Annotated in this window: 45 protein-coding genes; 18 read left to right on the top strand and 27 right to left on the bottom strand. The window is 40.6% G+C overall.

What is annotated here, in order from left to right:
- On the top strand, positions 1–395 hold a 395-nt coding region (locus BJI48_RS08050), incomplete at its 5' end, for a LicD family protein (RefSeq protein WP_143428790.1).
- A 1,574-nt stretch (positions 396–1,969) separates the two neighbouring features.
- Here the strand turns inward: BJI48_RS08050 and BJI48_RS08040 are convergent.
- On the bottom strand, positions 1,970–2,686 hold the full coding sequence (locus tag BJI48_RS08040) for a hypothetical protein (RefSeq protein WP_180763094.1): 717 nt from the start codon (positions 2,684–2,686) through the stop codon (positions 1,970–1,972).
- A gap of 244 nt (positions 2,687–2,930) precedes the next feature.
- Here BJI48_RS08040 and glyS point away from each other — a divergent pair, with 244 nt between their 5' ends.
- The 7 genes from glyS (at position 2,931) to gpmI (ending at position 14,505) form a co-directional block, all read left to right on the top strand.
- A complete protein-coding gene (gene glyS / locus BJI48_RS08035; protein WP_180763093.1) occupies positions 2,931–5,000 on the top strand; it encodes a glycine--tRNA ligase subunit beta in 2,070 nt (689 codons plus the stop codon).
- 14 nt (positions 5,001–5,014) lie between these two features.
- Positions 5,015–6,310 (top strand): Opr family porin, encoded by a 1,296-nt coding sequence (locus BJI48_RS08030; protein WP_095333807.1) that lies wholly within the window; start codon positions 5,015–5,017, stop codon positions 6,308–6,310.
- A gap of 72 nt (positions 6,311–6,382) precedes the next feature.
- Positions 6,383–7,675 carry a TolC family protein gene (locus BJI48_RS08025; RefSeq protein ID WP_095333805.1) on the top strand — a complete coding sequence of 431 codons (1,293 nt, stop codon included), beginning with the start codon at positions 6,383–6,385 and terminating at the stop codon, positions 7,673–7,675.
- Positions 7,675–8,748 (top strand): sodium:proton antiporter, encoded by a 1,074-nt coding sequence (locus tag BJI48_RS08020; RefSeq protein WP_257874442.1) that lies wholly within the window; start codon positions 7,675–7,677, stop codon positions 8,746–8,748. Before BJI48_RS08025 ends, BJI48_RS08020 begins: the two co-directional genes overlap by 1 nt.
- Entirely contained in the window at positions 8,748–11,804 is a 3,057-nt protein-coding gene (locus BJI48_RS08015; protein WP_143428791.1) for an efflux RND transporter permease subunit, read from the top strand. The genes BJI48_RS08020 and BJI48_RS08015 overlap by 1 nt, the downstream gene beginning before the upstream one ends.
- 12 nt (positions 11,805–11,816) lie before the next feature.
- On the top strand, positions 11,817–12,104 hold the full coding sequence (locus BJI48_RS09340; RefSeq protein ID WP_143428789.1) for a DUF3240 family protein: 288 nt from the start codon (positions 11,817–11,819) through the stop codon (positions 12,102–12,104).
- A 922-nt stretch (positions 12,105–13,026) separates the two neighbouring features.
- Positions 13,027–14,505 (top strand): 2,3-bisphosphoglycerate-independent phosphoglycerate mutase, encoded by a 1,479-nt coding sequence (gene gpmI / locus BJI48_RS08010; protein ID WP_095333803.1) that lies wholly within the window; start codon positions 13,027–13,029, stop codon positions 14,503–14,505.
- A gap of 415 nt (positions 14,506–14,920) precedes the next feature.
- Here the strand turns inward: gpmI and BJI48_RS08005 are convergent, their stop codons facing one another.
- Genes BJI48_RS08005 through BJI48_RS07940 form a run of 14 tightly spaced genes read right to left on the bottom strand, consistent with a single transcriptional unit; the run spans position 14,921 to position 27,603 of the window.
- The gene (locus BJI48_RS08005) at positions 14,921–15,673 is read right to left on the bottom strand and encodes a 7-carboxy-7-deazaguanine synthase QueE (protein ID WP_095333801.1); all 753 of its coding nucleotides are present in this window, start codon (positions 15,671–15,673) and stop codon (positions 14,921–14,923) included.
- Positions 15,667–16,329, bottom strand: coding sequence for a 6-carboxytetrahydropterin synthase (locus BJI48_RS08000; protein WP_095333799.1), 663 nt, complete (start codon positions 16,327–16,329; stop codon positions 15,667–15,669). The genes BJI48_RS08005 and BJI48_RS08000 overlap by 7 nt, the downstream gene beginning before the upstream one ends.
- Positions 16,330–16,352: 23 nt before the next feature.
- Positions 16,353–16,994, bottom strand: coding sequence for a hypothetical protein (locus BJI48_RS07995; RefSeq protein ID WP_095333797.1), 642 nt, complete (start codon positions 16,992–16,994; stop codon positions 16,353–16,355).
- A 46-nt stretch (positions 16,995–17,040) separates the two neighbouring features.
- The gene (gene surE / locus BJI48_RS07990) at positions 17,041–17,832 is read right to left on the bottom strand and encodes a 5'/3'-nucleotidase SurE (protein ID WP_095333795.1); all 792 of its coding nucleotides are present in this window, start codon (positions 17,830–17,832) and stop codon (positions 17,041–17,043) included.
- Positions 17,829–18,692 (bottom strand): polyprenyl synthetase family protein, encoded by an 864-nt coding sequence (locus tag BJI48_RS07985; RefSeq protein ID WP_095333793.1) that lies wholly within the window; start codon positions 18,690–18,692, stop codon positions 17,829–17,831. Before BJI48_RS07985 ends, surE begins: the two co-directional genes overlap by 4 nt.
- A gap of 8 nt (positions 18,693–18,700) precedes the next feature.
- Complete coding sequence (locus BJI48_RS07980) at positions 18,701–19,771, bottom strand: PDZ domain-containing protein (protein WP_095333791.1); 1,071 nt, start codon at positions 19,769–19,771, stop codon at positions 18,701–18,703.
- Positions 19,768–20,073, bottom strand: coding sequence for a YbaB/EbfC family nucleoid-associated protein (locus tag BJI48_RS07975; protein WP_095333789.1), 306 nt, complete (start codon positions 20,071–20,073; stop codon positions 19,768–19,770). Before BJI48_RS07975 ends, BJI48_RS07980 begins: the two co-directional genes overlap by 4 nt.
- Before the next feature lies 1 nt (position 20,074).
- Positions 20,075–20,440, bottom strand: coding sequence for an aspartate 1-decarboxylase (gene panD / locus BJI48_RS07970; RefSeq protein ID WP_095333787.1), 366 nt, complete (start codon positions 20,438–20,440; stop codon positions 20,075–20,077).
- Between the two features lie 16 nt (positions 20,441–20,456).
- On the bottom strand, positions 20,457–21,716 hold the full coding sequence (locus tag BJI48_RS07965; RefSeq protein WP_095333785.1) for an EAL domain-containing protein: 1,260 nt from the start codon (positions 21,714–21,716) through the stop codon (positions 20,457–20,459).
- Positions 21,717–21,723: 7 nt separating this feature from the next.
- Positions 21,724–23,439 (bottom strand): hypothetical protein, encoded by a 1,716-nt coding sequence (locus BJI48_RS07960; protein WP_095333783.1) that lies wholly within the window; start codon positions 23,437–23,439, stop codon positions 21,724–21,726.
- Positions 23,440–23,976, bottom strand: coding sequence for a HyaD/HybD family hydrogenase maturation endopeptidase (locus tag BJI48_RS07955; RefSeq protein ID WP_095333781.1), 537 nt, complete (start codon positions 23,974–23,976; stop codon positions 23,440–23,442). It abuts the gene before it with no gap.
- Positions 23,977–23,979: 3 nt separating this feature from the next.
- Positions 23,980–24,678: a Ni/Fe-hydrogenase, b-type cytochrome subunit gene (cybH, locus tag BJI48_RS07950; RefSeq protein ID WP_095333779.1), complete on the bottom strand. Its 699-nt coding sequence runs from the start codon at positions 24,676–24,678 to the stop codon at positions 23,980–23,982.
- Between the two features lie 9 nt (positions 24,679–24,687).
- Positions 24,688–26,424, bottom strand: coding sequence for a nickel-dependent hydrogenase large subunit (locus tag BJI48_RS07945; protein ID WP_095333777.1), 1,737 nt, complete (start codon positions 26,422–26,424; stop codon positions 24,688–24,690).
- A 12-nt stretch (positions 26,425–26,436) separates the two neighbouring features.
- Positions 26,437–27,603: a hydrogenase small subunit gene (locus tag BJI48_RS07940; protein ID WP_095333775.1), complete on the bottom strand. Its 1,167-nt coding sequence runs from the start codon at positions 27,601–27,603 to the stop codon at positions 26,437–26,439.
- A gap of 265 nt (positions 27,604–27,868) precedes the next feature.
- On the opposite strand from BJI48_RS07940, the gene BJI48_RS07935 reads away from it, so the two are divergent.
- Genes BJI48_RS07935 through BJI48_RS07910 form a run of 6 tightly spaced genes read left to right on the top strand, consistent with a single transcriptional unit; the run spans position 27,869 to position 32,781 of the window.
- Complete coding sequence (locus tag BJI48_RS07935; RefSeq protein WP_095333773.1) at positions 27,869–28,936, top strand: D-alanine--D-alanine ligase; 1,068 nt, start codon at positions 27,869–27,871, stop codon at positions 28,934–28,936.
- A gap of 10 nt (positions 28,937–28,946) precedes the next feature.
- Positions 28,947–29,660 carry an alpha/beta hydrolase gene (locus tag BJI48_RS07930; RefSeq protein WP_095333771.1) on the top strand — a complete coding sequence of 238 codons (714 nt, stop codon included), beginning with the start codon at positions 28,947–28,949 and terminating at the stop codon, positions 29,658–29,660.
- Positions 29,660–29,932, top strand: coding sequence for an acylphosphatase (locus BJI48_RS07925; RefSeq protein WP_095333769.1), 273 nt, complete (start codon positions 29,660–29,662; stop codon positions 29,930–29,932). Before BJI48_RS07930 ends, BJI48_RS07925 begins: the two co-directional genes overlap by 1 nt.
- A 13-nt stretch (positions 29,933–29,945) precedes the next feature.
- Positions 29,946–31,439, top strand: a complete 1,494-nt coding sequence (murF, locus tag BJI48_RS07920) for a UDP-N-acetylmuramoyl-tripeptide--D-alanyl-D-alanine ligase (protein WP_095333767.1) — start codon at positions 29,946–29,948, stop codon at positions 31,437–31,439.
- An 8-nt stretch (positions 31,440–31,447) separates the two neighbouring features.
- Positions 31,448–31,936 carry an HIT domain-containing protein gene (locus BJI48_RS07915; RefSeq protein ID WP_095333765.1) on the top strand — a complete coding sequence of 163 codons (489 nt, stop codon included), beginning with the start codon at positions 31,448–31,450 and terminating at the stop codon, positions 31,934–31,936.
- A gap of 2 nt (positions 31,937–31,938) precedes the next feature.
- Positions 31,939–32,781, top strand: a complete 843-nt coding sequence (locus BJI48_RS07910) for an ankyrin repeat domain-containing protein (RefSeq protein WP_095333763.1) — start codon at positions 31,939–31,941, stop codon at positions 32,779–32,781.
- A 215-nt stretch (positions 32,782–32,996) separates the two neighbouring features.
- On the opposite strand, the gene BJI48_RS07905 is transcribed toward BJI48_RS07910, so the two are convergent.
- The 12 genes from BJI48_RS07905 to BJI48_RS07850 form a co-directional block, all read right to left on the bottom strand.
- A complete protein-coding gene (locus tag BJI48_RS07905; protein WP_095333761.1) occupies positions 32,997–34,283 on the bottom strand; it encodes a restriction endonuclease subunit S in 1,287 nt (428 codons plus the stop codon).
- Positions 34,276–36,606, bottom strand: coding sequence for an N-6 DNA methylase (locus tag BJI48_RS07900; RefSeq protein ID WP_095333759.1), 2,331 nt, complete (start codon positions 36,604–36,606; stop codon positions 34,276–34,278). The genes BJI48_RS07905 and BJI48_RS07900 overlap by 8 nt, the downstream gene beginning before the upstream one ends.
- A gap of 215 nt (positions 36,607–36,821) precedes the next feature.
- Positions 36,822–38,096: an exodeoxyribonuclease VII large subunit gene (gene xseA, locus BJI48_RS07895; protein ID WP_257874441.1), complete on the bottom strand. Its 1,275-nt coding sequence runs from the start codon at positions 38,094–38,096 to the stop codon at positions 36,822–36,824.
- Positions 38,097–38,108: 12 nt separating this feature from the next.
- Positions 38,109–39,164: an RIP metalloprotease RseP gene (gene rseP / locus BJI48_RS07890; RefSeq protein WP_343286670.1), complete on the bottom strand. Its 1,056-nt coding sequence runs from the start codon at positions 39,162–39,164 to the stop codon at positions 38,109–38,111.
- Positions 39,161–39,703 carry a CDP-diacylglycerol--glycerol-3-phosphate 3-phosphatidyltransferase gene (pgsA, locus tag BJI48_RS07885; protein WP_095333757.1) on the bottom strand — a complete coding sequence of 181 codons (543 nt, stop codon included), beginning with the start codon at positions 39,701–39,703 and terminating at the stop codon, positions 39,161–39,163. Before pgsA ends, rseP begins: the two co-directional genes overlap by 4 nt.
- 50 nt (positions 39,704–39,753) lie before the next feature.
- Complete coding sequence (locus BJI48_RS07880; protein ID WP_095333755.1) at positions 39,754–40,434, bottom strand: hypothetical protein; 681 nt, start codon at positions 40,432–40,434, stop codon at positions 39,754–39,756.
- Positions 40,435–40,621: 187 nt separating this feature from the next.
- Positions 40,622–41,392, bottom strand: coding sequence for an enoyl-ACP reductase (locus BJI48_RS07875; RefSeq protein WP_180763095.1), 771 nt, complete (start codon positions 41,390–41,392; stop codon positions 40,622–40,624).
- Positions 41,393–41,418: 26 nt separating this feature from the next.
- The gene (gene dapA, locus BJI48_RS07870; protein ID WP_095333751.1) at positions 41,419–42,300 is read right to left on the bottom strand and encodes a 4-hydroxy-tetrahydrodipicolinate synthase; all 882 of its coding nucleotides are present in this window, start codon (positions 42,298–42,300) and stop codon (positions 41,419–41,421) included.
- A gap of 9 nt (positions 42,301–42,309) precedes the next feature.
- Positions 42,310–43,584, bottom strand: a complete 1,275-nt coding sequence (locus BJI48_RS07865) for a pitrilysin family protein (protein WP_095333817.1) — start codon at positions 43,582–43,584, stop codon at positions 42,310–42,312.
- A 35-nt stretch (positions 43,585–43,619) separates the two neighbouring features.
- The gene (locus BJI48_RS07860) at positions 43,620–44,678 is read right to left on the bottom strand and encodes a quinone-dependent dihydroorotate dehydrogenase (protein ID WP_095333749.1); all 1,059 of its coding nucleotides are present in this window, start codon (positions 44,676–44,678) and stop codon (positions 43,620–43,622) included.
- A 99-nt stretch (positions 44,679–44,777) separates the two neighbouring features.
- Positions 44,778–45,302, bottom strand: a complete 525-nt coding sequence (locus BJI48_RS07855; protein ID WP_095333747.1) for a gamma carbonic anhydrase family protein — start codon at positions 45,300–45,302, stop codon at positions 44,778–44,780.
- Position 45,303: 1 nt separating this feature from the next.
- The gene (locus BJI48_RS07850) at positions 45,304–47,397 is read right to left on the bottom strand and encodes an RNA degradosome polyphosphate kinase (RefSeq protein WP_095333745.1); all 2,094 of its coding nucleotides are present in this window, start codon (positions 47,395–47,397) and stop codon (positions 45,304–45,306) included.
- 216 nt (positions 47,398–47,613) lie between these two features.
- Between BJI48_RS07850 and BJI48_RS07845 the strand changes: the two genes are divergently transcribed.
- The 4 genes from BJI48_RS07845 (at position 47,614) to BJI48_RS07830 (ending at position 52,059) form a co-directional block, all read left to right on the top strand.
- Entirely contained in the window at positions 47,614–48,111 is a 498-nt protein-coding gene (locus tag BJI48_RS07845; RefSeq protein WP_095333743.1) for a hypothetical protein, read from the top strand.
- A gap of 75 nt (positions 48,112–48,186) precedes the next feature.
- On the top strand, positions 48,187–50,025 hold the full coding sequence (locus tag BJI48_RS07840) for a menaquinone biosynthesis decarboxylase (protein ID WP_095333741.1): 1,839 nt from the start codon (positions 48,187–48,189) through the stop codon (positions 50,023–50,025).
- Positions 50,026–50,035: 10 nt separating this feature from the next.
- Complete coding sequence (locus BJI48_RS07835; RefSeq protein WP_095333739.1) at positions 50,036–50,710, top strand: YggS family pyridoxal phosphate-dependent enzyme; 675 nt, start codon at positions 50,036–50,038, stop codon at positions 50,708–50,710.
- 347 nt (positions 50,711–51,057) lie between these two features.
- Complete coding sequence (locus tag BJI48_RS07830; protein ID WP_095333737.1) at positions 51,058–52,059, top strand: hypothetical protein; 1,002 nt, start codon at positions 51,058–51,060, stop codon at positions 52,057–52,059.
- Positions 52,060–52,190 lie beyond the last annotated feature (131 nt).

The raw sequence follows: 52,190 nt of genomic DNA, 5'->3' as shown, positions 1-52,190 counted from the left end.
AAAGTCTGCCAAAAAGATTCATTACCAAAACGCTCATTATGCTCGCAAAAAGCGATCTTTGGATTGGTTTTTTAAGATGGTTTTATAATCGTAAAGTTCGAAATTCCCCATTCAGTGTCGAAACATCAGATTATCTCGGGGATATTTATGGAATGATGACAGGCATTCATTCTAATATCCTTAAAAAATCCATAATTTACCCGCTTAGTGAAGTTACATTTGAGGGGCATATATTCAAAGCACCAAACAATACCGATATGCATTTGCGTGAAATGTATGGGGACTATATGCAGCTCCCACCCGAAGAAGAACGTATCGGCAAACATTTGCCTGCTTATATGAATTTGGATTTGCCTTATGAAGATTTTGATTATTCGATGATTGAGAAAGGGTGATATAAAGAAAGCAGTTCAAAATTGAAAACCTTAGAAACTGGGTTGATGACCAGCGGTAGCTGGGAATAACCCTGAACTTTAGCAACGTTCGGGGGCTTCGCTCCCGTGAGTGGTCTTCAGATTCGATTTATCAAATCTAATAAAACATAATAAGTAAAAACCTATAAAACTTATCTCAAATACACAAAGCAACGCTTTGGGTATGAGAAGGAGAAGCGTAAAAAAAGATAACTGCTTATCTTTTTTAGCTTCGCACGGCGATGCGTTTATGCGACCTTAAGGAGCATAGCAGACGGCCCATACTTTAGGGACGAAAACGGGCTTTGCCCGTTGGAGTGGTCTTCAGATTCGATTTATCGAATCGAGTAAAAAATAATGTTTTGAGGCTTACGCCTTTTAAGGGGAAGGGGGGCTTAAATTGCGAAGTCCGCCCCCCATTCCCCTTAACAACCCTTTCCCCCTGACCCGCCCCCTTAGTGGGCGAGATGACAGGGCGTAGATTACTTGGTTTGGAAGTGGTTCAAAATTAGAAACCTTAGAAACTGGGTTGATATTCCTGCGTTAGCAGGGGATATAACTCGGGTGGGTGGGTAAAATAACTTTAGGAGCGAACACCGATTAAATCGGTGGGAGCGGTCTTCAGGTTTGTTTGCAAAACAAACCGAGTAAAAACCTATAAAACTTATCTCCAATATTCAAGCTTGCTTGAATATGAGATGATTACTTTAGGAGCGTTTGGGGGCTTCGCTCCCAAAAAGCGATCTTCAGATTCGATTTATCGAATCAAGTAAAAAATAGATAAACGGATTTAAAAAATTCAAAATCTCTTTTTTGGGATTCTTCGTTTTGTTTGTTATTGAGCCAATCAAGAAATTTATCCCACCACGTTGCCATTACTTTATCCGTTATGTTTTATTCTTTAACGTAAATTTTGCTACAAATTTGATGGCTAAAAAAGGGCGGGTTGGGGGTTTCTTGGTAAGGAGAGGATTAGACTTTCGGCTTGTCTTTTAGTGCAAAAGCGATAAGAAAGTAGCTAGGAATCCCCAAAGCACAGATAAAACCTATCAAACTAGCCCATAGAGCAATATCACTAAGCATTTTGTTTCTCCATTTCCATTTTTTTAAATGCTACCAAATACCGCATAAAAATCCAAGCAAGAATTATCGACAACACACTGGCTATCACCATTCCAACAATAAGAAATATAATTTTAATTGTTGGAAGCTTTTCAGAATTTATAAACAAATACGAGAGCATACCAATGAGCGAAACCACCGAACTTGCAATCATTTTTTCAAGACTACTAAGAATTATTTTTATGCTTTCCATAGGCAAATTCTGCAGCAATACGATTAATAGCATAGGGTATGAGAAATTTGAACTGCTACCCCCGTCAACTGGGAGCAATCCTGAAATTATTTGCAAATCTTCTCAAATAAAAACGGGTTGATAAATAGCGATAGCTAGTCATAACCCTATTCTTTAGGAATGTAGCAGGGATTTATTCCCTGCATAGCAGTCTTCAGATTCAGTTTTTAAAAATTGAATCGAGTAGAAAATAAATATTTTTTTAAGGTTCGGGCATAATAAATGGTCTTTCTTGTCTATTTTTCTCGTGATTAGTTTTTCCTTGTTGGGGATTTTGAGATTTGGCATTTGAGTTTTGAAGCTCTTTGATGGTGTTTTTGATACTTTGATTTTTATTTTCAAGTTCGATTTTTAGGGCGTTGTTATGTGTTTTGCTGTATTTGGGGATAAAATTGCGGAGTTTTATCACATTGATACGGACATCTTGATAATAATCCTCAGCGATTTTGTCAATACGTTTGTTTTTTTCCCAGCTGAAGCCTTTATTGTAGGATTTGATCATATCTTTATAGTTCCCATTGCGCCTTTTTTGCCAAAACAGCAGTGTGTCCAATGCCACTTTTGAGGCAAATTCATTATCCCGTATCAAGAGTTCGCCAACGAGATTGCGCACAAAGCTTGTGTCCTTGTATTTGCTGTATTTTTTGATGACACCGGGGATATGGGCGTGATAGATACCCGCACTCGGATCGGAGAAATTCAGCAGATATTCTCCTGCACACGATTCTTTCCACGCAATCGCTGCCATCGTGTAGCCAAGCCCTTTTGAAGCGCCGTAGTTATAAGCGTATAAAATCACTTGTTTTTGCTTGGGGCTAAAGTCTTTGGGGTCGGTGCATTTGCCCTCGATTTTGTAAAGCGGGATTTCAGCATAAAGGGGTGCCAAAAATATTAGAAATATTGTAAATTTTTTAATCAAAAAAGCCTCATTTTTGGGGTTTGTGATAAATATTATTGGATTTTAAGATAAAACCTTTTTAAGTTCTAAAGATATATAATACAAAAAAATAATCAATATAGCCTGAAATGCAGAGTTCAAGCCCGTGTTGGGGTGATGATTTTTTGGTTTGGTTTTGGCAATCTATTTAAAAAATTCCCATCAAAAAATGCCAGAATACTTAAAAATTTGAGCGCTAAAAATGCCAGAGACTAAAGGAGCGATTTTGAATACAAAGGATTTGTTGGTAGAGATTTTGGTTGAGGAATTGCCTGCGCTACCTTTTTTAAAAGAATTTCCCCATATTGGGTGCAAATGGCAAGAAGCCCTAGAAAAATACCATCTTTCTGCCACGCCCGAAGTTTTTTATACCCCCAGACGTATCGTGATATTTTGTCCGAAATTCCCGCTGATGACCTCTGATCGAAATGAAGAGTTTTTTGGTCCCCCGCTTGGTGTGGGCTATGTCGATGGAGATGTCAAAAAAGGCTTGAGCAAGGCAGGGGAAGGCTTTTGCAAAAAAGCTCAAGCGAGCAAGGAAGATCTCTGTGTCATCACAAAAGATGGCAAAGAAATTTTATATTTTTCAAGGAAAATCGCCGGTGTGGGCGTTGGGAGTGTATTGCCTGCTATTATCAGTGATTTTTTGGATAGTCTCAACTTTGGAAAGTCGATGCGATGGGGCTCTTTGCAAAAAAGCTTCATCCGCCCTATCAGAAATATTTGCATTCTTTTTGGCGATGAAACGATTGCGATGAATGCGTTTGGCTTTGAAGCCAAAAAAGCCACAAAAATCCATCCTGACAAGGGGTTTTTGTGGCAGGAAGTCCGCAGTATCAAAGAATATTTTGATGTGCTTAAAAACGGCTGTGTTATCCTCTCGCAAGCTGAACGCAAGGCAAAAATCCTCCAAGAACTCCACGCATTTTCTCAAGAAAAAAATATAAGCGTGCAAATTGATAACGCACTTTTAGAAGAAATCGTTGCGATCACGGAGTATCCTCGGGCGCTGTTTGGGGAATTTGACGCAAAGTTTTTGACCCTCCCGCCAGAGGTTATCATCACATCGATGAAAGAAAACCAGCGTTATTTTGCCATCAAAAAGGATGAAAAGCTCTACAATGGCTTTATCGTGGTGAGCAATTCGACCGCTTTGGATGTGGGAAAAATCATCGCAGGGAATCAAAAGGTGCTTAAAGCTCGTTTGAGCGATGCGATGTTTTTTTATCAAAATGACCTACAAAGAGGGCTAAAACCCGATGGGCTTGGTGATGTCGCTTTTGGTTTTGATCTTGGTAGCCTCAAAGACAAGGTTGCACGGGAGAAAAACATTGCTTTATTTTTGGTGCAAAAATATCAAGCGTTTTTGGATATGCCTAGCGAGCGTGCCAAAAATCTCATCGCACGGGCTTTAGAAATTTCTAAAGCGGATTTGCTTAGCGAAATGGTTTATGAATTTCCCGAATTGCAGGGGTTGATGGGGTATTATTATGCCAAAGCCCAAGGCGAAGATGAGCTGGTTTGCCAAGCTATCAAAGAGCAGTATCTCCCCACAGGTGAGGATTCGGCACTGCCCTCGGGGATATTTTCTTCTATCGTGGCATTATCTAATAAGCTTGATAGTATTTTTTCACTTTTTAGCATTGGCAAAATCCCTACGGGTTCAAAAGACCCTTTTGCCTTGCGGCGGGCGTGTGCGGGCGTGCTAAAAATTGTTTTGGAATACCAAATCCCCTTTGATTTACATAGTGATATTGCCGAGCTTTTTGCCACCTGTAGCTACAAGCCTTTGGATATAGCTTTGATTGAAGACTTTTTTATCGAACGCCTTGAGGGGATTGTAGGCTTAAACGCTTCGATTTATCGGAGTGTGCTAGGAAGCAAAGAACGCGATGTAAGCAAGATTGTCTTGAAAGCTAATGCGTTGCATACATTTTTTGAAAATTCTGACAAAGAAGCGTTTATTAGCACATTCAAGCGTGTTGCTAATATCACCAAAGAAATCAAAAATCACAAAGAAAATACAAATACATCCAAAATCAATGAAAATCTATTCAAACAGCCCGAAGAAATCGCACTTTATAAAGCGTATAAAGGGATTGAAGCTAAAGAATTTCGAAGCATTGATGCAGAGATTGCGGCGTTATTTTCGCTCAAAACCCCGCTGGATGTGTTTTTTCAAAATGTGCTTGTGAATGATAACGATAGCGCTATTAGAGAAAATCGCAAAAATCTTATCTTTAGCATTTATCAGAAATTCCTCCAAATCGGTGATGTCAAAGAAATTGCATTTTAAGCAGGGCTGGCTCTATGCTTAAAATGGGTTATGCGTGCTTGCAGGTGTTTATGATGCGTGTTTGTAAAATCGTAGCGATTTTTTCAAGTTGCTTATTATTTGCTAACGCTAGTCCCCAAAGTGATTTCAAGGTTTTTGATGCCCAGATAGGATTTTTTAGTTCGGGTGGTTTTGGGAGATTGGGGCAAAATCATATTCGGGGCGGTTATACCAATCTTTTTGGCACATTTGATATAAAAAGCAAAGAGATTTTTGGGTTTGAATTTGGCGTGGGGTTGAGTGCGGTCGGGCTTTTACATCGGGTAAAAAATCAAGATATTTATTCTGATATCACCGATGATATTGTAGGGGTTGGCTTTCGTATCAATAATGATGAGGCAAAAGACTTCCGATACACCAGCACCGGATTTGTCCTGCATACGCTATATGCGGGCTACAAAAACGCTTGGGGGAATTTGCGTGTGGGGAGATTCCCGCTAAATCTCCAATGGATAGGCGATTATATCCAAGGCGTTGCTGTAGTCATCGATAGGTTTGAAGATTTTACCATCCAGGCAGGTTGGTTTGATACGCAAGCCTATGCTAACGCAGAAGAAAATGTTGATTTTGGTTATATGCGTCATTGGTATGATCGCTTTGAGGGCTATGCTATCAAGAATAATTATTTTTTGGATGTCAAATACCATCGCCCGTGGCTTGATATGAATGTGTATTATGATTATTTTGATACGCTTTTATGGGTAGGGGGTCTCAAGACGGATTGGTATTGGAATTTGTCTGATTGGGAGTTTAAGACGCGGTTGCATTATGCGTTTGTCCGAGCGAGCGAGCAAAGCAGTGTGGTCTGCAAAAATCCCTCGTTGAGTCAAATAGCAGGATTGGCGTGTTATGTTCCTGGAAGTATGGGGAGTGTTGCGGGGTATTTCTGGCAGATTGAACAGGGTTTTAGGCACAAGGGTTGGGATTTTGGGGTGGGGTATTTGCAAAATGACAAACGCAATGCTACCAATAATCTTCCCATTTATGCTGATGATAATCCTTTAGAATACAACACCGTCGTTTATGGCGAGGGGGGCAAAACGGCTTATGTGCGGTTTGAATACGCCTATGAGGGCAAATATTTTTTGGCACTCAAATACGGCATAAGCGCTTATGGGAGCGCTCAAGATAAATCGTTGCAAGGGCAATTTAATGCTGTGCTTGGAATGGCGCTTAAGCAGATGAATATTTCTTTGGGGTATGTGAATATCGATGATAAAAACGGGTATCAAAATAATATCGCTAAAGTCTGGCTTGGCGTTAAATTTTAATCATACACTCTTGACAAAAACATAATGAAGATGTTGTTTAATGCCTCTCTCAAATTTTATTTTGGAGCACTGATGAATGGATTGAAAATAAGTTTGTTGCTAAGCATATTTTGGGTGGGTGCCTTGGGTCGTGATATGAGTTTGGAGGAGTTTAGCAAGCTTGTGGAGAGAAATTCTATCGAACTCATCGGCAAAAAAGCGGAGTTTGAAAGCTTGCTTGAAAATCAACGATCGCTCATTGCTTGGGATTATCCCTATGTTGAGACCGATGTTTCGATGGTAAAAAACAATCAAGGCAGGCTAGAGCCCCAGACCACAGCGCTTTTGATGTTGGTCCCTAAATTGCCTTGGGTCAGCACAATGCTCTATCAAAGCCTCCATATCAAAACAGCCGAATACAAAAAAAGCTATGAACTCAGCAAAAACCTTGTTTTCATCGCTGCGAAGCGTCTTTATCTAAATTATGTCATCACCAAAGAAAAATATGATATTTACACGCAGAGAGAAAACAACTACCTTTCCCAGCTCAAAATCGCCAAGGAAAAAGTCGATGCTGGCAGTATGTCAAAAAAAGACTATATCAATTTCAAAAATTCTTATTTAGAATCCAGACTTGCTAAAACCAATGTCGAATCCACGCTCATCAGCCTAGAAAAAACCCTCGATACCCTCTTAGCTATCGAGGAGATGAATCCTGATAATGCCAATTTTGGCGTGTTTCTCGATGATGCTCATCGTATCAATGTGATCGGGCTTGGGTTTGAATATGTCCATATGGGTGATTTGGAATTGAAAAAAATCCTTGATCATTCTTTGTATGCTGGCATTATTGATTTGCAAGCCAAAGATTATCAGACCAATGCCAAGCTTGCCAATCGTGATCGCTTTAGCGCCCTAGAAGTGGGTGCGGGCGTGGAAAATGCTAATTCTTCGACCAATGTTTCTTTGCGGGTCTCCATCCCCCTGCCTGTTACGCCCAAAAATACCCATCTCAAAAGAAAATATATGGCGCTTCAAAGTGGTGCGCTCGCACAAAGTGAGGTCATCAAGCGTAATATCCGAATACAGACAAATTCTTATATGAGCCAGCTTACAAACAAAGAAAAATATATTCGGATTCAAAAAGAAAATATCAAGAACAAAAAGCATTTAATGCAAATGGGAAAAGTCGCCTACGAAGCCCAAAAAATCGGTTTGTTTGAGTATTTGATCTATCAAAATTCGTATATGGATGCCCTCATTGCGCTTGCTGATGCCAAGCTTGATTATGTCAATACGACGGCTTTATTGGAAGAGACTTTAGGGCAAAGTTTGCCAAATCAGACTTCAGAAAACCAAGCTTTTAGCAACACAGGAGAAAAATAATGAGACCAATCGCACCGATAAGACACGGGTTGCTTTTTGTTGCGCTCGCCGTATTTTTATGGGGGTATGATGCCATCAAAATATCAAAAGAACAGCTCGATGATTTGGGTATCAAGATCATCACGATTGATGGGAATATCTCTAGCGGGGGATTACCATTTAATGCGTATATTGATTTTGACAACAAGAGTTCGGTTACGCAGAGTTCAAGCTTTGATGCGATTGTTACAGCGCTTTATAAACGTGAGGGAGAGAATGTCAAAGAAGGTGAGGTGATTTGTGAAATCAGCTCGATTGATTTGAGTAATTTGGATTTTGAACTTCAAAACACCCAAAATAGGCTCAAAGTTGCCAAAGATGTAACGAAAAAAGACAAAGAGCTTTATGGGGCAGGTGTGATTTCAAAGCGTGAATATCAAGTCAGTTATCTTGCAAGCCAAGAAATGGAGCTTAAAGTCAAACAGATCGAATCGACATTTAAGATTTTTGGCATTGATCCTTTGCACCCCAAGGGAAAATACGGCTTTCGTGTGGTGGCTAGAGATAGTGGCGTGTTGTCTGTCGCTCCCAAAAATACCGGCGATAAAATCCCTGCTTTTACTACCTATATCCGCATATCCAAAAGCAATGATTTGCTCGCACGTATCAAACTCCCTGTGAGCGTCTCGCATTACATCAAAAAAGGCTCGAATGTATTTGATGAAGCGGGCAAAAAAATCGGGGTGATTGAATCCATATCTGTGGTGCTTGATAAAGCTTCTAATACCATCTTGGCTACGGCATTACTCAATCAAGGAGACTACCGAGTAGGCGAGATGATCGATGTTTATATCCAAGGAGTCCGACCAAAAGGAACGATAGCCATCCCTAGCAATGCTGTTATCAAAAATGGCAAAGATTATCTGGTGTTTATCCAAACTAAAGATGGTTTGTTACCCAAAGCCGTTTCGATCATTGAGGAAAGAAATAATTTATTTATCGTGAAAGACAAAGACTTAAAGATTGGGGACAAAGTCGCTGCTGGGGCGTTGATTGGGCTCAAGGGCATTATCAACAACATAGGCGGTGAGTGATGTTAGCCAAAATCATTGAATTTTCGCTGCGTCAAAGGATTATGGTTATTATTTGTGCGTCTGTGTTGCTGTTTTTTGGGACATTTAGCTTTATTACCATCCCCATTGATGCCTTTCCTGATGTTTCTTCTACGCAGGTCAAAATCGTCTTGAAACTGCCTGGGATGTCGCCTGAGGAGATGGAAAGTCGTGTGGTTCGCCCTTTGGAAATGGAGCTTTTGGGCTTGCAGGGGCAAAAGTCATTGCGAAGCACTTCTAAATATGCTGTTGCCGATATTACGATTGATTTTGATGATAAGGTCAATATTTATCTGGCAAGAAATATGGTGAATGAAAAGCTCTCGATGGTTCTCCCCGATCTTCCTGATGGCGTTGATGGGGGGATGGCGCCGATTGTAACGCCCCTTTCAGATATGTTTATGTTCACTATTGATGGGGATTTGCCTGAGGTAGAAAAACGCCAGTTGCTTGATTTTGTGATTCGCCCGGCTTTGCGGACAATACGAGGGGTGGCAGATGTAAATTCTTTGGGCGGACATTCTAAAGCAATTGTTGTCGTTCCTGATTTTAACGATATGGCACGGCTTGGGATTTCGATTTCTGATCTTGAAAGTGCGCTCAAAGCCAATCTCAAAAATGATGGTGCGGGCAGGGTAGATAGAGATGGGGAGACCTTTTTGGTAAAAATCCAGACCGCAACGACGAATGAAGATGAAATCAAAAGTATCACCATCCCCACCAAGACCGGCTATATCCATATCGGGGATTTTGCCAATGTGGTTTCAAACTACCGCACAAGGCTGGGTTTTGTAACCAAAGATGGCGTAGGGGAGACTACTGAGGGGCTTGTGCTTTCTCTCAAGGGTGCCAATTCCAGAGATGTGATCATCAAAGTCAAGCAAAAACTCGCTGAACTCAAGCCCTTGTTGCCAAAAGGCGTGGATATTAATGTATTTTATGATCGTTCCGAGCTTACACAAAAGGCTGTGGATAATGTTTCTAAGACGCTTGTTGAAGCGATCGTGCTGATTATTATCACGTTATTTTTGTTTTTGGGTGATTTGCGTGCGGCTGTGGCGGTTAGTGTGATTTTGCCTTTGGCATTAGCCGTGGCATTTATCTTGATGAAAGCTACGGGTATCAGTGCGAATCTAATGAGTTTAGGCGGGCTTGCAATTGCGATTGGGATATTGGTCGATTCTGCGGTTGTGGTCGTTGAAAATGCGTTTGAAAAGCTCAGTAGCAACAAAACCACCACCAAGCTCCACGCTCTCTATCGTGCGTGCAAGGAGATTTCAGTATCGGTTGTCAGCGGGATTGTGATCATTATCATATTTTTTGTTCCGATCCTTTCTTTAGAGGGGCTAGAAGGCAAGATGTTTGGTCCATTAGCTAGTAGCATTGTTTTTGCTTTGCTAGGGTCTTTGGTGCTTTCCATCACGGTGATCCCGGTAGTGAGTTCGCTAGTGCTGAAGGTCAAGGAGCATAAAGAAACGTTTTTGACGAGATTTTTTTATCGCCTCTATACCCCAATGCTTGATTTTTCTTTGAAGCATTCCAAGCTAATGTTTTTTGGCGCAGCGATTTTTCTTGTTTTGAGTTTTTCGCTCTTTCCTTTTGTAGGCAAGGCGTTTATGCCCACGCTTGATGAGGGCGATGTGGTTTTGACCGTAGAGACCACGCCCTCGATTTCTCTGGATCAATCCAAGGATTTGATCTTAAAGATTGAGAAAAAAATTATCGAAAATGTCCCTGAAATCAAGACCATCGTCGCCAGGACAGGTTCAGATGATTTGGGATTAGATCTTGGTGGGCTCAATCAAACCGATATGTTTATTTCGTTTAAGCCCAAAGATACGTGGGAGGTCAAAAACAAAACAGCGCTCATAGATAAAATTTCAGCTGCGATTGAGGATTTTAAGGGGATTAGTTTTATCTTCACCCAGCCGATTGATATGCGAATATCTGAAATGCTCACGGGCGTTCGGGGCGATTTGGCGATCAAGATTTTTGGTGATGATATTGACAAACTCAACGCCTTGAGTTTGCAGATTGCTGATATTTTGCGGGGGATTGATGGCTCTAGTGAGGTTTTTACGACACTCAATGAGGGTGTGAATTATCTCTATATCATCCCAGAGCGCCACGCAATGGCAAATGTAGGTATCACAAGCGATGAGTTTTCTAAGTTTATGAAATCTTCTTTAGAGGGCTTGGTTGTGGCGTATATCCCCACGGGATTTGCCCGCACGCCAGTGATGATTCGCCAAAATAGCGAGATTTCTACGGATATCACCAAGCTAAAGGCTCTTGAAATGGCTTCAAATCGTGGCTATGCTGTTCCTATTACTTCTATCGCTGAGCTAGATGAAATCGATGGCCCTGTGAGTATCGTTCGGGAAAATAGCCGACGGATGAGCGTGGTGAGGAGCAATGTAGTCGATAGGGATTTGGGCGGGTTTGTCGATGAGATAAAATCTAAGATTGCTAGTGAAGTGAAGCTCCCGCCAAATTATTTTATCACCTATGGGGGGCAGTTTGAAAACCAGCAACGGGCGAATGCGCGATTGGCAACGGTTATCCCCATCAGCATTTTGGTGATATTTTTTATCCTATTTTTTACGTTTAGGAGCATCCCTTTGGCGTTGTTGATTTTGCTTAATATCCCCTTTGCTATCACGGGCGGGTTGATTTCGCTATTTTTCTCTGGCGAATATATCTCCGTGCCTGCAAGCGTGGGCTTTATCGCCCTTTTTGGGATTGCTGTGCTTAATGGCGTGGTGATGGTGGGGTATTTTAAAGAACTCATCAAGCAGGGAAAAAGCGTTGATGAAAGCGTTTTGATTGGTGCAAAAAGGAGGTTGCGACCCGTTCTGATGACCGCATTTATCGCTGGGTTGGGATTGGTGCCGATGTTGCTTTCTAGTGGCGTGGGTTCTGAGGTGCAAAAACCTTTGGCGATTGTGGTTTTGGGTGGTTTGGTAACATCGAGCATTTTGACATTGTTACTTTTACCGCCAATGTTTAGAGCAGTCGCCAAAAAAATCAAACTTTAAAAAGGGGCGTGGATGGTTTTGCTTGAGATTTATGCCGATGCCAAGCTAAAAGATGGCATTATTGACAAGCTATTTGAAGATGGATTTGATGATTTTTATTATTTTGAATGTTACAAATATGCAGCTTCCTCGTTGTTATTGAGTGAAAAAGAACAGGTCAGTGGCAGGAAAGATTATGGGGTTTTCAAGATATTTGTCCCTAGCGATGTGGCAAAAAACGTCGCAGAGATGATTTATGGGCTTTTTGGTAAAAACGACATTCGTATTTTTGTTTATGCTTCCCCGCAAGCTTTGGTGTGAAAGGTTTTCATTATTTTTTACTCGATTCAGTTTTTACAAAAACTGAATCTGAAGACTGCTTTTTGGGAGCGAAGCCCCCAAACGCTCCTAAAGTAACCATCTCATACCCAAAGCGTTGCTTTGGGTATTGGAGATAAGTTTTATAGGTTTTTACTCGGTTTATTTTGCAAACAAACCTGAAGACCACTACAGCAGGCAAAGCCTGCTTTCGTTCCTAAAGTAACCATTTCATGCCCAAGCAGAGCTTGTGCGTTGGAAATAAATTTCTAAGGTTTTTAAATCCTATCCGTTTCCAAACCAAGCTAGCCACGCTTTTTCATCGTATCCACCAAGGTCGGGGTTTGGTTTGAGAGTAATTCTTGAACTGCTTGCCTTTGTCGCGCTTGTGTGCTGTGAAAAATCGGGAAAACTTGACCCACCCGCCCAATCGTTGAAGTGCGACCGCCGATTTTTCGCAAGGAGACACAAGCAAGCGACTTCCCCTCCCATCGTTTAAATGCTCCGCCGAAAAGAAAAGCGGCGCTTATTCTTTTCGTGGGTTAAAGGAGGGGTTAGGGGAGGGATAAACAATGGGCGGGCGGGTGAAATTTCTTTTGCGATTGAAAAAACATTATTTTTCACTTGATTCGATAAATCGAATCTGAAGACCACTCCGCAGAGGTAAACTCTGCTACGCTCCTAAAGTATGGGCATCTGCTATGCTCCTATCGGAGCATAAACGCATCGCCGTGCGAAGCTACCAAAGCCAAGCAGTTGGCTTTGGCTTAACGCTCCTCCTCTCATACCCAAAGCGTTGCTTTGTGTATTTGAGATAAGTTTTATGAGGTTTGCATTATGTTTTACTTAATTTAGTTTTTAAACTGAATCCAATAAACATAAATGTAAAATCTCAAACACCACCAAAGATTTTCAAGGAAAAATAATGGCTCAAAAAACACTTCTCATCATCACTGATGGGGTAGGATATAGTCCTAAAACCAAGTATAACGCCTTTTATCAAGCAAAAAAACCTGCTTATGAATGGCTATTTACCCATATCCCGCATTCATTTATCAAGACCTATGGGATGAGCGTGGGGCTTCCTGATGGGCAAATGGGAAATTCTGAAGTCGGGCATATGTGCATAGGTTCCGGCAGGATTTTATATCAAGACCTTGTTAAAATCTCACTTGCCATCCAAGAAAATCGCATCCAAGAAAATCCCGCTTTCAAAGCCATCTGCAACGCTTCTAACACCATCCATTTATGCGGGCTAATAAGCGATGGCGGGGTGCATTCGCATTTGGATCATTTTCTTGCGCTCGCTTGTATTCTCCAAAGTGCGGGCAAAAAAGTCTGGCTCCATCTCATCACCGATGGCAGGGATGTCCTGCCAAAAAGCGCCCAAACCTATCTGGAAAAAATCACGGGGATTTGTTCTCCAAATATCAAAATCGCTACGATTTCTGGGAGATTTTATGCAATGGATAGAGACAAGCGCTGGGATCGCATCGAGCGTGCTTATGAAAGCATAGTTTTGGCAAAAAACAAAAGCCCACTATCCCCACAAGCCTACATCGATGAGAGCTATGCACAAGAAATCACTGATGAATTTATCATCCCCGCAAGCTTTGGCGATTATGAAGGTATGCGTGATGGCGAGGGATTTATTTTTACAAATTTTAGAAGCGATCGTGCCAGAGAAATTATTGAGGCGATTGGGAATGGGGATTTTGATGGTTTCAAAAAAGACAAACAAATCCGCCTAAATATCGCAACGATGACGTGCTATGATCAAAATTTCGCTTACCCCGTGCTTTTTCCCAAAGAAAAAATCCAAAACACCCTCGCTGAGGTCATCTCAAACGCAGGGCTTACCCAAGCCCATATCGCTGAAACCGAAAAATACGCTCACGTAACATTTTTTCTCAATGGGGGGATTGAAGAGCCTTTTATCAATGAAACCAGGGTGCTTATCCCCAGCCCCAAAGTCAGCACTTATGACCTCTGCCCGCAAATGAGTGCGCCAGAAGTTTCTTCTGCGGTGCAAAAATTTATGAAAATGGGGACAGATTTTATCGTGGTGAATTTTGCAAACGGCGATATGGTCGGGCATACCGGGAATATGGAAGCAGCGATAAAAGCTATCGAAGCCCTAGATACCGAGCTAGGCAAGATCATTGCGTGCGCTCAAGAACTCGATTATGCCCTCATTATCACGAGCGATCACGGGAATTGCGAAGAGATGAAAGATGATGCGGGCAATATGCTTACCAACCACACCGTTGGCGATGTTTATTGCTTCGTGATGGGCAAAAATGTCTCCCAGATCAAAGACGGCGGGCTTAACAACATCGCAGCGACGACTCTGAAGCTCTTGGGTCTGCAAAAACCTGATGAGATGGATGGGGCATTGTTTTAGGATAATACATTTTCTAAAGCGCACTTTTAGGAGCAAGGCTTCCACTTATTGTGTTTCACTTGATTCAGTTTTAAAAAACTGAATCTGAAGACCGCTACAGCAGGCAAAGCCTGCTTTCGCTCCTAAAGGATTGGGTTATAACGGCGTGCGTTGCACTTCGTTATCAACCCAGTTTCTAAGGTTTCAAACTCTAAAAAACCTTGTCTTTATTATTTTTAAGGTTTTTATTATTTCTGACTGGGTTTATTTTGCAAACAAACCCAAAGGCCGCGTTGCAGAGCAAAACCCTGACCTCTAAAGCATTGCCTGTTTGCGGGATTTATTCCAAACGGCACTTATTGCCAAATTGGCGTGAGTGGCAAGGTTGCAGAGATTTTTTAATTTTGCATTTTTACTCGCCCCAAAATTCCAAAACCTAAAACCCTCGTTTGTCCCCCCATATGCGGATATGTAGCCTATCAGAAAGACAAAATCCCTCACGGAGGCAAAGCGGGAGAATCGCTTGGATATTTTCATTCAATTCTTCTTCATTCACCCCTTGAGGCATTAAAAAAATTTTATTCCCTTTGAGCTTGAGCTTAGAAAGCAAATCCCTGATTTCCTCCAAAGCCCGCCCATCTTGACACATTTTGGCATTCAAGACAAATTTAAAAACCACGTGAGGGGCATTATCAATAATGCTTTGAATCACTTCGGGCTTGATACGTTTTTTGAGCGGTTCGCCCGAATTGCTAAGCTTCACGCTCAAGGTAAAATAAAGTCGCCTTAAAAGCTCGTTAAATCCAAACGGCACGCTCGCATTGCTTTCCACGCAAACCCGATGATTTCGCTCCAAAAAATACGCAATAACCTCAAGCAAAATGGGATTTTTGAAATGCAAGCTCGGCTCCCCGCCAGTAATAATCACATCAAATTTGCCAGGCGAAAAAGATGTCATTTTTTCTATCAATGTGGTGCTGTTTGCAAAAGATTCCCATTCCTTAGCATAAGAAAAATTCGCTGCATAAATGCTATCGCAACCCAAAAATTCGGCTGTGTCTAGCTGGCTTTTGATACCAAATCCCGCACAAGAGAGATTACACCCCCCAAGCCTAAGAAACACGCTCGGTGTGCCGATAAATTCCCCCTCGCCCTGCAAACTATAAAAGATTTCAGAGACAGCTAGCATTGGATTTGAAGCGGGGGTGTGGGGTTGATAAATGGCTTGAGTGTGTGGTTGGCAGTAGGATTTTTGTGCGATTTTGCGGGATTTTCACAAATATTTCGATGGTAGGTTTTTAGCTTTTCAAACATCTTGGCGTCTTTCCATTCGGAGAGAATTTCCTCTGAAAACACCACCGAATCCAAATGGATATGCCCCATCAGATCGGGATTCTCCAAATCCTCCCTAAAAGCCTCTGCATAGCCGTGATCGGTCTCGTGGACACGCACAGAAGTAACATTTATATCACCCTCAGCGTTATTAAATTCAGTGGCTTGGAGGATTTTATCGATAAAAAACAACAGCAACAATGCGTAATTTTCAGCACTCGGATTCACAGAGAGTTTCACATACCTTGCGGAATTTTTGAGGATAAAATCGATAAAATCAGGGTCTTCTTGATCCCAAAAATGATGGGCGTGATCGAACCCATCGATAAAATCTGCAATCTGGTTTTTAAAAATCCCAAAATCAAGCACCATCCCCGCACGATCTAGCGACCTCGCCCCGATAAAAACCTCAACTTTATAGTTATGCCCGTGGATACTTGTTGAACACCTTTTTGATGTGCAATTACGCACCATATGTGAAGCACAAAAACCAAACAAACGCCGAATCACCATTGGTTTAATCCTCTTTTTACGCTTTAATTGCAGGGCCAATAATAAGGGAGGCTACGATAATATTGGTAACGCTCAGGACGGGAAAAATCGATCCTCTCAATCGTGTGGGTGATAAGATCGCGGAACAAAAAACTATAGCCACAGGTTTTTCCATTGACACTCCCATCGACATATAAAACACGCTTTTTTAGATTCAGATCATACCAATCCAAAACAAAATGGTAACTTGAGAGATAATTCAAACTCTCTGAATAACCACTCAAAGCAAATGTTTGCTTTGCATCTTGTGTGCAATAAAACTGATCCCCATACCAATAACACGCCGGTGTAATGCCATCGCTTATCATCGAATAGCTAAAATTGACATTAGGGTAGGATTGGATACTGCGAAACAATCGGACAAAAATCGCATTTTTTGCATTTTTTAGAGGTAAATCCTGCTGTTTATAAACACTAGAAAATCCGTGCCTTTGGAGTTCATAAATAATCAAATCAATATAATAACCCGTTAAAAGATCATTTTTATTATAAATCACAGCGATAGGGGCATTGGTATTAAAAATATAATCTTTTTCAATCATCGAATAATAACCCATATCCAGCCGATTCGCACAGCCCAAAAATAACCCTATCAACGCAATAAAAATAAATATTTTTAATTTCATTAAAATTCTCCAAAACATAATCTATAAAAGTATATCGACAATTTCATTATTGTAGCCACGATTCCAGAGTTTCCAAATCTTCATAGCTTGTCATATCCAGTGTGATGGGCGTGATAGAAACATACCCATCAGCCACCGCAGCAAAATCTGAGATCCTACCGCTAGGATGCTCCCTCTCATCCCAAGCCAGCGGGTGTAAGCCCAGCCAATAATACTCCTGCCCGCGGGGATTGCGCCCTAGATGGGCTGCATTGCTATAAAGGCGATAGCCCTTTTGGGTAATCTTGTATCCCTTGCACGCAGAAGGGCTGATTTGTGGGATATTGATATTCAAAAATTTCCTCTTGCCGAGCGGGAAACGTGCGTCAAAAATCTTTTGCACCACATCAGCAATAACTTGCTTGGCTAATGAAAAATCAAATGTATCACTCCAATTTTTATCCCGCATTACTTGAGAAATCGCAATCGAAGCAATCCCTTGAATCACGCCCTCCATCGCCCCAGCAGCCGTGCCAGAATATGTGATGTCTTCGCCCATATTTGAGCCTAGATTGATACCTGAAATCACCAAATCCGGGCGAAATTCTTCTTTGCAAAGCGCATTGAGAGCAAGATACACGCAATCAGCGGGCGTGCCATCATCAAGCTTGTAAAAATCATCATCGATTTTTACAAACCGCAGGGGTTTTGTCAAGCTCAGCCCGTGCCCGCAAGCAGATTTTTCACTTGATGGGGCGACGATGAGAATATCAGCGATGGGGCTAAGGGCGTCTCTTAGGGCAAGAAGCCCTTTGGAATCATAGCCATCATCATTGGTGAGGAGTATTTTTTTCTTCATAGATAGTCCTTTAGCAACGCATTGAGATTTGAGCGCAACCCCCCATCAAAATGCTCCAGATCAGATAAAATCTCCGCTTGAAGTTCTTGATTTTTTGCCCTTGCTCCCACAAGCCCCAAAAGATTGACATAACTATTTTTTCCCGCATCATTTTGCGTGGTTTTGAGTGCTTCTTCTTCTGACTGGGTCACATCGATGATGTCATCACGGATTTGAAAATAAAGCCCTAGTTTCAGCCCAAAATCATACAAAGCACCCTCAAGCTCGCTAGAAACATTCGCAATTATCGCCCCCATTTTCAAGCTTACTGCGATGATCTTGGCGGTTTTGTTTCGGTGGATTTCTTCAAGCTTGTCTATTTCTAAACGTTGGCCCTCAAAAAAACAATCCATCGCTTGCCCGATAATCATCCCGCCAATCCCGCCTTTATCGGCAAGCTCTCTAATGAGTTTGATTTTGACCCCATCATCAAGTCGCGCAATGCTTAGCAAATAAAACGCGTAGGTATTCAAAGCATCGCCTGCCAGCGTGGCTGTAACCTCATCATACGTATGATGGAGCGTGGGATGACCCCTACGCAAACTCGCATTATCCATCGCAGGCAAATCATCGTGGATAAGCGAATATGTATGCAAGCACTCTAGTGCCAAAGCAGGCAAAAAAGCATTCTGGCTCAAAGCGGGGTTACTAGCACACACCACAGAAAGCAAAAGCTTGGGGCGAAATCGTTTGCCACCATTTTCTATCATCTCCCAAAATGCGTGGGCAAAATGCGGGTGGAAGCCCCCGATTTTAGGCTTAGAGGCGATGAGAAATTTTTCAAATTCTTCGCAAGTTTGATGGTAAAAATTCACATCCATTATTTTCCTCATAATTTGATATAAAATTCCAGCCCATTACGCATAATCAAGACTTCCATATCATTGCGCAAACCCGCCTTGCTCAAAGCGCTCCGCAAAGAATCATTGACTTTTGCTCGAGAATCATCGCCTTTTTTTATCACGCTGGTTTTGTTGATCCAAACAATCTTATCCCCCACCTGCAAAACATCGAGCTTTTCAGGGGGATTTTCATCAATACGCCTGATAGTCAAACTCTCATCAAGCCAAATCCCAAATCTTTCCAAAAATGTATCTGGCAACAAAAACCCTCCATAACGCCTATCTACAGAGACTTTGAGCGTCTTTTTTTGATTGTCCCTTATCAAAAGGACTTCGGCTTCTTTTTGATAAGGCAAATTACTCACCACCCATTCAAAATCCTCATACGACCCCAGAGGCTTGTTGTTGATAGACAAAATCACATCGCCGGGCAAAAATGGATTTTTTTTGAAAAATGGATCGACTTGACGCACGATGACATAGCCATCTCTTTGGACCACTCGCACGCCAATATCACCATAATAAGGCGATTTTTGATTCAAAAATCTATCCAGATAGGTTTTGTCAATAAAATAATTTCCCCCTACCCCAATCCCATAGATTTGATAACAAATATTTCCAACAACGCCATTTCTAGCCACAGGCGCAGAAAATTGCGCATAATGAGTAAAGCCTGTCTGGGATTTTAGAATCTTGCCCTTTGCAGAAGAATTATAAGCGATACTGGAGAGCTCTTTTTTCCTTGCGTAGTTATCGATATTTAAGACTTGGTAAGCCATTTTTGGGGCTTTTGGTGTATCGATGAGATAAAGCCCTACAAACGGATCAGCTTTGAGGATTTTTACGCCCTTTGGGGGGAGGACTGAAAAAAGCAACGACACATTGCCTTTGGCGGTTTTGATAGAGACAGCACGCTGTTTTGATTGATTTGAGCCAAAATTTGAAATTTGGCTTGAGGCTTGTTCATAGTATTTGACGCAGTAAGAAAAGTCATAGCTAAAAGCATTGGCAAATATCGCAAAAAGCAATAAAATCGCGGGCAAAATTTTATGTGTCATTTTGCCCCAAACGAACCCAAGCCACCTAGCATTTGGAATGCCATTGATTTTTTGTTTTCTTCCACGCTTTTATAAGCGTCATTGATCGCGCTCATCAAGAGGATTTGCAAGGATTCTTTATCAGAGAGCAGACTATCATCAATGCTAATATCAATAAGCTCGCCCCCGCCATTGATACTCGCACTCACCAGCCCGCCACCACTTTTGGCAGTAATGGTGGTTTCTTTTGCCTTTTGCTCAAGATTGGCAAATTCCTTTTGCATATTCCCAAAAAGACTTCCAAACTGCTCAGGATCAATCATTTTACACCTCTTTTTTTGTCGATAAAATCTTGTTATTATCATCTACCATCACGACTATGGGGGCGTAGTCTTGTAATTCAGATTTTTCATAGCTCCCATAAGCTACGATGATGATAGTATCGCCAATTTGGACTTTCCTTGCTGCTGCACCATTGAGACAAATCTGCCCAGAATCGGGATGTCCCAAAATCACATACGTGCTAAAACGCTCACCATTATTGACATCAAGGATTTCTACTTTCATCCCCTCAAGCAAGCCTGCAGCACGAGCAAGCGAGGAATCAATCGTTATCGAACCGATATAGTTTAGATTCGCATCCGTAACTTTAGCACGATGTATCTTGCTATAAAGCATTTCAAATCTCATCAAAATATCCCGTGTTTTATTGGGATTTTAACATATTTTGATCCAAATTGATGGGTTTGCCTGTAAAATAGCCCTGAACATAATCCACCCCTAACGATTTGACTTTTTTATAAATCTCTCTGGTGCTAACAAACTCCGCAATCGTTGCGATATTTAAAGCCTTTGCAAAATTCACAATGCCCGCTACAATCTGGGCTTTTTTAGTGTCTTTATCAATATCTGTGATAAAGCTACCATCGATCTTGATAAAATCTATCGGGATATGCAACACGATTTCAAGATTAGAATAACCACGACCAAAATCATCGATGGCGATTTTTGCCCCAGTCTTTTTGATGGCTTCAAAAAATGCTACTAACGTAAAAAAATCCTTCATCCTTTGATATTCGGTGATTTCGATGGTTACCAAATCCCTCAAATCCCTACGCATAATCTCTTGGAGTAGCCATTCAGAGATTTCAGGATCTTCAATATCCTCGACATTAAGATTGATAGAAACCCCAATCTTGCTTTGAGTAGCAACATCAAAAGCTTTTTGAATCAAACGCTTGATGGACTCGACATACACGATGGTATTTTTCAAAACATTGAAAAAATCTTTGGGATAAATCAGCTCATTATTATGGGTGCAAATCCTTGCAAGGGCTTCGTATTTAAAAATCTTTCCGGTTTTTAGATCGATAATAGGCTGGAAATAAGGTATCAGAGTATCATCGACAAAAGCCTGATAGACAAGCTTGGTAATCTTGATTTTTTCTTGGATATTTTTCAGACTTGATTGGCTTTTGTCAAACACAATCAAATGCTGGTGGGAATTTTTGGTATCCAAAAGCGCACAAAATGCTTCTTTTAAAACATCAAACCGATACTTAGAACGCCCATCTACAGAGTATTTGGAAGAAATGCCAATATCAAGTGAAAGCGATATTTTCACATTACGATTGATGGTAAATTCATACTTTACAAATAGATTTTTAAACGCATTGATATTTTTGACAAATGTCTTTAAAGAGACCGATTTGTCTGTCATCAAGGCAAAAATCCCAAAACCCAGCGTATAAAGCTCATAATTTTTTGGGAAAAAATCCGAAGCTTTCAAAACAAAATTTCTTACCATCTGCGAGATGGCTTTGATACCATAAACAATGCCGATCCCATTGAAATTATCAATCTCAATCATCGCAAGATTAGCGACATTATGCCCGTAAATTTTTTTGATAAATATATCAATGTTGTTCTCTCGACTTTGAGAAACGTCTAAAACATTGCCATCCACTATGATCCTAACTATAGTCTATATATCCCTCTTTTGGGAGCGTGAGATCTATATTTTTTGGGAGATAATGGAGTATTTTATCCAAAAAAATCTTCTCGCCCAGCATATCCCCGCAGAGTAAAACACTTTTTATACTAAAATTCACGCTCACATCACGAACAAAATTCCCCAAAAACTCTGCCATTGAATCGATAAATCCATAACTCAATGTCGCCTCATCTAATCCGGCAATGCGAAAACTCATCGAAGAACGAATAATCTTAGGAAAATCAAGCTCCAAGCCAGCATTTTCATTATTTTCATCATCTTTACGCCTAAGCTTAAAATCAATGCGAGGCCCTTTGTCCCGAACAAATTTTTTGGCGTGATGGAGAATCTCCTCACTCCCTAAGCAAAAATCTTCACGATACCCCAAAATAAACCCAGCAGTCGAAAATATATCCATCATATTTGAACTCATCATCGATTCTTTTGGTAGGGCATTGAGGCGCTGGGTAATTAATTCAAAATGTGATGTGAAGTTTTTGAGGAGTTTTTTGCCATCTTTGTAGTGGTTTTCTATGGCAGCAACGATGTGCTTGGGATTGGCTTCAAAGTGAATCGGCAAGGCAGTTTTATAGGAAGAACCCTCTTTAATCCAAAAACACGTCGGATTTTTTTTGCTCAAAAACACGATCAATTTTTGATGATTTTTTGGCGGGGTCTTTGGGGATTTCGGTGTTGATGGAGGTGTTGATGGAGACTCGGACGTGGGTATTTTACTATCTTTAAAATGCTTAGCAATCACATCAAAAATACTCTTTGAATGTTGTGAAATTCTCGTATCTAACCACAATCCATCCCTACTCATCACAACTTCACGCTCTTTTGGGATAGGGAAATGATCGTAGCTCAAATCACAGGTTTTATCCCCGCTATCACCATCTTGCAAAAAAACATACCCCATATCAAGTTCCAAAGCAAACAAGCCCAAGATTGAGAGTATGAGATCATAAGGGAGTAGCGCATTAAATTCAAAATTTGAAGCAACACCGCCATCTTGAAGCAACAAAGAGGCAAAAACTTCCTTAGGGCAAAGCTTGGTGCGTGGTTTTTCATAGCTTGCCAAAAGATGAGATTGTGCGGTCTCTATGCGTGTATAGGTCAAAACATTTGAGAGATCCCAGAACATAATATTTTGCGACTTTTTGACAAAAGAAAATTCTTTTAACCCCCGTGAAGTCTTGATACATAATGTTTCGTGATTTTTAAGGCGACTGGCGAGTTTTTCAAACATATCTTGCAAAAAAGCGGGGTTTATTTTCGTTTTTGGAATAGTTTTTCCCATAAATGCGATATTTTTCACCCAAGCTTTGAGGTTGCAAAAATCGGCAGAATTTTTATCAAGTATCTGGCTCATCTGGGAGGCGTCAGGAAATTTATCAAAACTAGCGGGGATTTTAGAATTAGATTGCCATTTTAATCCAAGGTCTTGATGGGCTTTAAGCTCAACAAAATTAAAATCCAGCGACATTGGGAGTCTCGCCCCGATGGTTTGGGCAAATTCAAGGGCGATTTCTGGGGTAGTTTGCAGATAAAACGAATAAAAATTGCCGTTATTACTGACAGAAAAATGCTCAGCAAAACTGAGATTTTTTTTTGAGGCGTGATATTTCAAAAAATACGCAAATTGACGGATAGAATTAAAATATTTTTGGGTGGAAAAAATAAATTCAAATACCATCTAATAGCCTCGAAAAGAAAAATCTGCAATATCTTGCAAATCCCTATCATCAACCTTGCGAACTTTCATACCTAGCGAAATTAGATAGTCTAGGGCTAATTTTTCTGCCAAAAGCGCGCCTTTTTTGACCTCAGAAGAAAGCTTAAATGCCGTATCTTCGCCGATAACTTCAGGGACGATACCAATGATTTTTACCGGTGGGAGATCGCCTAGAAGCTCGGTGAGTTTGAGTGTTTGGAGCATTTCAACTTCGTGAGCGCTACCTGCCCAAGTGATGATCTCAGGGACATTATCAAAATCAAAACAATACACCTCGCCCACCTCCGCTTTCTCAACACTCACACAATCAAGAATCAAAACCCGATCGTAAGATGTGATGATAGGGATGAGGACTTGTGCCATCGTCCCCCCATCGACAAAATCGAGCTGGTGTTCGCCCTCAAAGGCATAGTTGAGTTTCAAGAGATTGCAAAGATGCACGCCAATGCCCTCATCTCCAAACAATATATTTCCAATGCCTAAAACGAGAAGTTTCAAACGCTAAACTTTTAGATCTTTTTTGTAGCGCAAACCACTAATCATCGCATCAGCACCGCCATTGGGGTATTTTAGAGAATTCCAAACCACCATATAGATATGCACAGGGATAAAAATAATAAACGCCCACGTTACAATATGATGGATCAGTCTGACATTCGCTAGCCCCCCACACAAGACCTCAAACCATTTAAAACAGACTTCAAGGACAGCCCCTAGCCCGGTGTGATAGACATTGTAATACAAAACCACGCCGGTAAGAGAAATCAGTAAAACCAATACACCCAAAACAAAATAAGTTACGAATTGTAAAGGATTGTAAGCGCCCTCAATATGCGGGTGTTTGCCAACAAATAAATAAGTCTTGATTTGATCTATCCAGATTTTAGGGGATAGGCAAGCAAAAAACGAAATCCGCTCAGGATGAGAACCTTTGTCAAAAATAAACAAATAAACCCTAAAAATCGACACACCAATGAGTGCAAAGCCCAAAAACAAATGCCAGCTCCGAATATAAGCTTGCAAAAAATTTGTGGGTTGCGAACTAGGTTCGGGTTGCAAAAATGGATAAGCGATATAAAAACCTGTAAAAATCAATCCAAAAATCGCAAATGCACGAACCCAATGGAATATCCTCGTAAGCCCGGAAAACTCTTTGTATGCGTGAAATTCTTTTTCTTCTGTAACAAGTGTTTGTTTCATTTTTTCCCCCTAGATTCTTGCGAATGCAGGATCGACTTTATATTCGCCAATTTCATTGCCTTTTACATCCATCATATGCACCGAACAAGCGATACAAGGGTCAAAGGAATGGATCGTGCGGATAATCTCAAGCGGTTTGGTAATATCTGCAATCTGTGTGCCGATCAAGCTCATTTCATAAGGACCTTTTTGCCCTTTAGCATCCCTTGGTCCCGCATTCCACGTCGATGGGACAACGGCTTGATAGTTTTCTACCACGCCATTTTTTATCCGCACCCAATGGCTTAGCATCCCTCGTGGCACTTGCCCGATATACCTGCCCTTATACTCTTTATCTTTGTCGATGACATAAGGGGCACAGGTTTGTTTATCGGATTTAAGATTTTCTATGAGAGAATCGAGAGTTTTTAAGCCATTATCAACAATCACTTTGGCTTCAATACCCCTGGCTGCTGTCCTGCCAAGCGTGCTAAAAATCGCCTCTAAGGGCAAGCCTGTGTCTTTGAGAAACTTCGTTGCGACTTCGGTGATATAGGGATTTTTTGCCGCAAGCCCTACAACAACTGACGCCAAAGGTCCTACTTCCATAGGCATTTCATTGTATCTTGGGGATTTTATCCAAGAATATTTTCCTTTCAAATCAAGCAATTTCGTATCAATAAGCTTGCCTTCTGGCCCAAAACTCTGCCCATCTTTAAAGCCAGTATATTTGGGATTTGTCTGCCCATCATAAGGTTGCAACTGGATTTCTTTGGTATTGTCATATTCATACCACGAATGCGTAACTTCCTCTTTGATGAGATTTTCATCAATCGGATGGAGCTTGCTCAAATCACCATTCAAAACAATCCCAGTGCTCAAAAGATTTTTATCCTTAGCAAGCAAAATCTCCTCATAAGCAATAAAATTCGTAAGACCGCAACCTTTTGTAACCGATTGCTCATTTTTAAATACCTTGCCTGCCATCACAAGATCAGGATAATACGCCCGATCAACAAAATCCTTGACCTTTTCAAATTTGAACTTCCATTCTGCCAACCTTGAGGGATCAAGAATATCCATCACCGAAGTTACGCCCCCAACGGTCAAGCTCTGTGGGTGGGGTTGCTTTGCCCCAAAAATAGCTGTCATTTTCGCTGCTTCTCTTTGAATCTCAAGAAGCTTGAGATAATGCGAAAGCACGATGAGATTTTGCTCAGGCGAGAAATGATAGGTTTTATGCCCCCAATAGCCGTTATTAAACGGCCCCAAAGCCCCTTGTTTGACAAAATCACTCACACGTTTTTGCACGGCTTTGAGTTCATCTTCGCCCGCAGATATTGGATAATCCGTATAATCAAAAGCGATCTTGGCTGCTTTTGCCGGATCGGCTTTGAGTGCGGAGGTAATATCACACCAATCAAGCCCGTGAAGGGTATAAAAATGCACCACGTGATCGTGCAAAAACAAAGCAATATTCATCAAGCTCCTCACCAATAGCGCATTGAGCGGGGGTGTGATACCCAAAGCATTTTCAACCGCCGTGATACCTGCTTTGTAGTGAGAATAGGTGCAAACCCCACAAATCCTCTGGGCAATAAACCCAGCATCTCTTGGGTCACGATTCTTGATGATAGTCTCTAGTCCCCTAAAAAGCGTCGAAGAAGAAAACGCATCCTGAATCACATTATTTTCATCAACGATGACTTCAATCCTCAAATGTCCCTCTATTCTGGTGATTGGATCCACTACGATTCGTTTTGTCATTTTCTTTCTCCCTTATTGTTCGTCTTTATTTTTTACGAGGCTTGAAACTACAGCGTGTGCGGCAATACCCACAGCCGTTGCGGCTAAAATAACCGTTCCGATTGTATTGGCGGTTTTGTCCGCGCCAATCCCATCATAAGAGGTGTGAAACAATCGGTTGCCAATAGGCTCTTCAAAAGGACTCATCGTATCCCAAAAATTTGGCTCGGAGCAACCAATACAGCCGTGTCCTGCTTGGATAGGCCAGCTGGTGTGCGAGTTGAAACGGAGTTTGGAGCAATTATTAAACGTATAAGGACCTTTACAGCCTACTTTATAGAGGCAAAATCCATTTTCTGCATTTTGATCGCCAAAACTCTGCACAAATTCGCCCGCGTCAAAATGCCCTCTTCTTTCACATAGATCGTGGATTCGATGACCATATGCCCACGTAGGGCGATTGTAAGCATCCACAGCAGGCAATGTCCCAAACATAATGAAATACATCACATTCCCAACGATATTTTTTTCACTCGGTGGGCAACCAGGCACATTGATGATGGGTTTGTTGATGATTTTACTCAAGGGTTTGGCATTGGATGGGTTGGGATAAGCAGCCTGCACACCCCCAAAGCTCGAGCAAGTCCCGATGGCAAATATCGCTGCAGCGCCCTCTGCGGCGTGGCGACACTCTTCTGCACCGGTGCGACCATTCGCACCAATTGTCAAGAAATATTCTGTCCCTTGAGGGATACCCCCTTCTACCATCAAGATATAGTTGCCTTTGTGCTTAGCGATAGCATTTTCGAGGTTTTGTTCGGCTTGATAACCTGAAGCTGCCATAATGGTCTCGTGATATTCCAGATTGATATAATCAAAAATCACACTATCAATGCTAGGATCTTCTGTCCGCAATAAGCTTTCACTACAACCGGTGCATTCTGCCATGTGTAGCCAAATCACAGGAATCCTATTGGCGATTTCAGCAGCTTTTGCTGTCAAGGGAGCAAAACTCGCAGGCAGTGCCAACGTCGCTGTCATTGCCCCTGCCCATTTCATAAAATCCCTGCGGTTGATACCTTTTTTATCAAGTTCTGTATTAAGGTCTTTATCAGCATTGTGGGCTTCCAATCTGGAGAGTCTCTCTAAGCGAGCGGTGATTTGTTCAAACAGACGATTATTTTTATCTGGATTTTGCATTGTTGAAACCTCCTATATATGTTTCAGTATTGTTTGTTTGTAAATCTTGAAGATTTTGTGAAATACACTCTATAACTTTTTTCCTAAAAAAACAAGATAAGTGAGAAATATTTTCCAAATAAGTGCCAATAAGCAACACAAAAAAATACTATACAAGCCACAATTCAAACAAATCAAACGCTAGATAAATTAAGTAATTTTTAGATAAACTCTAAAAAGCTTAAAAATCAAAACCAAAAGAAAGTCAAAATTTTAGGAGATCACGTTGCAATTGAGTATTTTATTTGGTGGTATCAGCTGGGAACACGAAATCAGCATCGTGAGTGCTATCTCACTCAAAAAAGTCTTGGGAAATAAAATCGAGCATTTTATTTTCGCTGATTCCTCCCATCATTTTTACCTCATCCCCGCACAAAATATGAAGTCGAGCTTTTTTTCCTCACAAGATTACAAAAAATGCACCCGTATTGAAATGAGATTGGGCGGTTTTTATGCTCCCTCACTTTTTGGGAATAAGCCCATCGCTTCGACAATGTTTATCAATCTCATCCACGGAGCAGATGGGGAAGATGGGACTATCGCTTCGCTTTTGGAGTTTTATAAGATACCTTTTATCGGTCCAAGAATCGAAGCGTGCGTTTTAAGCTTTAACAAATACCTCACCAAGCTATATGCCAAAGAAAGAGGGGTAAAAACATTGCCTTTCAAGGTCCTACGCAAACACAGCCCCAGAAATATTGAAAGTATCGGGAATGACTTCCCAATGATTATCAAGCCCAACAGACTGGGGAGTTCCATCGGTGTTTCTGTCATCAATTCTGCTGATGAGATTGACTATGCTATCGATAGTGCTTTTGAATTTGACAATGAAGCTCTTATCGAGCCTTTTATCAAAGGTGTGAAAGAATACAATCTTGCAGGTTGCAAGGTCGCAGAAGGAAACAATGGGGACAATGAATATATTTTTTCTATCATTGAAGAACCCAGCAAAAAAGATTTGCTAGATTTTGAAAACAAATACCTCGATTTTTCTCGAACCGAACAAGTCCTCAAAGCCGATATTTCAGAGAATCTTGAGGAAAGAATCAAGGAAGCTTTCAAAAAAATTTATTGCGACAAATTTGAAGGGGCGCTCATTCGATGTGATTTTTTCGTGATTGATAATGAAATCTATCTCAATGAAATCAATCCGATTCCAGGGAGCTTGGCTAACTATCTTTTTGATGATTTTGTTTGTGTGCTCGAAAATCTCAGCACCCACCTACCCACAAAAGAACCGATCAAAGTCTCTTATAAATACATCGAAAAAATCCAAAATGCCAAAGGAAAATAAGGGCGAAATAATGGCAAAACGATCCGTGATTTATGAGGGCAACCCCTTTGAGATTGCCTACACATTTCACAACCACCGAGCCGAAAAAAATATCATTTTTTTGCACGGCTGGGGGAGCAACAAGGAGCTGATGGAACAAGCTTTCAAAGATGTTTTTAGCGACTTTAATCATTATTATATTGATCTGCCTGGTTTTGGAAATTCTCCTAATTCTGTGGTGATAAGCACGCAAGCTTACGCCAGTATCCTCGATGTATTCTTCCGCACCTTAGACATCAAGCCCGATCTCATCGTAGGACACAGCTTTGGAGGCAAAGTAGCACTGCTATGCGAAAATGACGCCATCATTTTGCTAAGCGCTGCTGGTATCCTCACACCCAAGCCACTAGATGTGAAGATAAAAATCGCATTAGCCAAGGCATTGAAGTTTCTACATATCCCGACGAAAATGTTTAGAAGCGCTGATGCTAACGGGCTAAATGAAGCGATGTATCAGGTTTTTAAAAATGTCGTGCAAGAAGATTTTGCACCCCAATACAGCGCTTGCGTGAAAAAGACTACGATTTTTTGGGGCAAACAAGACAGCGCCACCCCGCTATCTAGCGGTCATAAAATCGCAAAACTCATCGGGAAAAGTCGGTTTTTTGCCTTGGATGGGGATCATTATTTTTTCCTCAAACAAGCTAAAATCATCGAACAACAATACCGCTACAAGGAATCTTGATGACAAAAACAATCAAAATCACCATCACTGGGAAGGTTCAAGGCGTGGGGTATCGGAAGTTTTCCAAAGCCAACGCCGATACGTTGGGTATAACTGGCACAAGCAAAAACCTTGCCGATGGGAGCGTAGAGATTTACGCCCAAGGCGAACAAGCCCCGCTTGATACGTTTTTAGACTTGCTAAAAACAGGCCCACAGCGGGCTAATGTCAATGATTTAAAATGCGAAGCCATAGCCGGCAAGCATTTCAGTCATTTTGAAATCTTAGAATGACTAAGGAGAGGTTATGGATTGGTTAAACATCATTGATGACATTTCGCGATGGCTTTTTATCTTTTGTATCACGTATTATTTGATTACGAATTTACAATGGTATCACTACAGCCTTTATCGTGTCATCACCAAACACCACAAACAAAAATGGCATTGGATTCATTTTATTCTCCCCATCGCTGTGTTTTTGATCTCGGGTTTTTATGGGGAAAATATTATTTTTTATCTCTATTTGTATTTTATAGAAATCCCCTTACTCACATTCTGGACGCTCAAACTCGATAAAAAGCTCGTTTTCACCAAACGTGTCATTCGGTTTTTTATCATTTGTTTTGCATTTTTAAGCTTCAATGAAATCCTTACATTTATTTACAAAGATTTCGACCAAAATCTACGCTTCCTCTATCTCTTGCCATTGGTGTTTGGTTGGTTTTTTTCAAAGCTTTATGAAAATCTCTTGCTCAATCGCTACACCCAAATCGCAAAAGACAAGCTAGAATTGATGACATCATTAAAAATCATCGCCATCACGGGGAGCTTTGGCAAAACAAGTATCAAAAACTTTTTGCACCAAATCCTCCAAAGCAAATATAATGTTTATGCCTCTCCCAGAAGCGTCAATACACTCACGGGGCTCATCGAAGATGTCAATAAAAATCTCGAATTTAGCACAGATATTTATATCGCTGAAGCTGGGGCGAGGCAAAAAGGCGATATAAAAGAAATCGCTTCATTTTTGCAACCCCACTATGCTATCATCGGAGAAGTCGGCGAGCAACACATCGAGTATTTCAAAACATTTGAAAATATTCTTGAAACAAAATTTGAACTTTTTAACTCCAATCGCCTCAAAAAAGCGTTTGTCTATGACAAAAATCCGATTCCAGATACCCCAAACAACATAGTCAGCGAAAAAAAATCCCTCATCCAGCCCTACCCTAGCGAAGTCAGAAATATCACAGCCACGCTCTCTGGCACGTCGTTTGAAATGAAACTCAATAATACGTGGTTTGAATTTAAAACAAGCATTCTAGGGGAATTTAACGTCGCTAATATCAGCGCTGCTATCCTTGTCGCCCAGAGTTTCAAAATCCCCATAGAAGAGATCCAAAAATCTGTTTCACGGCTTCAAAGCGTGCCCCATCGCCTCCATCTCCTCAATGTCAATCAAAAAACCATTATCGATGATAGCTTCAATGGCAATCTCAAAGGGATGCTTGAGGGTATCCGCTTAGCAAGTCTCTATCCTGATCGAAAGGTTATCGTTACGCCCGGACTTGTTGAAAGCGATGACGCCTCGAATATCAAACTCGCCCAAGCCATTGATGGAGTCTTTGACATCGCTATTATCACCGGCGAGCTAAACTCAAAAATCTTATCAAGCCATATCAAAAAGCCCCAAAAAATCATCCTCAAAGATAAAACCCAGCTAGAAAATATCCTCAAAGCCAGCACGCAAATAAAGGACTTGATTCTTTTTGCTAATGACGCCCCAAGTTATATTTAGGAGATAGTATGGATAGGATTTATTCCCCTTGGCGAAGCGAATATTTTGGAGGCAAAAAAGATAGTTGCGTGTTTTGCGATATCAGCCTTGCTAAAGAACTCGATGAAGAAAATCGCGTGATTTATCGTGATGAAATCTGCTTTGCTGTGATGAATCGCTATCCCTATACGCCCGGGCATTTTATGATTATCCCCCATACCCATACCGATAGCCCCGAGCTTTTGAGCCAAGAGCATTGGCTACATATCCACAAACTTTCTCAAAAAGCCGTCCCGCTTTTGTATGAATATGGTGCGAGCGGGGTAAATATTGGGATGAATATCAAACAAGCTGGCGGGGCGGGAATCCCCGAACATATCCACCTGCATATATTGCCCCGATATATCGGTGATACCAACTTTTTCACCACCATCGCAGAAGGCAGAACCTATGGCGTGGATTTCCAAAAAGTTTATGAAAAAATAAAAAAATTAGCTCAAAAATACTTCAAGGAGTGATTATGAAAAAAATCTGTATATCTATTATTTTGTGCATTTTTGCTTCCAGCCTCTCTGCAAATAAATACGATTATCTCCTCTTTAGCAACAACTACACCGAAGTCCGCAAGGGCATTGATTTGGGAGCGGATGTTAATTCACGCCTGCGAGGTAGCACGCCACTCTATGATGCCTCACGCAAAAACAATATGGATATTTTATATCTCCTCATCAATCGTGGCGCTGACATCAATGCGCTTAGCCACGGCGAGACAGCCTTGCACAAGGTCGTGCAATTTGGCAATCTCAAATTTGCCCAAATCCTACTAAAAGAGGGCGCAAACCCCAATATCAAAGATTCGATTCGGGGCAACACCCCTTTGCATTATGCGGTTAGCAAACAAGATAAAAATATGATTTCCTTGCTAATGCAGCACGGCGCCGATATGTATATAGAAAACAACAATGGCGACACGCCCGCACGCTACATACTTTCCAAAGTCAATGTCCCTGCAATGAAAGTCGGCAATAATGATATAGTATTGAGTTCAAGCCCTTTTAGTATCGGGCAAGGATCGGTGAGTTTTAACATTGCCAATCTTACGAAAAATTTCATCACCATCACCTACGCAGCGCTGTATATCAATGGCGATCTGATTTCAGAAACAAGCCTCAATCGCACCCTACCCCCGCAGGCTGGGGCGAATGTCGGCACACTGCCTATCACAAAAGAAGCTTATAGGAGTCTTTCGATCAAACGCTCTGGGAGTGTCAATATCAAATATGGTTTTGCGATTGAATACACGATCGATGGCAAGACAGAAAGTATGTATAAAACAACTAAAATACAAATGCAGATGTGGTAAGCCAAAGGGAAAATCGAGGGGCTTCAAAGCACCAAAAGTAAGTTTGAAGAGCCCACCGATGTTTTTTAAATTTTTTCTAAAATACTAATGCCCCATAAATAGCGTATGTCAGGCAAGCAATGATTATAAAGAGCGAAAGATTCTATTAAAACAACTCATTATGCAAGTAGATATTAATCGCAATGCCCGCATTTTATTGGGAATGGGGATTTATATTATAAGTCATTTATAATTTTTTCTTTTGATGAATTTAACTCGGATGAAAAATTTTCTATCCTTTCGTTTATAGCTGTAAGTTTTGATATGAGACTATTTTGCCCTGTGATAGGTGGTAGTGAAATATCAAGATTCAAAAGTTTTTGTTCGTTTATTCTTTTGCGACCTGTTGTTCCGCTACTTAAAGAATCCAATATATCCATATAGTAAGGCGTTTTTAAAACCATAACTAAAAACTTATCATTAATAATATTTTTGTCTATATCGAAATTTAAAAAATCCGCCGTTATCACCGCACCATCTAGCTCATCGCCAATAACACCAAATGCACCATTTCTGGCATCTATTTTTGAAATGATAAATTGTCCTTTTTGCACAATAAATTGATTTTTTGTGCCTATTTTTTCGCCTTTTATCTTATCACGCAAAAATACTCCGCCACCTTTGGTTTTAATGGTGATCCTCTTATAAAAATCGTTATTATTGATACGAATTTGATTTTTAACCCTAGTTAAAAAATCACCAAATTTAACTTGTGGGTAAGGACTTGAAAATTCACTTACACCCAATGCGTTACTTTTGTAATCAAACAATCTTAAATCTTTATAGCGAATAACTTTTACGCCTGTTTTGTTTGAGGTTGGAGTATTTTGGTTTATACCTAAAGCTATATTTATGTATTCATTTATTTCATTTTCTAGCTTCGCTTTTTCATCTTGCGCGGCTTTTATTTTATTTTCTATCGCTTGCAAATCATCAATGATTTTATTTTGAATCTCTAGCGGTGGGAGCGGGATTTGCAGAGTCTTAATAAAGTTAAAATTACTCTCCGTTTTTATACCTTTTGTTCGTTTTGTGGCAATGTATTCTAAAAACGAACTTTGCTTTAGTATCAAATACAAAAAGTGTTTATTTATTATTTCTTCATTGACGATATAGGGTTGGTAATGCGTAGAGGCATAAATTTTATCCTCTTTACAAATTGCAACTGCACCTTGATGAAAATTTATATTTGATACGAGCAAATCACCTCTATATACAGCATACATATCCATTCTGGTTTTTGGCTCTTTTCTTAATTCAATATGTGATGAAGCAAATGGAATTTTTGCAACAATAGGGGTTATTCCATCATATTGCTCTGGTTTGATTTTTTCCTTCCTTGGTATTAAAATTTCTTCTAAATAAATAAGTTCAAATTTACTATTTAATCCTTGTTTGCCCGTATAAAAGCCAATATCCCAACGAATTAAATCCTTAAATCGAACAATTTTCACATCACTCATAAAAATTACTCCAAGCGATTTTATAGCCTTTTATAAATTCTTTAAATAACGTTCCGATGCCTTTTTCTTTGATTATTTCATCATATTGACCCGTTTTATCGTTATAGATATGCTCTTTACTATCTACCAAATCATTTGCCACGCTATCGCCTGTTTCGCCTGTGGTTGTGATCCCTGTATTTTCTGCGTGAGCGAGAAAAATAGGATAGTCAAAATCATTTTTAGCCCTTTGCCAAGCTTGTTGGCTAATTTGCTTCTCTAAGGTTACAAGCTCTTTTTTGGCTATAGCTTTGGCGTTTTTATCAAATTCAACTGCTTCGCCTTTTTTTGCTTTATATTTTATGATGGCGTTTAACTCCGCAATCTTGCTCGCATTGTCATTGTATAAATCAGTTGTATGTTTGGCGAGTAAATTATCCCATTTTGCTTTATCCGCGTAACTAAACTTTTGTATAAACAAAACGGAAGTTTTTACATTGGCTTTGCTTGATTTAAAGGTGGCTTCACCAAGCGATACAACAGCTCTGATAAATGCACGCCCCTCAACAAACTTACGCACATACTCTGTCTCATTTGAATTTAAAACCGTTTCAGGCAAAACAATACCCAACCTGCCATTTGGCTTTAACAAGTCCAAACAGCGATTGATAAACAAATGTTCTGTTTTATCGGCAGTCAAATTTGGTTTTAATTCAAACAGGCTCGCAATGGGTTTGCCAACATTTTCCAACACCTTTAGCTGTGCTTTTTGATAAGTTTCCTTGCCATATCTTTGATAATATTCCTTAACGTATTCGGCATAATTATCTCGTGGCTTTATTTTTTCGTTAGGTTCATACCTAAGCTCATTATCATCAGCATATCTCATCACGCTATCAGCTGGTCTAATAATATCATCTTTGCTTACTTGCGAGCCAAAAGGTGGATTGGTAAGAATAACATCAAAGCGATTTTCAAAAATTCCATTCACATTAAGCAAACCATCGTGATGGTGAATACCGCCGTGTCCATCTCCGTGCATAATCATATTCATTTTTGAAGTGCGAGCCATCCTGTCATTGGCATCAGTCCCGTAAATAAAGAAATTTGAAAGTTTATAAAGCCTTGTATTTTTACTAGACTCATCATTATCTAGTTCTTTTTGTAACCTTTCATACTCATCTTTTAAAAGTTTTGCTTGTTTGTTGGTGATGCTCTCTTCATCTTTACCTTTTAACAAATCACTTTTAAACTTCTCATATTGTTTAATGATGTCTTTTTGAATATCGTGTCTCACTTTATTAAAAATGTTGATTAAAAATCCGCCACTCCCACTACTTGGATCGCAACAAACCTCATTTTCACAAGGGTTTATAACCTCTACCATAAAATTTACTACGCTTCTTGGCGTAAAAAATTGCCCTAACTCTCCACGAAATGTCGTTCCCAAAAATTTTTCAAAAGCTATGCCTTTAATGTCAGCAGAAGTAAGCGATAGATTATAAATTTCAAGCTCTTTAATAATGCGTTTTATTGTGGTTTCTTTTAGCTCTATTTTTTCATTTTCTTTAAAAATTTGGTCTTTTGCAAATTCTTTTTTTGTGTTTTCAAATATTGCTTGTAATGCACTTTCGTTTGAAGGTCTGCTTAGATTATTTTCCTCTTCTTCTATATATTGCAATGAAAAAATATTTGTTTTTGCTTTTCGCTTTTGCGCATTTCGTTCAATAAAAACCTTCATAAACAAAATCTTACTTATTTCATCAAAAGCCTTACTAGGGTCGTATTTTTCAGCATTTCGTATTATGTTATGGCACTTATCAAGTAGCTTGGCAAACTCATCTTCCTTAAAAGCAACTAAGGATTTTAATAAATTTTCTACATCCTTATCCGTATCGCCATTTTTCGGGATATTTGAAATTTCAACCCTAAAACCTGGCGCTTTTTCCTTGATGACTTTCCAAAATCTGGTTTCATTACTATTATGAGTTACAAAAAATGGCGCATCTGAAAGTCTTGCATAAAGTTCGCCCTGCAAATAATCGTTAGCGCCTATGCGGATATTGTCGGCCTTGCATTCTACAATGATAAAAGGGTTGTTTTGATCTATTTTGTCACTAGCGCTTTTATAAATCGCTATATCAGCCCTTGCTTGCGCTCCTCCCCGCTGTCCTGTTGCAAAGTCAAGTTCCTCTGCCATTTGGTTTAATTCATAGCCATAGTCATTGACTAGTTTGCATACAAAATTTTGACGGACAATTTCCTCGGGCTTGGCTACAAGCCATTTACCTCTAATGTGGCTATAAATATCGCCATTTTTATTAAATTTTACTTCTAGTTGCATTTGTTTGCTTTTATTTTTTTAACTTTTTTGTCACAATCTCCCGACTTTGACAAATTTTTGAGTGTAGGCAAAAGCTCGCTACCTACGTTTTCAAGAATCCCAGTCATCTTGTTTCCCTTATTTTTTGTGTGATTATAACACAACGCACAAACTTGGAGCTTTGAAGCCAGCTACATTGCAGTGTTTTAGATATGTTTAAAAACTACTTTGAGAAACTATTTACCCACCCTATGGACCTCAAGGACTTTGGCATTGAGGCAAACCTCAGCATTCCAAACTTCAAAACTATCGTCTTCTTGCAATGAAGCAAGATCGGCGATCTTCCCCTCACGCACGATCTGCGCATAGCCAGATGCTATAAAATTTTTGGGATTTTTAGCTTCTAAGAGCAACTTATTTTCTTTGATTTTTCTATCTTTAGCACCCAAAAAATATTCCATCGCACTATCAAGCCCCAAAGACTCGAGCGCTTGGGATTTAAAATCGAGCAGATTTTGAAAGCTTTTAAAAAAATAATCTCGCAATTCTAAAATCTCTTTGGCATTCCTATCAAATCGCACCTCATAGCTGACTTGCTTAAAATCATCACGCAAATGCGCGATCTTTTCTCCCGCAGTGCGCAACAAATCAGCCATCTTTGCTTCCATCGTGCCTCTGGCTTCATCTAAGCGCAACAGCCATTCTCTCCCATCAGGCAAAATCATCTCCATACAAGCAGAGGGCGTAGGCGCACGCAAGTCAGCGACAAAATCACTGATAACAAAATCGATCTCGTGTCCCACAGCAGAGACAATCGGGGTTTTTGCAGCAAAGATCGCATCAGCGACTATCTCTTCATTGAATGCCCACAAATCCTCCATACTCCCCCCGCCTCTAGCAATCACGATCACATCAAACGCGTCTTTTGTGCCAGCAAAACTATCGGCATAAGCGATGTTTCTAGCGATGTCATTTTTTGCCTCATCGCCTTGAACCAATGTATTGATACACACGAGCGTGCTAAGCTGCCAGCGATTTTGTGCGACACGTTTCATATCTTGAAGCGCTGCGCCCGTGCTTGAAGTGAGCAAAGCGATTTTTTTGGGAAACAAGGGGAGTTTTTTCTTTTTGTCCGTATCAAAATAACCTTTTTGAGCTAGCTTATTTTTTAGCTGTTCATACGCCAAACCCAGCGCCCCCACACCGCTTGGCTCTAAGCTTTTGGCAATGATTTGATACTCCCCTTTAGGCACATAAACACTAAGCCCCCCGCTAACGATGACTTTTTGGGCATTACTAAGCTCAAAGCGCACGCGCGAAGCATTCCCCCTAAAAAGCACACACCGAATCGAAGAATTTTCATCCTTGATACTAAAATAAATATGCCCGCTACTATGCTTGGTGAGATTGCTGATCTCACCCTCTACCGCAACATCCAAAAATGTCGTTTCTACTAGCGATTTGATCTGGGAATTGATTTGTGAAACGCTAAGAATTAAAGAACTCGCCACCAGCAACCTACCTCAATGCACCAAACGAAAGATGTCATTATAAATACCCAACGCCATCAAACCTATCAAAAGCGCCCATCCAAACATTGTGAGGGCATAAAGGCTTTTTTCAGAAATCCTTTTACCCGTGAGCATTTCATAGAGATTAAATAGTATCTGCCCGCCATCAAGTGCGGGAATGGGGAGTAGATTTAAAACCCCCAAATTCACCGAAATCAACGCCACCAATGTTGCCAAAACAACCACGCCACTTTGTGAGGCTTGCGAAATGAGATCCACGATAGTGATGACACCGCCAACCTCGCTGACAGGAACAACACCAACAAAAATCTTCTCGATACTCTGCAAGATCAATTTTGCCCCTCTATAGGTCTGCTCGAACGCATAGACAAGCGAATCTTTCACATCATAACGAACCACGCCAAACTCGCCCTTTGAGACAATACCGATAAAATTTCTCTCTATCGTCTCGCCAAAAATATTTTTGGAAACCATTTTTTTGGGCTGAATCAACGTTTCTAAGCGTTTCCCCTGCCTCATAAATACAATTTTAATATCACCTTTTGCATCCATTACGGCAACATTAAGCTCACTCCAATTCCTCACATTCGTGCCATTGACACTGATGATAGAATCACCAGGTCTCAAATCACTTTGGCTAGCAGGCATATCTGGCTGGAGCTCGCCGATGATAGGCAAGAGCATTTTTTGTCCCCCCATCGCCAAAGCCATATAAATCAAAAATGCCAACACAAGATTAAAAAGAGGTCCTGCCAAAAGGATACAGATCCGTTTCCAATGGCTTTTGGCCGTATAGCTATCGTTGTCATCATTGCTAGCTAGTGGGTCGGTATCATCTTGCCCTTTGAGTTTGACATACCCGCCAAGCGGGATGGCTGAAATCGCATATTCGGTCTGCCCAAAGGTTTTTTTCCATATCTTTTTGCCAAAACCAATGCTAAAAACCTCTACACGCACCCCAAACATCTTCGCAACGAGGAAATGCCCGAGTTCGTGAAAAAAAACGAGGAATGATAAAATCAAAAACGCAACAATAACCCACATCATTTCATACTTTTGTAATATTTGAATGCATAATCACCGCCAGAATACAAGGTTACAAATGTCGCTACCCATAGCAAAATCTCCCCACCAGGGAAAAAATCTGCCAACAAAAATGCGATGGCTAAAATCTGAATGCCGGTTTTGTATTTTCCCAGCATATTTGCGGCGATGGATTTGCCCGTGCTAGCGACGATTACACGCAATCCGGTGATGAAAAACTCACGGCTAAGGATAATAAAAACAGCCCACGCATTCGCTCTGCCTACAACCAAAAGCCCTATAAATGCCGATAATATCAGCATTTTATCAGCCAAAGGATCAAAAACCTCGCCAAAAACAGATTTGGAATGATAATTCCTAGCGATATAGCCATCGAAAAAATCCGTCAAAGACGCTATGCAAAAAATCAAACAAGAAAAAAAATTCACCCACGTGCGATCAACCCATAAAGGCAAAATATTATTTCCATACAAAATAAAAACCAACAAAAAAATAGATAAAAATATTCTTGAAATTGTTAAGATATTCGGTAAGTTTTTCAAGTTTCTAACCTCTTTGCCATATCAATCCGCCCAAAAACCCAAACCCATCATCATTCTGGCATATTATAAGTAATTTGTTTGAGTCTAAAAAATCCGCTAATCACCATCAAGCTCCCTGCCAACATCCCAATCATTGCCATCAAAAACAGAAACGAGCTGATTTGATTTTGGGAAACAAAAAACATCATATTTGCAATCAAAGCGATACCAATGGAAGCGATAAGGATTTTGAATCCATTGATAAAAAAAGTATCCCCACTCAAACACGTGAGTTCAAAGAAGATTTTATAACTCCAATAAACACAAAGCCCAAGATAAAGCACACCCATCAAAATAAAAAGCCAACTAAATGCCGGATTTGCAAGAACTTTTTGGAGGTCATATTGGCTCATATCAAAAATCCCGATCCCAAAAAATATCTTAAATATCGCATAAGTGGCGATGGAAAATACGCCCGCACCCACGATAAATAACATATAATTTTTAAATAAAACTAGACTTCTTCCCAATTTTGAAAGCTTATAAAACCCTGCGGTGCTAAAAGCAAAACACACGATTTTGATTATCCAAGAAAATACCGATAAATACGAGGAATGCAAAGCGCCTTGCGATAAAAACAAAGCAATCAATAAGACATAAAGCACATAAAGCAAAATGCTAATAATCAAGAAATTTTTTGCAATCCTTAATTCTTGATTGTCTTTGATAGAGTGAGTAACAGACCTTGGCATTTTATTCCCTTGCATATCCATATACGATATTTTAGCCTAATTTTTAGAAAGATTTTAAGCACAAAATTTCTCTACCGATGAGAATTTATTGGGATGATAAACTTATTTATTTGATTTTAATTAATAAAAATTTATCTAGAATCCAAAAAAGATTCTAAAAAGAAAGTTGGTTTTTGTTTGAACGATTTTATTTGAATGTCGTGCCACCATCAATCACAATGGTTTGTCCGGTAAGCCAAGCGCTTTGGGTATCATCACACAAGAAAAACGCCGCACCTGCCAAATCCTCAGGCGTCCCCATACGGCTTAGCGGGGATTGCTCCTCAACAACCGATTTGATCTGCTCATAATCTGGAAACGCCTTGAGGGCATCGGTGTCAATAGGACCACCACTCACGGCATTCACACGGATACCCCACGCACCCAAATCAACAGCGGCATATTTCACCATCGTTTCCACAGCATTTTTTGAATTCCCGTGTCCGGCGTAATTAGGCATATACACGAGGTTTCCTGTCGAGCTAAGCGAGACAATCGCCCCCCCGCCTACCTCTTTCATCCGCTTGGCTGCCTCTTGAGCGCCTACAACAAAAGCGAGCACCGTGGCGGTATAGATATTATTCAATCCTCTAGGCTTGAGCCGCATAAAGGGTGCAAAACCCCCTGCAACGGATTTGCCATAAATAATCGCATTGGATATAAAAAAATCCACACGATTAAAATCCTCATCGATTTTTTTAAAAAGCTCGATATATTGCTCCGGTTCAAGCACATTCAAAGCATAGCATTTTGCTTTGATGTCATATTTTTGCTCGACATCTTTGGCAATCTTTTGGGCTTCTTCTTCATTTTTATTATAGGTGAAAGCGACATTAACCCCATTTTGGGCAAATTTATAAAGTATCGCCTTGCCAATACCTCGTGTTGCCCCGCTGATAACGAGGGTCTTTCCTCTCATATACTCTGTAGTATTTTGCAAACTTGTCATTTTAACACCTCATAATTTTGTAAAGTTTTCTCTATCAATCCCATATTTTCTTTGCTTGGCATTACTAAGGGGAGACGATATTCAAGATTTTTTATCAATCCAGACAAATACATCGCAGCTTTGATGGGGATCGGATTGCTTTGGCAAAACAAAACCCTATTTATATCATAAAGTTCATTATTTATTCTTTTAGAAGCACTCAAATCGCCTTTCAAAGCAAATTTCGTAAGCGCTACAATCTTATCAGGCAACAAATTCCCCGTAACAGAAATCACGCCCCTGCCACCATTTGCCAATATCGGGTAATTGATAACATCCTCACCGCTAAAAACTGCCATATCTGGGATATGCTGATCAAGTTCGATAATCCTTTCCATCGAGCCGGAGGCTTCCTTGATAGCAAAAATATTTTTGACTTCTCTAAAAAGACGGATCGCCGTTTCGACCTCAATACTCACCCCCGTTCGAGAAGGGACATTATAAAGCATTACAGGGATTTCAACCGAAGCCGCAACCGCTTTGTAATGCTGATAAAGCCCTTCTTGGGAGGGTTTGTTATAATAAGGGCTCACGCACAAAATCCCATCCGCACCGCTTTTTTGCGCAAATAACGCCAGCTCGATAGCTTCAGCCGTGCAATTGCTCCCTGCCCCTGCCAGCACTTTGACACCGCTTCCCTTGCAAACATTCACAGCGATTTCAATACAACGCATATGCTCGTGATGGCTTAGCGTTGCGGATTCTCCGGTTGTTCCGACTGGCACGCAAGCATCCATCCCGTGCCTAATCTGCCTATTGATGAGATATTCATAGGCTTCTTCATCAATTAACGAATTTTTAAAAGGAGTGATTAAAGCACTCATTGCCCCACCTAACATCACAATCTCCTATTTTTTCAAAATCACTATCGTAGAAGCTGAATCAATAAAATATTTCTTCGCCACCTTGATAATGTCTTTCACGCTCAACGCATCGAATTTTTCTTCATATTCTAGCAACGGCTTGATATCCCCTCGGGCAAAATATTCCCCAAACAACCCCGCAACGCTTGAAGAATCCTCCAAACTATAAATAAAACTCGCCTTGTTGTTGATTTTGATTTTATCGAGCTGTTCTTTTGTGATTTTGCCCGCTTTCAATCTATCAATAATCGCTTGGATTTCTTTCTTGATTTTTTTAGCCCCAACACCTTGATTCGCCCCAGCGATAAATAAAAATATCCCCTCATCTTTGAGTGCCATATTGTAGGCATACACTTGGGAAGCCAATCTTTTTTTATCCACAAGTTCGCTGTGTAGCAAGCTACTTTTACCCCCGCTCAATAGATCAGCTATCGCACCTAAGGCGACTTGGTCTTTGTTAGAAAAATTTGGGATTTTATAACCAATGCCAAGCCACTCTAGCTCGGTGTCTTTATGGATGGTAGCCTCTCGAATCCCATCTTGAACGGGTTCTTGCATATAGACTTCAGGGATTTTGTCTATAGTATTTTTTATCGAAGAAAAATGCTTCTTCACGCTTTCAAAGACATCTTTGGGTTCAATATCTCCTGCTACCAAAATAACGGCATTCTTGGGCTGATAATAGATAGAATGAAAATTGCGAATATCTTCGATAGTCCAATGCTGGATATCTTCCATAAAACCAATGGGCGTCCAATGATAAGGGTGATACACATAAGCGGTATTGAAAAAACGAAAATACAAATAGCCCATCGGGGAATTATCTGTGCGCCAGCGCCTTTCTTCAGCCACCACTTGGCGTTCGGGCAAAAATTCATCTTCTTTTAGATTCAAATTCTGCATTAATTCTGCGAACAATTCTAAAGATTTATCGAGATTTTGACTGCTGGATTTGATGAAATAACGCGTATAGTCAAATCCCGTAGAAGCGTTGGTTACACCGCCAAATCTCTTGATGATCTCATCAAATTCGCCCGCTTTGAGATGTTTGCTCGATTTAAAATTCATATGCTCGAGCATATGGGCAATCCCGCTCTTTCCCATCGTTTCATTTCGAGAACCCACCTTATAAAATATGTCTGTCTCGATCACACCACTGCCGTTTTTCATCGGTATTACCACTACTTCAAGCCCATTGTCAAGCTTGGTCTGCTCATATTTAGGCAAATAAGACTTCGTCTTTGCATTCACGCTCATCATCACTCCTAAAACCAATAAAATAAAAAATACTTTTTTCACGTCAAATCCGCTCCTATCGCGTCTTTTATATTTAAAAAACCATCTTCTTGCAACAATGCTACCATTTCTTGATTGATATGTTTGCACAAAGTAGGCCCTCCAAAAACCAGCCCCGTATAAATTTGGACCAATGAAGCCCCCATTTTGATTCGCTTATAAGCCTCTTGGGCGTCATCAATCCCGCCTGCTGCAATCAAAACAGCTTTGCCAAAAAAGGCTTTAGCGATTTCTTTAAAAACCCCCGCACTTTTGGTTTTTAGCACCGCCCCGCTTATCCCTCCAAAGTCCTTCGCACCAGAAAGCAAGGAATAATCAATCGTCGTATTCGTCGCAATAATCCCGCTAGCCCCGCAAGATATGGCACTCTCACAAACCTGCAACGCCTCATCCATCGCCATATCGGGAGAAATTTTGATAAACATCGGTTTATGTGTATGTTCCTTTGCCATACTAAACAGCTCACCTACAAACGTGCTATTTTGCAACTCCCTAAGATTGGGCGTATTGGGCGAAGATAGATTGAAAACATAATAATCCCCAACATCAAGAAAATCTTTCAAAACCCCTTGATAATCTTTCAAGGCATCGGCTTGTGGCACGGATTTGTTTTTGCCTAGATTGATACCAATAGGGAGGGCATAAGGATAAAGCTTGGCTAGCCTAGTAGCCACTTTCATCGCACCATCATTATTGAAACCCATCGCATTTTGGAGGCTTTCTTCTACAGCGTAGCGAAATAATCTAGGCTTTGGATTGCCTTTTTGGGGGTTTTTGGTTACCGTGCCGATTTCTACAAAGCTAAATCCCAAAGCACTCAATGCAGGAATCATCGTGGCATTTTTATCAAATCCCGCTGCCAACCCGATAGGATGATAAAAATCTAATCCACAAACCTGCTGTTTCAAGGCTTCAGATTCATAGCAACAAACTTTTGCCATCACCTCTTGAAGAAAACTAGAAGCAGAAACGAGTTTGAGAAAATTTTCAGCCTGGTGATGCGCTGTTTCTGGCTCAAGCTGGAAGAGAAGACGACATAAATTTTTATACATAGACATCTGTAGCCTTTCAAAAATCCCTAATCTTTTTTACGAAATAATTAAGATATTTTACTCAAAAAATATTTAAACATAGGATAATCCGATTAAGATTCCTTGCTATTGATAAGATTTTGCGAGTGCGACATAGCTGGAAGCTGATAGCTCAATCGCTGTTATCTCATCTTCACTTAGCGTTCGGACAAATTTGGCTGGATTCCCCATTATGAGGCTTCCAGGAGGGAAGACCTTGCCTTTGGTGATGAGACTCCCGGCACCAACAATGCTATTTTTGCCGATTTTAGCACCATCCATCACGACACTCCCCATCCCTATAAGACAAAGATCATCAATATGACAAGCGTGAATAATACAACGATGCCCGATGGTAACGTCTTTTCCAATGACCACATCGCCCCCTGTGCTTTCATCTTGATGCCCGACGTGGATCACGCTAAGATCTTGGATATTGCTCCTTGAACCAATGGTAATAGCATTGACATCACCACGAAGCACGCAACCATACCAGATATTGCAATCTTCTTCAATACGCACATCCCCGATGATATAAGCCCCATCAAAAAGGATTGCTGAGGGGTCAATCTTTGGCGTGATGTGATGGTATGTGATGATATTTGCTCCCATTTTAAGACTCTCCAATCATTCTTTGCAAAAGCTTTTCGGCTTTGAAATGTTCTTGTTCAACCTTACTATTATGATAGATTTCATTGACATACCCTTCATAAAAGAGTTGCGAACTGATAGCTTTTTCTTTTTCTTTGGCATTGACTTTGTGATATTCGCCGTCTTCTTTGAGTTCATACATCTGGACATTATCGCTAAGCCCGACATTGACTATCTCAAAGAGGCGTTTTGTGATGGATTCTTTCCTGCAAGGGATGAGGAGCTCCACTCTCCTTTCAAGATTTCTAGGCATCAAATCCGCACTGGAAAAATAAATCTGGGGATCAGAATGCGCAAAATAATAGATTCTGGCGTGTTCGAGGTATTTTCCGATGATAGAAAACACCCGAATGTTCTCGCTAAAGCCTTTTACACCAGGTCTCAAGCAACAAATCCCACGGATAATCAAATCAATCTTTACCCCCGCACAAGAGGCACGATAGAGCCAAGAAATAATGTCAGCATCGACTAATGCGTTGGCTTTCAGGATAATCCTACCTTTCTGTGCGTGCTTGATTTCATTTTCAATCATCGCAATGATTTTGGGTTTTATCTGCAAGGGTGCAACACGCAAGGCATTCAACTCTGTCTTGTGCGAAGTCCCTGTAGAGAGAGAATGAAAAAGCTTGATGACATCATTAGCGATTTCTTTATCAGCGGTAAATAAACTCACATCGGTATAAATCTTTGCGGTTACGCTATTGTAATTCCCCGTGCTTAAATGCACGTATTCTTTGAGCTTATCACCGACTTTTTTGATAACGAGTGCCACTTTGGCGTGCACTTTTAGTCCCGGCACCCCATAGATGACGTGCGCCCCAGCAGATTCCAAAGCCCTAGCCCAGTGCAGATTGTTTTCTTCATCAAATCGTGCTTTTAGCTCTACAAGCACCGTTACTTGCTTGTTTTCAGCAGCTTCTGTGAGGGCTTTTACAATCGGGGAATTTTTCCCCACCCGATAAAGCGTCATACGGATAGAGAGGACATCAGGGTCTTTTGCTGCACTTTGGATAAAATTCACAACCGAATCAAAACTCTCATAGGGGTGGAACAACATCAAATCTTGCTTGTCAATCACATCAAAAATACAACCCGGGCAATCGAGCGGTGGCAAAATTCTTGGATTAAACGGCGGGGTGGAGAGATGAGCAAAATCCTTGCACCCCACCAGCTCCCAAAATGTGCCGAGATTTAAGGGCATATTATTTTCATAAATATCCTCTTTTGCTACGATGATTTGCTTTTTGACAAAATCAAGCAAACTTTCATCACCACTCCCGACTTCAAGCCGCACGATTTCACCCTTTTTTCTCGCTTTGAGTCCCTCGCTCATTAGCTCGATAAAATCATCGGCTTCATCTTCTTCGATCTCAATATCTGCATTACGCGTAACTCGAAAAGGGACATAACTCACCAACTCATATCCCTCAAACAAATCCCCAGCAAATTCCCCCACGATGGTCTCAACCGGCACAAACAAACCCTTATCTACTTCGACAAAGCGTGTCAAAATGCGTGGAATCCGAATCATCCCGTATTTTATCTCGCCATTTTCTTCGCTTTTTAGCTTCACAGCCACACCAAAGCTGAGATTATTTAGATGAGGGAAAGGGTGCGTCGCATCTACAACAATCGGCACAATGATAGGATATAAATAATTTTGAAAATAACCTTTGATTCCCATTTTCTGCGTCTTGCCTAATTCGCTAAATTTCTTCACCACAAGCCCAGCCTTGCTAAGAGAAGCCCGCAAATGATGGAAAAGTTCCTCCAATCTGCTTTGCTCGTGATGGAGATAATCCCGAATCAATCGGAGCTGTTCTGCAGGGGTCAATCTATCCGGACCAATCTCTGCGACACCGCTTGCATACAGCCGTTTTAATCCTGCTACACGAATCATATAAAATTCATCAAGATTGGTGCCATAAATTGCCATAAATTTGAGCCGATCCAACAAGGGCAACGTCTCATTGTGCGCCTCATTTAATACCCTTGTATTGAACCGAAGCCACGAAAGTTCTCGATTGAAAAACATTTTGGGATCAGAAATTTCCATACTTTTTCCTTAATGAAATCTTATTGTGTATCTATTCTACCGAAATCCCAGCATAAAATTGGGGATAAAAAAATAAATAATAAACTAAAAATCATTTTTGCATTTTTTAAAATCTTAAAACAAAAACCATAAAATCCGATATACTTTCGAGCTAAAAAATTTGCGAACCAAAAAAATTGGCAAATCAAAAAATTTACATTTAGGAGAAAGTAACAAATGAAAAAGCTAACTTTAGTTTTATTGATGGGAGCAAGCAGCTTGTTTGGTATTGGTATAGGGAACTACCAAATCACACCAGAAATCGGTGCAAATTTGAGCTATCAAAACGATGGCAATCGATTCACTTATGGTGGTTATGGGCGCATTTGGCTTGGGGTTTCGCGTGTTGTTTTTGCACCACAATTCAAATACGATGTGATAGCAAAATCAAGCAAAGATGCTAATGATTCTTACAAAAATATGCAAATCGGCGGGCTTGTCGGATTTGAGATCCCTATTCTTCCTCTCACACCATACATCGGGGCAAGCTATTCAACTTTTGAAAACATTGGCTTGAAAGATACCGTTTCATTTAACTACGGGATTAAAATTGACGTTCCTTTGATCCCATTTTTGACTATCGGTTTAGATGGCACTTACCAAAAACCAAAAATAGTCGGTGGCAATCGCTATGAAATCAATCGTATCGGGGCAACTATCGGTTTGGCTTTCTAAAGAATAATTCCATTGGTTTTTGCTACAATCCTCATAAAAATTCAACGTGTCCCAACACCTGATTAAAGAGGATTGATGCAAACATTTATTGAACTACTCCAAAAAAATAACGAGTTAAAAATCATTGATATCCCCTTAGATATCAATCTTGAAATCCCACATTTAGCCTATCTTGAGGTCAAAAAACCTGGTGGTGGCAAGGCACTACTTTTTACCCACCCCATTGATTCAAAAAATAAAAAAACATTTGATATTCCTGTATTGATGAATGTTTTTGGCTCACATTCCCGCTTAGAACTCATTATCAACCAGCCGGTAGAAAATATTGCTAATCATTTAGAAAAGTTGATTCATTTTACCCCTCCAAAAGGGCTGAAGGGCTTTTTGAGTTCTTTGAAAGATATTTTTTTCTTGCGCCACACGCTCCCAAAACGCACCCATTCCACCCCGCCATCCCAACAGATTATCCAAACAGGCGAAGCGATTGACTTGTTTAGCTTGCCGATTTTAAAAACGTGGGAAAAAGATGGCGGACCATTTATCACGATGGGACAAATCTATACACAAAGCCTTGATGGTAAGAAAAAAAATCTCGGGATGTATCGCCTGCAAGTTTATGACAAAAACCATCTCGGCTTGCATTGGCAAATCCACAAAGATTCCAATCATTTTTTTCACGAATACAAAAAAGCCGGTGTGAAAATGCCTGTAAGCATTGGCATTGGAGGCGACCCGCTTTATACCTGGTGCGGGCAAGCCCCGCTCCCATATGGCATTTATGAATTACTGCTTTATGGCTTCATCAAAGGCAAGCGCCCCCATATCGCACAATGCCTCACCAACCCGCTTTCCTTGCCGTGCGATTGCGATATTATCATCGAGGGTTGGGTTGATCCTAGTGAAATGCGACTTGAGGGACCTTTTGGCGATCATACCGGATTTTATACCCCCATTGAGCCCTATCCCGTGCTAGAAGTCAGTGCTATCACACACAAAAAATCCCCTGTCTATCTCGCAACCGTTGTGGGCAAGCCACCTTTGGAAGACAAATATATGGGGTATTTGACCGAAAGGGTTTTTTTGCCTCTGCTTCAAAGCACCGCTCACGGGCTACTTGATTATCATATGCCCGAAAATGGCGTGTTTCACAATCTGATTTTGGCAAAAATCAGCCCACAATACCCCGGACACGCCAAGCAGATTATGCATAATTTCTGGGGAACTGGGCAAATGAGTTTTGTCAAGCACGCAATTTTTGTCGATGAAAATGCCCCAAAACTCACGGATACAGAAAAAATCACCGAATATATTCTCAACCATTTCAGCACCCAAAATCTCCTCATCACCGAGGGAATCTGCGATGCACTCGATCACGCTTCGCCTGATTATGCAATGGGGGGCAAGCTGGGTGTGGATGCTACCAAGCAGTCTGAAGAAAAAGATTTTGAACTCTATAGCGATGAAAAACTCCTTGATTTAGCCCGTGCGCTGATGGCAGAAATAATGATTTTGAAACAATATTTTATCCACACCCAAAACCCCATCTGTATCATAGGTGTAGAAAAAAACACACGCAACATCCTAGAAGCCTCTAAAAATCTAGCTTCGCTTCAAAAATCTCTGGCTATTGTTGTGTTCGTTGATGTGAATAAAAATGACTTGAACAACCCTTATATGCTACTTTGGAGAATCACCAATAACATCGATGCTAAGCGTGATATTTGCATATGCAACCATACGATTTTCATCGACGCTACTGACAAAAACCCATCCGATGGACACCTGCGGGAGTGGCCAAAAGAGACGGATTGCTCAATAGAAATCATCGAATCGCTCCGAGCAAAAGGTCTTTTAGACACGATTACGGAGGGCTTTATGAAGCGATTCCATATTTGCCAATCTCCTAAAACTTAAAGGAAATAGCGTGAATACATTTGCAAAAAATCTTGACGCCGTTATCGCAAAAATCGAAAAAGCAAGGATTGCTTACTCCAGACACCATATTATCCAGCTCATCGCCGTATCCAAATACGCCACTGCCTGCGATATAAAAGCCTTGTATGAATGCGGGCAACGCGCATTTGGGGAAAACAAAGTCCAAGACCTCAAAGCAAAAGCCCAAACCCTTGATGAACTCCCCTTACAATGGCATATGATAGGGACATTACAAGAAAACAAAATCAATGCCCTTTTGGCACTCAAGCCTACTTTGGTACATTCTTTGGATTCTTTTGAGCTTGCTTTAGCTATCCAAAAACGCTGTGAGAACCATAATATGAGCCTAAATGCGTTGCTACAAATCAATGCCGCAAACGAACCTACAAAAAGTGGCGTAAAACCAGAAGTCGCCCAAGAAACCTATCTCAAAATAGCCAAGCATTGCCCCAATATCAAGCTAGAGGGGTTGATGACTATCGGGGCAAACAGCCCTGAAACCAAAAAGATCGAGCAATCTTTTCAAATCACGAAAGATATTTTTGATGGCCTCAAGCCAAATGGGGCGAGGATTTTATCGATGGGAATGAGCGGGGATTTTGAAATCGCTATCTCGTGCGGGGCAAATATGCTACGGATTGGCTCAGCATTGTTTCAAAAATAGCCTTCAAATAAAACTATCGCCGTGCGAAGCTAGTAAAGACAAGCAGTTGTCTTTGGCTTCCCGCTCCTCCTCTCACACCCAGCCAGAGGCTGTATGTTCGAGATGGGTTTCTAAGGTCTCGCAGTCAAGAATTGCTAGCAAAAAAGCCCGCCACACCCTTTCAGCCTATCTACTAGGGGAGCGGGCAGTGGGTTCTGACCCGTCCACCCAAAGAGGTTTTAGGAATGGGGTGGGTAGCTTGCTAAGTAGACCCCGCCCCTGCATAAAGAAAAAATAAATAACAAACAAATTTTTAATTCACTTTTGAAATATGCTAGTGGTTTCATAGTAATGCTAATTTTAGCCACTTGCACCCAGCCCCAAATCGTAATCAAAACGCCCTCGCGCAAAAGGAGCTTAATTGGTTTGATACCATCAAACAATCCCAACAAAACCAGATGGAAGCCCAGACGGATTACACAAAGGCAAATACGATTCTCCAACATCTCCAAGCCCAAGAGCAAGAAAAAACAATGCCCGGTCGTATCCAAGCAACCAACGCCACAAATCAAGCCCAAACCGCACAAGGTAATCGCACCGTTGTTGCGTGGAATGAGATTGGCAAAGATAAAGAGCGGATGGGGTATTATAAAGATAGCTTGGTAGGCAAACCAAAACCACAAAAAGACCCGCTACATATCCGCAATAGCTCCCAATTTACGAGAGATTTAGGGGATTTAAATAAAAATGTCGATGGGTTTTTTATGAATGTTCAAAATTATAATAAAGGACAATTTGGTCCGTTAGATTCGCCATTGCGGGGATTATTTACTTTGTTTAATGTGCCAACGACAGAAATGAAAGATGCCAATAACTGGAAAATGTTTATCAAGGCAAATCTCGATACGATTTTGAATCGAACAGGACATTCTAATGCCACAGAAAGAAAACAATTAATGGATATGGTTGATGGGATTACAGAAGGTTCGGTAGAAAATGCTATTAGAAACATATCGAATCTATCAACAAGGTATTACCAACTCAAAGTCGAAGATGGTATTGCAGCTGGTTATTTCAGACCCGAGCAATACGCACTTTATGAAAAACGGCTTTCTGAATATATCGCTAAAAATAACTATATCCAATACCAATGGAAAGGCGGGGATTTGAAGTTTCCTGATAACCTTAATCGTCCCAATCCACAAGGTGGAAATACGACTTCGGCAACCAACTTTAACGGCGTAACGAACTACAAACCTATTAATCCCAACCCATCCGCCACCTCTAACAAACCCGCCCCTAGACCTTATCCTTCCAATTCAGCTGTTGGTATCACCAAACCAACACTTATAAACTTTTACCACGAATGATGGGTTGATTGCTTTTAGTGTGTTTTTTTAAAAATTAATATATAATCTATAAATTATATATTAATTCAAAGGCACAAAAATGGGAGTAAAAAAGTTATTGGGGATATTTCTTATAAGCGTTTTAGCTATCC

Source organism: Helicobacter sp. 11S02596-1, assembly GCF_002272825.1.
Classification (GTDB): domain Bacteria; phylum Campylobacterota; class Campylobacteria; order Campylobacterales; family Helicobacteraceae; genus Helicobacter_J.
The sequence above is the reverse complement of the archived record's forward strand: the minus strand, read 5'-3'. Positions and strand labels throughout refer to the sequence as shown.

Bases quoted from the DNA above. Each gene is read 5' to 3' on its own strand.
- BJI48_RS08030 (WP_095333807.1), top strand. From the start codon at position 5,015: ATGCTTAAAATGGGTTATGCGTGCTTGCAGGTGTTTATGATGCGTGTT.
- BJI48_RS08025 (WP_095333805.1), top strand. From the start codon at position 6,383: ATGAATGGATTGAAAATAAGTTTGTTGCTAAGCATATTTTGGGTGGGT.
- BJI48_RS08020 (WP_257874442.1), top strand. From the start codon at position 7,675: ATGAGACCAATCGCACCGATAAGACACGGGTTGCTTTTTGTTGCGCTC.
- BJI48_RS08015 (WP_143428791.1), top strand. From the start codon at position 8,748: ATGTTAGCCAAAATCATTGAATTTTCGCTGCGTCAAAGGATTATGGTT.
- BJI48_RS09340 (WP_143428789.1), top strand. From the start codon at position 11,817: ATGGTTTTGCTTGAGATTTATGCCGATGCCAAGCTAAAAGATGGCATT.
- gpmI (WP_095333803.1), top strand. From the start codon at position 13,027: ATGGCTCAAAAAACACTTCTCATCATCACTGATGGGGTAGGATATAGT.
- BJI48_RS08005 (WP_095333801.1), bottom strand. From the start codon at position 15,673: ATGCTAGCTGTCTCTGAAATCTTTTATAGTTTGCAGGGCGAGGGGGAA.
- BJI48_RS08000 (WP_095333799.1), bottom strand. From the start codon at position 16,329: ATGGTGATTCGGCGTTTGTTTGGTTTTTGTGCTTCACATATGGTGCGT.
- BJI48_RS07995 (WP_095333797.1), bottom strand. From the start codon at position 16,994: ATGAAATTAAAAATATTTATTTTTATTGCGTTGATAGGGTTATTTTTG.
- surE (WP_095333795.1), bottom strand. From the start codon at position 17,832: ATGAAGAAAAAAATACTCCTCACCAATGATGATGGCTATGATTCCAAA.
- BJI48_RS07985 (WP_095333793.1), bottom strand. From the start codon at position 18,692: ATGGATGTGAATTTTTACCATCAAACTTGCGAAGAATTTGAAAAATTT.
- BJI48_RS07980 (WP_095333791.1), bottom strand. From the start codon at position 19,771: ATGACACATAAAATTTTGCCCGCGATTTTATTGCTTTTTGCGATATTT.
- BJI48_RS07975 (WP_095333789.1), bottom strand. From the start codon at position 20,073: ATGATTGATCCTGAGCAGTTTGGAAGTCTTTTTGGGAATATGCAAAAG.
- panD (WP_095333787.1), bottom strand. From the start codon at position 20,440: ATGAGATTTGAAATGCTTTATAGCAAGATACATCGTGCTAAAGTTACG.
- BJI48_RS07960 (WP_095333783.1), bottom strand. From the start codon at position 23,439: ATGGTATTTGAATTTATTTTTTCCACCCAAAAATATTTTAATTCTATC.
- cybH (WP_095333779.1), bottom strand. From the start codon at position 24,678: ATGAAACAAACACTTGTTACAGAAGAAAAAGAATTTCACGCATACAAA.
- BJI48_RS07945 (WP_095333777.1), bottom strand. From the start codon at position 26,424: ATGACAAAACGAATCGTAGTGGATCCAATCACCAGAATAGAGGGACAT.
- BJI48_RS07940 (WP_095333775.1), bottom strand. From the start codon at position 27,603: ATGCAAAATCCAGATAAAAATAATCGTCTGTTTGAACAAATCACCGCT.
- BJI48_RS07930 (WP_095333771.1), top strand. From the start codon at position 28,947: ATGGCAAAACGATCCGTGATTTATGAGGGCAACCCCTTTGAGATTGCC.
- BJI48_RS07925 (WP_095333769.1), top strand. From the start codon at position 29,660: ATGACAAAAACAATCAAAATCACCATCACTGGGAAGGTTCAAGGCGTG.
- murF (WP_095333767.1), top strand. From the start codon at position 29,946: ATGGATTGGTTAAACATCATTGATGACATTTCGCGATGGCTTTTTATC.
- BJI48_RS07915 (WP_095333765.1), top strand. From the start codon at position 31,448: ATGGATAGGATTTATTCCCCTTGGCGAAGCGAATATTTTGGAGGCAAA.
- BJI48_RS07910 (WP_095333763.1), top strand. From the start codon at position 31,939: ATGAAAAAAATCTGTATATCTATTATTTTGTGCATTTTTGCTTCCAGC.
- BJI48_RS07905 (WP_095333761.1), bottom strand. From the start codon at position 34,283: ATGAGTGATGTGAAAATTGTTCGATTTAAGGATTTAATTCGTTGGGAT.
- BJI48_RS07900 (WP_095333759.1), bottom strand. From the start codon at position 36,606: ATGCAACTAGAAGTAAAATTTAATAAAAATGGCGATATTTATAGCCAC.
- rseP (WP_343286670.1), bottom strand. From the start codon at position 39,164: ATGATGTGGGTTATTGTTGCGTTTTTGATTTTATCATTCCTCGTTTTT.
- BJI48_RS07880 (WP_095333755.1), bottom strand. From the start codon at position 40,434: ATGCCAAGGTCTGTTACTCACTCTATCAAAGACAATCAAGAATTAAGG.
- BJI48_RS07875 (WP_180763095.1), bottom strand. From the start codon at position 41,392: ATGAGAGGAAAGACCCTCGTTATCAGCGGGGCAACACGAGGTATTGGC.
- dapA (WP_095333751.1), bottom strand. From the start codon at position 42,300: ATGTTAGGTGGGGCAATGAGTGCTTTAATCACTCCTTTTAAAAATTCG.
- BJI48_RS07865 (WP_095333817.1), bottom strand. From the start codon at position 43,584: ATGATGAGCGTGAATGCAAAGACGAAGTCTTATTTGCCTAAATATGAG.
- BJI48_RS07860 (WP_095333749.1), bottom strand. From the start codon at position 44,678: ATGTCTATGTATAAAAATTTATGTCGTCTTCTCTTCCAGCTTGAGCCA.
- BJI48_RS07855 (WP_095333747.1), bottom strand. From the start codon at position 45,302: ATGGGAGCAAATATCATCACATACCATCACATCACGCCAAAGATTGAC.
- BJI48_RS07850 (WP_095333745.1), bottom strand. From the start codon at position 47,397: ATGGAAATTTCTGATCCCAAAATGTTTTTCAATCGAGAACTTTCGTGG.
- BJI48_RS07845 (WP_095333743.1), top strand. From the start codon at position 47,614: ATGAAAAAGCTAACTTTAGTTTTATTGATGGGAGCAAGCAGCTTGTTT.
- BJI48_RS07840 (WP_095333741.1), top strand. From the start codon at position 48,187: ATGCAAACATTTATTGAACTACTCCAAAAAAATAACGAGTTAAAAATC.